Genomic DNA, 44,303 nt, shown 5'->3' with positions numbered 1-44,303 from the left:
GCTGGGACCCGGCAAGGGCTGGCCCGGCGGTCCGCTCCTGCATCACGAGACCCTGCGCCAGCTCGGCTGGGATTTCACCTCCCGGCTGCTGCTCGGTTCGGCCGTGGTGGGCGTTGTGCTGGCTCCCCTCAGTGGCCTCCTTTGCCTGCGGTGGCTGCAACGCCGGCAGCGGGCCTCCTGAGACAGGGGAACTCCCTCAGGATTCGGCCAGCCCCGGAAACACCATCAGGTCGATGTGGCCCCCGGCGGGCTGGCGCCATTCGCGGAATTCCGCCGCCAGGGCCTTGTGCTCGTGATCCAGCGATTGCGACTCCAGATCCAGCAGGCGCTGATGCACCAGATCGAGCGTGTTGTCGATGAGCTGGGCAGCCTGTTCGGAGGTCATGGCATCGCTGCGATGGAGAAAAGCCTGAGCTTCGACGTGTTGTAGAAGACGCCGCCCTGGTGGGCTGTAGCCACTGACACGGGCCGTCTCAACCGTCGGCGGACCCGCACCGACCTGAACGCGCTCGCCGAGGGCGGCGAAGAAGCGGCCATAGGCCCCGGGACAGCCGACCAGCAGCCGCAGGACGGGCGGACACGGGAAGCCCCTGTGTGATCACCGGCGGGCAATCGATAGCGTCACGATGAAACGACAATCAAGCTCAAAGCTGACCAAAATTTCCAATTCAGCATTCACTGTCAAGGCCTTTGGCTGCTACGTGCTGGCCCTTGGAATCACATTGATCGTCGTCCCGAACTTACTGCTGACGACGTTTTTGATGCCCGCGACCCATGAGGTGTGGATTCGTGTCGTCGGCATTCTTGTCCTTAACATTGGAGTTTATTATCTTTACGCTGCAAAATGCGAGTCGAGAGCCTTCTTTCAAGCCTCTGTTTACACCCGAGGTTTCGTCCTGGTTGGGTTTGTGGCGTTCAGCGCTCTTGGCCTCGCAAGCCCCATGTTGATTCCCTTTGGCGCCGTAGATCTTCTTGGTGGCATCTGGACCCAACTTGCGCTACGAGGTTAACGTCAAGACTGAGCAATCCCTTCCATCAGCCATGGTCACTATCACCGAGATCGCTCCAGACCTATTTCGCCTGTCCATTCATATGCCAGAGCTTGATAGGCCATTCAACCGCTTTCTGGTGCGCGATCAGCAACCATTGTATTTTCACGCAGGCCTGAAGGGGATGTTTCCCATCCTGCGGGAGGCTGTGGCGACGTTGATGGATCCAACTGAACTGCGACACGTCGCCTGGAGCCGAGCCAGGCTGCACATTTGTCGGGAGAGTCGTCAGCGTCGAAGACGACTCCATCAGGCCTGCAAGAGGAACGCAACCTGATCAAGTCCTGACGACAGGACAGTGCCGTTTTCGCTTTCTTGCCTCGCCCCACCTGCCCCATGGCTGGGATGCAGGCTTGATCTTTGAGGAAACTCAATAGAGATTATTCTGCTCCGATCTCTTTGATCATTTCGGAGATGCTGTTCCTATGACATCCGAGGATCTGATCGGGCCGGCGATGGCGGGAATGCACAAATACAGCAAGGTCCCTTAGCCTTCTATGTGTCATACACCCGCCAGACGGAATCCTTGCTGGCCACATTTGATGCGCTTGAGCCTGCAACATTGGCCGTCGTGCACGTCTCTTCCTACTCAAGCGAAAGCGGAGCCATGCTGAAAGACTTAGCTGGACCCATGCGGGATGTCTTTGCATGACACCTGAGGCGGTGGCGATCCGAGACGTCCTTCCGTACTGAGCCCTTGGCACACAAGCAGGTCGCCAGGACGTCAGGCTTGCCATGCCACTGGATGATCTGGTGAGTTTTGATGGTCGGCCGCCAACGGGATACGAGCCGACGGCAAAGTCCAACTCCAATGTTGCCCAAGAACGTTTGGTGAACCCTGGGAAGTCGCTGATCAGCACGCTTCCAAGTCATTCGGCCAGGGCTGAGAGCGTTCTTTCCGCTGGCTCCCTACCATTTCATCGAGAGAATGCCCGGGAGTAGCCACTGACGCTCAGATTCGCTGAGTCGCACCCCCTATCAGACACCTAACCGTTCAGCCTGCGCCTCGCCAGCGACCAGACGTCCAGATGCTTGTCAGAGAACCTGACGTTGCCAACCCGGCGCTCGGCATGATTGGCGTGAACAAGCCATGGCTCCCTCGTGCGGGCCTGCAGAAGCTTGCACAGGGGCGATGCCTACGGCCTGGCTGGTGTCCAATCACGCCTTACCGGCACAGCTCACGGCGCCCTGTCTGCTTGCAGCAGATCTGCTGTGATGGCTTCCATCCAAGGTTTTCTGCATAGGGTTGAAGGGAGTAGAAGACCTGAAGTGTGAAGGTGAAGGGATGAGAATCGCGCAGATTTCTACACTCCATGAGAGGGTTCCGCCTGTCGGATATGGAGGTACGGAAAGGGTTGTTCACTATCTCACCGAAGAATTGGTGCGACGCGGCCATGAGGTGGTCCTGTTTGCCAGCGGTGATTCCCTGACCAATGCCCAGCTCTGCCCATGCGTCCCACAAGCCCTGCGCCTGAGCGGTCAGGTGGCTGACGCCACGGTGCACAACGTGATCCAACTCGACCGTGTCATCGAACAGATTGACAACTTTGACATCCTTCACTTCCACAACGGTCACTTCCATTTTCCGTTGTCGCGCCTGCTGAGTGTGCCCCACTTGAGCACCTTGCACGGCCCACTTCACGCACCCGAGCAGAAGATGCTCTATGCCCACTTCCATCAGGTACCCCTGGTCTCGATCTCCGAAACCCAGCGCGAGCCGGTGCCCAGTGCCAACTGGCTGGGGAATGTTTACCACGGGCTGCCCAACGATCTCTATCGCTATCAGGCGACACCCAGGCCCTATCTGGCCTTCATTGGCCGCATCTCACCGGAAAAGCGCCTGGATCGCGCCATCGCGATCGCCACGGCCGTGGGCCTGCCGTTGAAGGTGGCCGCCAAGATCGATCCGGTGGATACTCCCTATTACCACGACCATATTGAGCCGCTGTTACGGGACAACCCACTGGTGGAGTTCATCGGTGAAGTGGATGACGCCGGCAAGCAGGATCTGCTGGGCCATGCGCTCGCCCTGCTGTTTCCGATCGACTGGCCCGAACCCTTCGGTCTGGTCATGATCGAGGCCAACGCCTGCGGCACACCGGTGATCGCCTGGCGCAACGGCTCGACCCCGGAAGTCATCCGCCACGGGGTCAATGGCTTCCTGGTGGCGTCGCTCGAGGAGGCCATCGCCGCGGTCGGCCAGCTCGAGCAGGTGGATCGCTCGCGGGTCCGCAGCCACTTCGAGGTGAGTTTCTCGGTCAGCCGCCAGGCCGAGGACTACGAACACCTTTACCGGCACCAGATCCAGGCCCATCGCTGCCAGAGCCGCGCTCACCGCAATCCGGTGCATGCCTGATCACCTGCATCCCTTCGTCCTCAAAAACGAAGAAACCTTCGCGATCCTGGATTCCCGAGGCGAGATCTGCCCGGACGTCCAGCACGATGTCGGCATCTTCCATCGCGGCACGCGCCACGTCAGCCGGCTGCAGCTGCTGCTGTGGGAGCGACCGCCCATGGTGCTGAGCGCCACCGAGCGTGGGGCGGTAGGCGTGCTCGTGAGCCATCTCAGCAACAACAATGACGGTGCCGGTGGCTCCGCAACGATGACGATCCACCTGGAGCGCACCACGGTCCTGACCGCCACCGCCTGCCTGCAGCAGTTCTGCTTCACCAGTTATGCGGACCAGTCGGTCCAGATGCCGCTCACCCTCCGCCTGGATGCGGACTTCCGCGACATCTTCGAGGTGAGGGGCTATGCCAGATCGGAGCGCGGCCGCACCGTCCGTCGCGGCGTGGGCGACACCCTGGAGCTGGTCTACAGGGGCCTGGATGGGGAGGATCGGGTGACGGTGCTGCGCCTGAGCGAACCGGTGCAGGACGTGGGAGAGGGGCACATCAGCCTGCAGATGAGCCTGGAGCCCAGGCAGACCCGGCGGCTCTTCCTGGTGCTGGATTTCCACCCCCTTTCCAGGCCGCTGGGCGCGGAGGATCACTTCAACGCCGCCATGGCCGCCACGATCCAGCGCTTCCGGGATGCTCGGCGCCACGCCGCTTCGGTGGTCAGCGACAACCCGGCCTTCAACAGCTGGCTGATGCGCTCCTTCTCTGACGTGCACCTGCTGGCCAGCCAAGTGGAGCATGGTCTCTACCCTTACGCTGGGGTGCCTTGGTTCAGCTGTCCCTTCGGCCGTGATGGCCTGATCACGGCGCGCCAGATGCTGATGGTGGAACCACGGCTGGCGCGGGGTGTGCTGGGTTACCTGGCCAACCGTCAAGCGGTTGGCCATGATCCCGCCCACGATGAGGAGCCGGGCAAGATCCTGCACGAATCACGGCTCGGAGAGATGGCGGCACTCGGGGAAGTGCCGTTCTCGAGGTACTACGGCGCCGTCGACTCCACGCCCCTGTTTCTGATGTTGGCAGGCGATTATCTCTGCCGCAGTGATGATCAGGACTTCATCGCCAGCCTGCTGCCTGAGCTTCTGGCGGCCATGGGTTGGATCCACAGAGCCGAAGCCAGCAGCTTCGATGGCTTCCTTCGCTACCTGCGGGAGGCGGAGAACGGCCTGCGCAACCAGGGCTGGAAGGATTCCGACGATTCCATCCACCACGCCGATGGCCGATTGGCCGAGGGCTCGATCGCCCTCTGCGAGGTGCAGGCCTACGCCTACGGTGCCCGCCGTTCGCTTGCCGGAATTCTGCGCCGTCTGGAGCGGGACGCTGAAGCGGAAATCCTGTTGGAGGAAGCCGCCGCCTTGCGCCAGCGTTTCCACCAGGCGTTCTGGACAGCCTCGATCGATTCCTATGCCCTGGCCCTTGATGGCGAAGGCCAGCCCTGCAAGGTGCGGACATCGAACGCCGGTCACTGCCTCCTGACCGGCATCGCCACCCCACAGGCGGCGGCGGCGGTGGCTCGACAGCTGCTGGCCCCCACCAGCTTCAACGGCTGGGGCGTTCGCACCCTGGATGAGCGGGAGAGCCGCTACAACCCGATGAGCTACCACAACGGCTCCGTCTGGCCCCATGACAACGCCCTGATCGGCATGGGGCTGGCCCGCTATGGCCATCGCTCTGAGGCCCTTCAGATCCTCACCGGCCTGTTCGAGACCGCCAGTGCGGTGCCGATGTTCCAGTTGCCGGAACTGTTCTGTGGCTTCCCGCGCCGGGAGGAGGAGGGCCCCACCTTCTACCCGGTGGCCTGCAGCCCCCAGGCCTGGGCCAGCGGCAGCGTGTTCGGCCTGCTGGAGGCGGTCACCGGCATGTCGATCGAGCGGGAGCACGGCAGCAGCCGGGTGGAGGTGCGCCTGCACAACCCCTGCCTGCCGCGGGGTCTCAACCTCCTGGACGTCAACGGGCTGAGGCTGGGGGACGAGGAGATCAGTCTTCAGTTCCACCGCAGCGATTATGACGTGGGTGTGATGGTTCGCAGTCGCACGCCAGGGGTGGACGTGCTGATCATGAAGTGAGTGCAGAGCAGGCTTGCGTTCCCTCTGCTCGCGGGAACTGTTAGACAGCATCAAGATCGCTGGGGGGGCCATGGGGAACGCCGAGATCAGCGAGATTCAGCGCATCTTCTCCACACGCCTCGAATCGCTTGGCTCGATTCTGGCCAAAGCCGAGGCGCATCTTCCAGACATCGACGCCTCGCTTCAGGCAAGACTGGCCCCTGACATGCTCCCGCTCGGCACCCAGATCGCCTTTGCCTGCAACCAACCCAGGGGATTTGCCCAATGGTGCGCCGGCCAAACCACCGACAACCTGGATCCAGCCGTTTCAACCATCAGCCTGGCTCGCCCCCACATCGCGTCCACCCAGGCTCTGCTGCAGACCATCGATGGCGACGATGCCAGGCTGGACGAGGTCAAACACACAACGCTTGGCCCTGGGCTTTACACCGAAACATCGGCACGGCTGTTCGTCAGCGACTTCTGGATCCCCAACTTCTACTTCCACATCACAACCACCTATTCCATTCTGCGGATGCTGGGAGTGCCTCTGGGGAAAGCGGACTTCATGGGCTTTCTGATACCCCATGTCAGGCAGCTGCCCTGAGCTTCGGTCCCTGCTCCGCACGCCGACCAACCGCCGACCACCCGCATCCTGGGTCACACGTCGCTTGATGGCTCAGCCGATGCCGGTGCGGCAGAGGTCGAGCACGTCGGCCATCGAGCGGATCTGGTCCATGGTGATGCGCAACTGGGCCGCACTGAGCAGCTCGACACGCAGATCGATGCGGGCCGGCTTGCCGGCACTGGTGCGCACCCGGGCATCGCTGACGTTGATGCGGTGGTCGGAGAGGCGCATCAGGATGTCCTTCAGCACACCCACCCGATCGAGCACCTCGATCCGCAGCCGCACCGGGTAGCGCCGCTGCTGCGCCTCCCCGAGCGGGTTCCAGCGCACCGGCAGCCGCCGCTCCACTGGCACCTGGGGCACGTTGGCGCAGTCCTGGCGGTGGATGGTGATGCCGTGGTTGCCCAGGGCCACGGTGCCCACGATCCCCTCGCCAGGCAGGGGGCTGCAGCAGCCGCCCAGCCGATACTCCAGTCCCTCCAACCCCAGGATCGGACTGTTCGAAGGGTGCCCATGGGGGGCGTGGCGTGGCTGGGCCGCCGCCACCCCGGCCGCCACCTCTTCATTCGTGGGCGCGGGAGTGGCGGCGGCGGTGCTCAGGCGCACCTCCTCCCGCAGGCGATTCAGTACCTGCTGCAAGGTGACCCCCCCGAAGCCCAGGGCGGCCAGCAGATCCTCGGTACCCACCAGGTTGCAACGCTTCGCCACCCGGGCGATCGCCTCCCCGTTCAGCAGGGCATCGAAGCCGTCGCGCCCCAGTTCCCGCTCGAGCATCTCGGTGCCCCGCTGGATGTTGTCATCGCGGTGGCTGCGCTTGTACCAACCCCGGATGCGGTTGCGGGCCGTGGGGGTGGCCACGAAATTGAGCCAGTCGAGGCTCGGGTGGGCGTTCTTCGCCGTGATCACCTGCACGAAGTCGCCGTTTTGCAATGGCGTGGCCAGGGGACAGAGGCGGTCGTTGATGCGCACGCCCTGGCAGTGGTTGCCCACCTCCGAGTGGATGCGGAAGGCGAAGTCGACGGCGGTGGAACCCTTGCGCAGCCCCACCACATCCCCCTTGGGGGTGAACACGAACACCTCCTCGTCGAAGAGGTCCTCCTTGATCGAGGCCAGAAAGTCGCTGCTGTCCTCGCCGCCGTCGTCCTTCTGCCAGTCGACCAGCTGCCGCAGCCAGTTGAAGCGCTCGGTGTCCCCCGCCGCCGGTGAGCCCCCCTCCTTGTACTTCCAGTGGGCGGCGATGCCGTACTCCGCCACCTGGTGCATGTCGGTGGTGCGGATCTGCACCTCGATCGGCCGGTGGCGACCGATCACGGCGGTGTGCAGCGACTGGTAGCCGTTGGGCTTGGGAAGGCCGATGTAGTCCTTGAAGCGGCCGGGGATCGGCCGGAAGATGTCGTGCACCACCGCCAGGGCCCGGTAGCAGCTCTCCACGCTCGGGCAGAGGATCCGCAGCGCCGCCACGTCGTAGATCTCGTGGAACGCCTTCTGCTGGCGCTGCATCTTGCTCCAGATGCCATAGAGGTGCTTGGGCCGGCCACTCACCTCGCAGGCCTGCAGGCCCGCCGCGGCCAGGCGATCGCGCAGCAGCTGCACCGTGGCGCCCAGGCGCTCCTCCCGTTCGCTGCGCTTGGTGGCGACCTGCTGCTGCACATCCCGATAGGACTCGGGCTCCAGCACCTTGAAGGCCAGATCCTCCAGTTCCCACTTGAAGCGGCCGATGCCCAGCCGGTTGGCCAGGGGGGCGTAGATGTCGCGGGTTTCCCGGGCAATGCGCTGCTGCTTCTCGGGCTTGAGGGCCCCGAGGGTGCGCATGTTGTGCAGGCGGTCGGCCAGCTTGACCAGCACCACCCGGATGTCGCTGGCCATGGCCAGGAACATGCGCCGCAGGTTCTCCGCCTGGGCTTCGGTGCGGTTGGTGAAATGGATGCCGCCCAGCTTCGTGACCCCCTCCACCAGGGCGCGCACCTCCTCGCCGAAACGGGCTTCAATCTCCTCAGGGGTGACCTGGGTGTCCTCCACCACGTCGTGGAGGAAGCCGGCGGCGATCACCGCCGCACTGGCGCCGATGTCGCGCAGCAGGCCGGCGACGGCGATCGGATGGACGATGTAAGGCTCGCCGCTGGCCCGGAACTGGCCGTCGTGGAGCTGGTAGGCGAAGTCGAAGGCCGTGGCCACCAGAGCCTCAGGATCGACGGTGCCTGACTCCACGCCTGGAGGCTGCAGCTGCTCAAGGCTCTGACGCAGCCAAGCCGGCAGCGGAACGCCGTAGCTGCGCTCAGGACTTGCTGGTGCCGCGGCCTCCAGCACCTCATGCCCATCAGAAGCTGGGACCGAGGCGTAAGCCACCGGAGGGGAACCTGGATCGGGCGCCACCCTCAGCATCACACCCTTCAGGGTCCCCCCATGGTATGGGGCAATCGTCACGAACCAGGGGATTTGCGCATTCGACCATCCAGAATGGGCTCCGCCGGCCCCATCCATGGCCCCCAGAGCCCCGTCCATCCCCCCGGCGCCGGTGCTGAGGATCGGCGCTCTGCAGGTGCGCTATCCCGGGAGCGAGCGGCCCACCCTCGATGGTCTCGACCTGACGCTGTCGGCTGGCGAGCGCCTGGCCCTGGTGGGCCCCTCGGGCTGCGGCAAGAGCACCGTGGCCCGCGCCGTGCTGCAGTTGCTGCCCCCAGGCAGCGTCTGCGAAGGGGAGTTGCTGCTGACCGGCCAGGACCCCCGCCAGCTCAGGCGCGCCGCCCTGCGCCGGCTGCGGGGCGAGGCGGTGGGGCTGGTGTTCCAGGACCCGATGACCCGGCTCAATCCTTTGCTCACCATCGGCGAGCACCTGCGTGACACCCTGGCCGCCCACCGTGGTGGGGGCCGCCAGCGGGCCCACGAGCTGCTGGCCCGGGTGGGCATCGACCCAGAGCGCTATGGGAGCTTTCCCCACGAATTCAGCGGTGGCATGCGTCAGCGCCTGGCCATCGCCCTGGCCCTGGCCCTGCAGCCGCCCCTGGTGATCGCCGATGAACCCACCACCAGCCTGGATGTGGCCGTGGCCGGGCAGGTGATGGCCCAGCTCAGCGATCTCTGCACCGAAACCGGCAGCGCCCTGCTGCTGATCAGCCACGACCTGGCCATGGCCGGCCGCTGGTGCGACCGCATCGCCGTGCTCGACCAGGGGCGTCTGGTGGAGGAGGCCCCCAGCCGCCAGCTGCTCACGGCACCAGCCTCCCCGCTGGCCCAACGGCTGGTGGGGGCTGCCCGGCTGCGGGAGGGTGGCCACAGCGAGGCCCCCGCCGCCACGCCGGTGCTGCTGGAGGTGGAGGAACTGCGCAGCTGGCATCCCCTGCCCTCCCTGCCCTGGCAACCGCGCTGGATCAAGGCGGTCGACGGGATCAGCCTGACGCTGCACGAGGGCGAGACCATCGGCCTGGTGGGGGCTTCGGGCTGCGGCAAGAGCAGTCTCTGCCGCGCCCTGATGGGGCTGGCGCCGGTGCGGGGCGGGGCGGTGCGGCTCCAGGGCGTCGACCTGCGCCAGCTGCGGGGCCGCTCCCTGCGGCGGGCCCGGCGACGTCTGCAGATGGTCTTCCAGGACCCCCTGGCCTGCCTCAATCCCCAGATGACGGTGGGGGAAGCGGTGGCCGATCCCCTGATGATCCATGGGCTGGCCAGCCGCCCGGAGGCCCGCCGTCGCGCCCGGGAGCAGCTGGCCCTGGTGGGGCTGGATCCACCCGAGTCCTTCGAAAACCGGCTGCCCCGCCAGCTCTCGGGCGGTCAGCAGCAGCGGGTGGCGATTGCCCGCGCCCTGATCCTCAAGCCCCAGGTGCTGCTCTGCGACGAGAGCGTCAGCATGCTGGACGCCGAGGTGCAGGCCGAGGTGCTGGCCCTGCTGCGGCAGCTGCAGAACCAGCTCGGCCTCGGCCTGCTGTTCATCACCCACGACCTCTCGGTGGCCGGCGGTTTCTGCCATCGGGTGCTCGTTCTCGACGGCGGCCGCGTCGTGGAAGAGGGCGCCGGTGCCGAGCTGCTGGCCCATCCCCAGGCGCCCATCACCCGCACCCTGGTGGAGGCCTGCCCCCGCCTGCCCGCCCTGCCCTGATTCCCCGCCTGCTGGGCCGCGCCCGCTGGCTCCCCGGGCGCTGTCGCGCTCAGAGGATCGCGCGCAGCAGGTCGGCAATCAGCAGGTTGTCGAGGGAGAGGAGGCCGCCACCGGAGGTGATCAGCACCAGGCACATCACCACATACATGGCCGCCTTCTCCCAGCTGGGCGGCTCACCAACACCCATCGGTCCGGCGTAGTCCCCCTCAGGGATCTGATAGGGATCCGGAGCGATGAACGGTGTCCCGGAGACCAGCTCCAGCACCATGGCGTAGGCCATCGACACCAGGATCGCGAGGGCCGCCAGGGGGGTGAGCAGCCCTGGGATCAGGGCGATGCCGGCGCCCCACATCGAGGCCGCCGACAGGAAACAGAGCCATTGCGGCGTCTTCATCGCCGTGGACCACGTCCTGAGGTTGCGCAGCTTCGGCCAGCCGTGGCGGATGAATGCCAGCCCCACGAACAGGCGCAGCACCAGCAGTCCGGCACCCGCCGCCGGGGAGGGGCCGGTGGGCACCAGCAACGTGACGATCTCGAGATCCATCAGTGAGCGAAGCAGTGGAACGGCTTGCCGGCTCAACGTAAGCAGGGTGAGCGGTCGGCGCCGCGGCAAGGCGAAACCGCGGCCTCTGGCCATCATTCAGAACAGGGGGTCCCTGCCATCCCCCCCCTGCCGATGCCATGACCTCAAGCACGGCGGCCCTGCCGACACCGGGAAGCAGTGCCCCCCTGGGCGCCTCGCTCAGCGAAGGCGGTGTCAACTTCAGCCTTTACGCCCGGCGGGCAACGGCGGTGGAGCTGTGCCTGTTCGAGCGCGTCGATGACGCCGTGCCGAGCCATCGCGTCGCCCTCGATCCCGCCCGGCATCGCACCGGTGGCTACTGGCATGGCCGAATTGAGGGGATCGGGCCCGGCCAGCTCTATGGCTGGAGGGTGGAGGGACCCTGGCAGCCACAGCTGGGATTGCGGTTCGATCCGGCCAACCTGCTGCTTGATCCCCATGGGCTGGCCCTGGCGATGCCGCCGGGCTATGGCCGCGCCCCTGGCCGCAGCAGTGCTGGCGACTGGGGCAGCGCCATGAAGAGCGTGGTGGCCGATCCGCTCGCCTACGACTGGCAGGGGGATCGGCCCCTGCACCGGCCCTCGCGCGAGACGGTGATCTACGAGCTGCACGTGCGCGGCTTCACCGCCCACCCCAGCGCCGGCCTGCCGCCGGAACAGGCCGGCACCTACCGGGGCCTGATCAGCAAGATCCCCTACCTCCAGGATCTGGGCATCACGGCGGTGGAGCTGCTGCCGGTCTTCGCCTTCGATCCCCTGGCGGCCCCCAGCGGCCACCGCAACTACTGGGGTTACCAGCCGATCTCCTTCTTCGCGCCCCACCCCGGCTACGCCTGCAGCAGCGATCCCCTGGCGGTGATCGATGAGTTCCGCGATCTGGTCAAGGCGCTGCACCGCGCCGGCATCGAGGTGATCCTGGATGTGGTGTTCAACCACACCGCCGAAGGAGACGCCGAGGGGCCGGCCTTCTGCTTCCGGGGACTGGCCGACGGCGATTACTACCTCCAGAACGGCGATGGCACCTACATCGATGTCACCGGCTGCGGCAACACCTTCAACACCAACCACCCGGTGGTGCGGCGCCTGATCCACCACAGCCTGCGCCACTGGGTGCAGCACCTGCATGTGGATGGCTTCCGTTTCGATCTGGCCTCGGTGCTGGACCGGGACCAGACCGGCCAACCCACTCCCCTGTCCCCGATCCTCTGGGACATCGACACCGATCCGGTGCTGGCGGGCACCAAGCTGATCGCCGAGGCCTGGGATGCCGCCGGGCTTTATCAGGTGGGCAGTTTCGTCGGCGACAACTGGCAGGAGTGGAACGGACGCTTCCGCGACGACGTGCGCCGCTTCATCAAGGGGGATGACGGCCTGGCGGCCAGCGTCGGCCAGCGGCTGATCGGCAGCCCCGACATCTACGGCCACAAGCAGCGTGAAGCCGAAGCCAGCGTCAACTTCATCACCTGCCACGACGGCTTCACCCTGGCCGACCTGGTCAGCTACAACAGCAAGCACAACGATGCCAACGGCGAAGACAACCGCGACGGCAGCGACGACAACGCCAGTTGGAACTGCGGTGTCGAGGGGCCCTCGCAGGAGCCCGATGTCGTGGCCCTGCGCTCACGGCAGAGCCGCAACCTGCTGACCCTGCTGCTGCTGGCCACCGGCACACCGATGCTGGCCATGGGGGACGAGATGGGCCGCAGCCAGCAGGGCAACAACAACGCCTACGCCCAGGACAACCCCATCAGCTGGCTTGACTGGTCGCTGTTGCAGCGCAACACCGACCTGCATCGCTTCGTGCGGGAGCTGGTGACGTATCGCCAGCGCCGTGATGTGGTGGTCAACGCCCGCAGCCTCAGCCTCGGCGAGCTGGTGCAACGCCATCAGGTGAGCTGGCATGGGGTCGAGCCGAACCAGCCCGACTGGAGCGACAGCTCCCATGCCTTCGGCGTGACGATCACCAGCATCGGCCAACGGTTCCGCTGGCACGCCATGGTCAACGCCTGGTGGGAACCACTGCACTTCCGCCTGCCCGCCGCCGAGGCCGGCCCGCACGCCTGGCATCGCTGGATCGACACCTTCCGGCCCAGCCCGGAGGACGTGGTGCCCTGGGACTGCGCGCCGGCCCTGGCGGGGGACACCTACACGCTGCAGCCCCGTTCGGTCGTGGTGCTGATCGTTGAGCTCAACCCTGCAGCAGCTGCAGCCGATGGCCATCCGGATCGGCCAGCTGCAGGGCCCGATCAGCTCCGATCACCTCAGCCTGCTGCCCCAGCGCAATGATCCCGCCGGAGACGAGGCGGCCGCCGAGGGCCTCGGCCCGAGCGGCGATCGCCTCCAGATCCGCCACCCGCAGGCGCAGCTGCCAGTGGGCCAGGTCCTGGGCACCGTGATCGGCCGGCATCGGCCGGCCGCCGGTGGGCTCGCGGTAGTCGAGGCACTCCACCCCGGCGCCGCTGGGGCAGCGATGGCCGGTGATGCGCACCCGGGTTCCCGTCAGACCATCAAGGCCATCCTGCTCAAGACCGCTGTTGACGCCGTCCCCTCCGGCGGTCAGGCCCAGGAGCTCGCGGTAGAAGCGGCCGCTGGCGGCGGTATCGGCGATGCCGATGGCGCTGTGGTCGAGGCCCAGCAGCGGCCCGGGCGCCTCAAGGTGCCAGCGAGCTTCCCCCTTGTCCGGCGGAAACTGCAGCAACTCCAGCGGATGGCCCTCCGGGTCGCGGAACTTGCAGGCCACGATGCCGGCGGCGGCCGTGTTCCAGTCCGGCAGCCGCTGGGGCGCCGTGGAGATCGGCGTGATCCGCCCGGCCGCAACGGCTGGCTGCAGCAGGGCCAGGGCCGCCGCCATATCGTTCACCACCAGGCAACCGTGCTGGAACCAGCGGTCGTTGCTGCGCGAATCGGCCGGGACCGGCCGGCCAGGGCGGGTGCCGCCGGGAAGCTCAAGCACCTCGGTGAGCTCCAGCACCTCCGCGCCGATCGCCAGCCGCAGCAGCTTGAGGCGGGCTCCGGGCAGTCCGACCAGGGTGGTGTAGGGGCCACCATCCACGATCCGGGCGTCGTTGCAGCGTTGGAAGCCCAGGGCTTCGACGAAGAACGCGGCGCTGGCTCCGGCATCGGCAGTGGTGAAGCCGACGCTCTCGATGTGGGGAAGCCTCATCACCGGCAGGTCACCAGAGGGATGGTGCCAGTCAAAGGGAGAGCGCCGGACATGGCGACGTCAGGCGATCAAATCAGGTGTTGGTCGCGGCGGGTTCTGCCAGACCAGGCTGAGCACGCCGCCGGTGCAGATCAGCACGGTACCGGCCACCACGCCGAGATTCGGGATCTGATCAAACCAGATCCAACCGATCAAGCCAGCGAAGATCACGGACGAATACTGAAAGGCTCCGATAGCGCTTGGATCGGCAAAACTGTAGGCGCGAATCAACAGCAACTGGAAGCTGAGCAAGCAGATGGCCGAGGCCAGTACCAACAGGAGTTGATCTGCCGTGATGCTCTGAAAACGCCCCACCATCATCAGACTGGATGTCAGGCTGCCGATCGCCAGAAAATAGGCAAGCTGGGTAAATGCAGACTCGCTCCTTCCCAGCGCTTTCACAGCCAGAAACTCAATGGCGCAGACGAATCCGGCCGCCAGGCCAAGCAGATCGCCGGGCTTGTTGAGGAGGCTTGCATTGGGCTGAACGACAATCACCATGCCGGCGAATCCCACCGCCAACGCCTTCCAGAGATTGAGAGGAATCCGTTGCTTGAGAACCAGCCAGGCCAGCAACGGTATGAACATTGGTGTCGTATTCAGCAGGACATTGGCATTGACCAGATTCACCAGCTTGGCAGCGGCCATGAAGAGCAGGAAGCCCCCCATGCCCATGCCGCCGCGGAGCAGATGCAGGGGCAACACAGCGGTGGGCAGATCGCGACCGCCGCGCAGGACCAGCACCGGAGTCAGCAGGAGCAGTGCCAGGACGAAGGTGAGCCAGGTGAACGTCAACGCATCCATCTCGGCACCCACCGCCCGCGCGAAGGCGCTCTGGAGTGTGTTGGCCAGGAACGCTGCCACCAGCAGGGCCGCTCCTTTCGCCACCGAAGCGGCGGCCTGCTCGTTCCCCCCCGGCTTTTGCAACAGACGGCCACCCATAGGGGCTGGATCCACAGTTGTCACCAACAGACTAGAGATGGTGACCAGAGTTGTGGAACCATGAACGGGTTCCGCAACAGAGCAGGAAACGCAACAGCGCCAGCCATGACGGCCGAGGATTGTTCAGCCATCGACGCCATGATCGGAGCCTGAAGATCATCAGCGTGAGGGCGAACGACACGGCCCAGGGCACAGCGTCCCGGTGCAGAATGATCAGTTTCTGACGACATCAACCCTGTTGGGCCCGTTCGGTCGTCGTCACTAGGATGAGGGTGTGAGTTTCTCACCCCATCCCTCTCCTGGCCCCACCCGATGAGCAGCTCCAACCCCCTGGCCGGCAAAGCCCTTTCCACCCTGCTGCAAGGCAAGGTCGCCATCGTCACCGGTGGTAACAGCGGCATCGGCAAATCCATCGTTGAATACCTGGCCGAACTCGGCGCCAAGGTGGTGATCGATTACCGCTCCCATCCCGAAGCCACCGAAGAGCTGGAGCGTGAAATCGGCGCCTATGGCGGCAGCAGCTTCGGGGTTCAGGCCGATGTCGGCAAGCTCGATGACCTACAGAGGCTGGTGGACGCCGCCGTGGCGAAATACGGTCGGCTCGATGTGATGATCAACAACGCCGGCATTGAAACCCGCACCTCGATCCTCACCACCACCCCGGACAACTTTGACAAGGTTCTGGATGTCAACCTGCGCGGCGTCTTCTTCGCCACCCAGTTCGCCGCCAAGCAGATGATCGCCCAGGGGGGAGGCGGCCGCATCATCAACATCTCCTCGGTGCACGAGGACTGGCCGATGCCCGACAACACCCCCTACTGCTGCGCCAAGGGCGGGGTGCGCATGCTCACCCGCACCGCGGCCCTCGAGCTGGCGCCCCATGGCATCACGATCGTCAACGTCGGCCCCGGCGCCGTGGCCACGCCGATCAACGATTCCACGATGAACAATCCCGAGCTGCTGGCCAAGCTCAACGCCGCCATCCCCATGGGCCGCATGGCGCAGCCGGAGGAGATCGCCAAGGTGGTGGGCTTCCTCGCCAGCGACGCCGCCAGCTACATCACCGCCACCACGATTTTCGCCGATGGGGGCCTGATGCACAGCAGCCCCGGCCTCTGAGCTGGGGCCTGGGGGCTTGCGGTGCAGAGGCTGGCTTTTCAGGCCGCCGCTGGCTGCTCCGCGGCTTCGGGAGCGGAGTCCTCCGCCCGTTCCGCCCGCTCCAGGCCCACCTCCACCCCCATGTGCTGGTCGGTCCGGCCGGTGATCAGCAGGCTGGACCGCCGCTGGGTGGCGATCACCCACAGCCACTTGGTCAGCAGGGTGAGGCGGTTCTCGTTGGCGGGCATGAACGCCAGGTGGGCCAGGCCCCAGAGCAGCCAGCCCAGCGGCCCGGTGAACTTCAACCCCCGCAGGTCGGCCACGGCGCAGAGGGGACCGATCACCGCCATGCTGCCGAAATCGAACCAGCGGAAGGGGGCCTGGCGCTGACCGCCCAGCTGGGCCAGCAGATCCAGGGCCACCCAGCCCCCCATCTGCACCGCCGGTCCAGCCATGCCCGGCAGGGGCTTGCCATCCACCGTATGGGAATAGGAGCAGAGATCGCCCACCACCCGGATCTCGGGATGGCCGGCAATCGAGAAATCGGGCGCGACCACCACCCGTCCGCCGCGATCGACCGCGCAACCGGTGCGGTCCGCCAGCAGTTTGCCGAGGTGGGAGGCGCGCACCCCGGCACTCCAGCAGATGGTGGCCCCCTCCAACACCCGCTCGCCGGGGGTTCCAGGCGCCGGCGCCTTGAAGGCCACCGTCAGACGGCCCGCCTCGATGCTCTGCACCCGGCCGCCCAGCACCAGCTCGACGCCGCGGGCTTGCAGGTAGTCGGCGGCCGCCTCCGACAACTCCGGATCCATGGCCCGCAGCAAGCGGTCGCCGGGATCCACGAGCCGTACGCGACAGAGTTCGGGATCCAGCTGGCGGAAGTCGCGTGCAGCCGCGTGGCGCATCAGCTCGTTGATCGATCCAGCCAGTTCGCAGCCGGAGGGGCCACCGCCGACCACCACCACCGACTGCAGAAAGCGACAGCGTTCCGGATCCGGGGTCTGCTCGGCCTCCTCCAGGGCCGCCAGCACCCGCCGGCGGATCTCATCGGCGTGCTCGAGGATCTTCATCGGCGGCGCCAGCTCACGCCATTCTTCGTGGCCGAAGTAGGTGCTCCCAGAGCCCGTAGCCAGGATCAGGCTGTCGTAGCGCAGGCGGCGGTCATTGAAGACCACCTCCCGGGCGGCGGCGTCAAGGTCGCTCACCTCGCCGAGCAACACCTGCACATTCGCCGCCTTGGCCAGCAGCAGGCGCAGGGGCGTGGCCACATCCCCCTCGGACACCAGGCCCGAGGCCACCTGATAGAGCAGGGGCTGAAAAAGATTGAAATTCCGTTTATCCACCAGGGTGACCCGCACCGGCTTGCCCGCCAGCCGATGGGCCGCTTTGAGGCCCGCGAAGCCTCCACCCAGGATCACGACATGGGGCCAGCCCTTCATCACGGCGTCGCTCGGCTCAAGCTCAAGGAAGAAGCGTTCCTTTGGCATCGATGCGCCGCTCTGGATATCTGAAAGGTAGGGGCAATCTCCCTGCCTGGGAGCGCTGTCCTGCCAGGATGCACAGTCCCTGACCCGCTGGCTGCCCGTGTCGCTCTCCGCCCTGCAAGCCTTCCTTAGCAGCGCCGCCGTCGATGGGCAGCTGCGCCAGAAACTCCAGGCCGCCGCTGGGGTCGATGACATCGTTGCTCTGGCCAGCCGCCACGGCCATGACTTCAGCAAGGCCACCCTGCTCAAGGCCCATGCCGCAGCCATCAGCAGCGCCCCGGACCACAAGCTGGAAGCGATCAACAGCTGGGGCGACGCCCTGATGCAGGCCTTCGGCGCCAGCGACAAGGATTGAAAATGGTTGCCCCGCCAGGTCGGGGTATCGCCACAATGCTGTAGCAAAAGATCACAGACCCAGGACAGCTGCCGGGCGCTGGCCATGGTGAAGAGGCCATCCGTGGCCGGTGCCCAATGCAGCAGCTGCTGCCAGCCCTCAATGATCACAACCTGCCCTGGATGGACACCCTCCATCCGATCGTGGTCCACTTCGTCATCGCCATGGCGGTGATCAGCGTGGTCTTCGATCTGATCGGCGTTGTGCTGCGCCGGCCGAATCTGTTTGAAGTCAGCTTCTGGAACCTGCTGTTCGCCACGGGGGCCATCTTCGTGGCGATCATTTTCGGCCAGGTGGAAGCGGGCCTGGCCGATCCCTACGGCGCCTCACGCTCGATCCTCAACCTGCACAGCACCCTGGGCTGGTCGTTGGCCGGCATCCTCTCGGTGCTCACGGGCTGGCGCTACGTGCTGCGCAACCGCGACCCCGAGACGCTGCCGCTGCCGTTCCTGGCCGCCGGGGGGGTGCTGGCCGCACTGGTGGTGGTGCAGGTCACCCTGGGCAACCAGTTGATCTGGGTGTATGGCCTGCACACGGTGCCGGTGGTGGCTGCCGGCCGGGCCGGACTGATCTGATGCCCGTCTCCGTGCTCCCGGCCGAGGCTCCGATCCAGCAGCTGGCCGACTGGCTGGGCCCCAACGACCTGCCCTACAGCCTGCCGATCCATCCGAATCTGGTCCATTTCACGATCGGCCTGTTCGTGATCGCGATCGCCTTCGACATCGTCGGCGCCCTCTATCCGATCGAAAAGCGGGTGTTCCGCTTCCTGGCCCTGCCGATCACCCGGGCCGGCTTCCACGACGTGGGCTGGTACAACCTGCTGGCCTGCGCCGTCGTCAGCTTCTTCACCGTGGCGGCCGGCTTCTTCGAGATGCTGCTGGCGGTGCCGCTGCCCGGCGTCACCAGCAGCATCGGCCTGCAGAGCATGGAAACCATGCTCTGGCATGGCGTCGGTGGGGTGGCGATCCTGGTGGCGATCATCGCCATGACCGTCTGGCGCGGCTACCAGCGCTTTCTCTGGCGTCGGGACATGGGCCGCCAGGTGCAGTGGCTCTACCTGCTGGTGGGGCTCGGTCTGTTCCTGGTGATCGGCCTGCACGGCACCCTTGGCGCCGAACTGGCGGGCGAATTCGGCGTCCACATCACCGCCGACCAACTCCTGGCCAGCGGAGCCAATCTCCGCACCGCCCTTCCTTAGGGCCCCTCCCCATGACCTCCTCCACCCCACGCCGCCCTGGCCCCATCGCCCTGGCGGCCCTGGCCATCTGGATCGGGCTGCTGGCCCTGATCAGTTATTGGATGGCCGGCGCGTCCTATCACTGGCTGCCTGTGCAGGCCTCCAATGCCGCCCCACTGGTGGATGGCCTGTTCAGCTTCGAAACCGGCATCGGCACCTTCGTATTTCTGGGGGTGATCTCGGTGATGGGCTGGGTGATGCTCGTGCACCGCGCCGAGAAGTACGACGAAAGCGATGCCGAACCGATCGAGGGCAACACCCGGCTGGAGGTGATCTGGACTGCCATCCCTTTCGTGCTGGTGATGGCCATCGCCTGGTATGCCATCCAGATCAACACGGAGCTGGGGGTACTGGGTCCGATGGAGCACATCCATCTGCGCGATACCAAGGAGCAGCAGGGGGGCTATCCCGGGGACCGGCTGCCCGCCGAGCAGGTCGAGGTGATTGCGCGGCAATGGTCGTGGGAATTTCGCTACACCGGCCAGAGCGTCTCGAGCACGGAACTGCACCTGGAGCTGAACCGGCAGATCACCTTCCGCCTGGTCTCCGAGGATGTGCTGCACGGCTTTTTCATCCCGGCCTTTCGGCTCAAGCAGGATGTGATTCCAGGCCGGGCGATCGATTTCAGCCTCACCCCGACCCGCGTCGGCCGCTATCGCCTGCGTGACTCCCAGTTCAGTGGCACCTGGTTCGCCGCCAACCAGGCCGATGTGGTGGTCGAAACCGCCGAGGACCATGCCGCCTGGCTGAAGCAGGCCGCCGCCGCCCCCCTTCAGAGCGGCCTCAGCGTGGCCTCCGACGAATACACCGAGCGCCAGACCAACCCTCGCGGCGGCTGGCCCACGGTGGTTCCGGCTCCCCCGCCCCAGGTGAACGTTCCCGGTTCCAGTTCCCTTCCCCACGACGCCTGAGGCCATGACCAGTACCGCCCTCTCCCCCGAACCCCCCGCCTCCTGGCGGCGCTACTTCGGCTTCAGCACCGATGCCAAGGTGATCGGCATCCAGTACATCGTGGTGGCCTTCTTCTTCTTCCTGGTGGGTGGCCTGCTGGCCATGATCATCCGAGGAGAGCTGATCACACCAGCTTCCGACCTGGTGGATCGCACGGTGTACAACGGCCTCTACACGATGCACGGAACGATCATGTTGTTCCTGTTCATCTTTCCGGTGCTCAATGGGCTCAACAACCTGCTGATTCCCACCATGATCGGCGCCCCCGACATGGCCTTTCCGCGGCTCAACACCGCCGCCTTCTGGCTGGTGCCGGTGTTCGGCATCCTGCTGATCGCCAGCTTCTTTGTGCCCAGCGGCCCGGCCACCTCAGGCTGGTGGTCCTATCCGCCGGTGAGCCTGCAGAACCCCCTCGGCCACCTGATCAACGGCGAGTTCCTCTGGGTGCTGGCGGTGGCCCTCTCCGGCGTTTCCTCGATCATGGGAGCGGTGAACTTCGTCACCACGATCCTGCGCATGCGGGCTCCGGGCATGGGCTTCTTCCGCATGCCTGTCTACTGCTGGACGGCGCTTGCCGCCCAGACCCTGCAGCTGATCGGCCTGCCCGCCCTCACCGGCGGCGCCGTGATGCTGTTGTTGGATCTCAGCGTCGGCACGTCGTTTTACAGGCCCGAAGGCGGCGGCGATCCGGTGCTCTATCAGCACTTCTTCTGGTTCTATTCCCACCCAGCGGTGTATGTGATCATCCTGCCGGTGTTCGGCATCTTCTCTGAGCTGTTCCCCGTTTATTCGCGCAAGCCCCTCTTTGGCTACGTCTATGTGTGCCTGGCCTCCTTCATCATCGTTGGCCTCGGCTTGATCGTCTGGGTACACCACATGTTCCCCAGTGGCGTCACCCAGTGGATGCGCAACCTGTTCATGGTCACCACGATGCTGATCGCCGTGCCCACCGGAGTGAAGGTGTTCGCCTGGCTGGGAACGATGTGGGGAGGCAAGATCCGGCTCACCACCCCGATGCTGTTCTGCATCGGCGGCCTGTTCAACTTCGTCTTCGCCGGCATCACCGGCATCATGCTGGCCACCGTACCGATTGACATTCACGTCAGCAACACCTACTTCGTGGTGGGCCACTTCCACTACGTGATCTATGGCGCAGCCGTCATGGGTATCTTCGCCGCCATCTACCACTGGTTCCCCAAGTTCACGGGCCGGATGCCCTACGACGGCCTTGGCAAGCTGCATTTTCTGCTCACCTTCATCGGCGCCAATCTCAGCTTCCTGCCCATGCATCCGATGGGCCTGATGGGCATGCCCCGGCGGGTCTCTTCCTATGACCCGGAGTTCGCCTTCTGGAACGTGCTGGCCAGCCTGGGTTCCTTCCTGCTGGGGGTATCGATCATCCCCTTCCTGCTCAACATGATCAGTTCCTGGGCCCGGGGTCCCAGGGCGCCGCACAACCCCTGGAATGCCATCGGCCTGGAGTGGCTGCTGCCTTCACCCCCGGCGGAGGACAACTTCGGCGAGCACGTTCCCACCGTGATCAGCCGCCCCTATGGCTATGGCACCGGTGAGCCATTGGTGGAGCACCAAGCCGACATTGATCGAGCGCTGACCCTTCAGGAGGCCAACCGATGACCAGCACCCCGGCCCCCCAGCCCGAACAGCCTGTGGCCCACGGCGAAGGCCAGCACGCCAATCACAACCTCACCGGCTTCATCATTTTTCTGTGCTCCGAGAGCGTCATCTTCCTGGCGTTCTTCAGTGGCTACGCCATCCTGCGTCTCTCCGCCCTCGACTGGCTGCCCGCCGGTGTGGACGGCCTCGAATGGCGCATGCCGCTGATCAACACGGTGGTGCTGGTGTCCAGCTCCCTGACGATGGTGGTGGCCGAGCATTTCAAGGGCAAGGGGAAGATCTGGCTGTTCCGTGGCTTCTGGCTGCTGACCATGGCCATGGGGGCCTATTTCCTCTATGGCCAGGCGGTGGAGTGGAGCGGCCTCACGTTCGGCTTCACCTCGGGCACCTTCGGTGGCACCTTCTTCCTGCTCACCGGCTTCCATGGCCTGCATGTGCTCACCGGCATCCTGCTGATGGGCCTGATGCTGGCCAAGTCCTTCCTCCCTGGCAACTACGCCGGTGGCGAAGAAGGTGTCATCGCCACGTCCCTGTTCTGGCACTTCGTGGATGTGATCTGGATCATCCTGTTCGTGCTGCTCTATGTCTGGAGAGCCTGAACCATGATCATTGACGACAACCATTACGACGTGATCCTGATCGGCAGCGGCGCCGGTGGCGGCACCCTGGCCGCCAGCCTCGCCGATGCAGGCCACACGGTGTTGTTGCTGGAGCGCGGTGGCGTCATGCCCCAGGCCGACCAGAACGTGGCTGAGGTGGGGTTATTCCGCAAGCAGCGGTATCACCCCGACGAGAAATGGTTCGGCACCGATGGGGATCCCTTCTCCCCCCAGATGGTTCATGCCATCGGCGGCAACACCAAGATCTGGGGTGGCGTGCTCGAACGCATGCGCGAGCAGGAATTCCTTGGCGTGCCGCTCCAGGAGGGACCCTCGCCGGACTGGGAACTGCGTTACGACGACCTGGCCCCCTGGTACGACCAGGCGGAATCGCTCTACCACGTGCATGGCGTGGCCGGTGCCGATCCCACCGCCCCGGCCCGCGACAGCGCCTATCCCGCTGCGCCACGGCCGGTGGAGCCGTTTCTGGTGGAGTTGCGTGCCGCCCTCGAACGCCAGGGCCTGCATCCCTACGACCTGCCGCTGAGCTGGTCCGATTCAGCGGTGGATCCCACCGGGGATGCCGAGCTGTTCGGTGTTGATCCGGTGCGCACCTGCGGCGGCGTCACGGTCAAGGAGCACGCCCGGGTGATGCAGCTGCACGTCAACCCGTCGGGCCAGGAGGTGCGCGGCGTCGAGGTGGAGATCGACCACCAGCGCTGGCTGTTCCGCGGCCACCAGGTGGTGCTGGCCGCCGGGGCCATCGGCACGCCGGAGATCCTGCTGCGTTCCGCCACCGACCACCACGCCCGCGGCCTGGCCAACGGCTCCGATCAGGTGGGCCGCAACCTGATGAAGCCCCAGCTCACCTCGATCCTGCAGCTGGCCGCCGCCCCCAATTCGGGTCGCTACGGCCGCGGCCATGGCATCACCGACTTCTACTGGGGCGACAAGAACGTCGACTTTCCGCTCGGCTCGATCCAGAGCGGTGGTGGGGTGCTCCAGGACGCCTTGTTCGCCGAATCGCCACCGGTGCTCTCCCTGGTGACCCGGCTGCTGCCGGATTTCGGTCTTGAGCAGCTCGCGGCCCGCTCCATCACCTGGTGGGCGATGAGTGCCGTGCGGCCCGATCCCCACAACCGGGTCGCCCTGCGGGGCAACCTTCTGCAGATCCATTACACCGCCAACAACCGGGAGGCCCACGATCGCCTCGTCTACCGCTGGATCGACTGCCTCAAGGCCGTGGAAGCCGACCCCCTCACCCTGGTCGCCAAGGCCGCCCCCACCCACCCCCGCGGCGAGGCGCCCCTGCCGGTGATCGGCGGCGCCTGCGGCACCTGCCGCATGGGCTCGGATCCGGCCACCTCGGTGGTGAACCTGCAGGGCCGCAGCCACGAGGTTCACAACCTCTGGATCGTCGATGCCAGCGTGCTGCCCTTCTGCCCGTCGGTGGGGGTGGGGCTCACGGTGATCGCCAACGCCCTGCGCATCGGCGCCGCCCTGAAGGCCTCCCTGTGACCACCAGCGTCCCCGGCCGCGCCGCGATCGACGCCATCACGCCGTCGGAAACCCGGCGCATGGCCGAGCGCGACCACGACATCGCCCCCTGGAGCCTGTGGGGCAGCTACCTGAGCGAGCGCCAGTGGGGCACGGTGCGCGAGGACTATTCCGCCGACGGGGACGCCTGGAGCTCCTTCCCCCACGACCATTCCCGCTCGCGGGTCTACCGCTGGGGCGAGGACGGCCTGCTGGGCCTCTGCGACGACCAGTGCCGCCTCTGCTTCTCGCTGGCCCTCTGGAACGGCGTGGACCCGATCCTCAAGGAACGGCCCTTCGGGCTCGGCAATCCCGAAGGCAACCACGGCGAAGACCTCAAGGACTACTTCTTCCATCTCGCCAACACCCCCACCCACAGCTTCATGCGGGGGCTGTACAAGTACCCGCAGCGGGCCTTCCCCTACGGAGATCTGCTGGCGGAGAACGGCCGGCGCGGGCGTGATCAGCCCGAGTACGAGTTGATTGATACGGGAATCTTCGACGAGAGCCGCTATTTCGATGTCGTCATCGAATACGCCAAGGCCGGACCGGAGGACCTGCTGATCCGCCTGCGGGCCATCAACCGCGGCCCCGAAGCGGCACCACTCACCCTGCTGCCCAGCCTGTGGCTGCGCAACACCTGGCGCTGGGGCTATCCCGATGAAGTCGAGCACCGGATCCGGCCGGTGGATGGCGCCGGCGATGGGGCCAGCGGCCCTGCGGTGGTCAGCGATGCCATCCCCCACCTGGGGGTGTATCAGCTCGACTGCGAGGAGCCCGGCCGCTGGATCTTCACCGACAACGAAACCAACAGCGAGCGGCTGTGGGGCCAGCCCAACCCCACAGCCTTCCAGAAGGACGGCTTCCATCGCCATGTGGTCGATGGTGAAATCGGCGCGGTGAATCCGGCCCTGCAGGGCAGCAAGGCGGGCCGTGTGCTGCAACGCACCCTGGGCGCCGGCGAGGAATGGGTGGTGGAGCTGCGGCTGCACCGCGTCGACGGCCCTTCTCCTACCCCTGCGCTGGGTCGGGATGCCGTCGCCGCACTCTTCGCCGAGCGCGAACGGGAGTGGCTGGAGTATTTCGAGCATCGCGTTCCCGGCCTGTCCGAAGACGACCGGCGCATCCATCTGGCCGGCACCGCCGGGCTGCTGTGGTGCAAGAAGTACTACGGCTGGAGCGTGATGCGCTGGCTCGAAGGTGACCCCACCGGCACGCCCCCACCGGCCCAGCGGCGTCACACCCAGAACGCCTACTGGGAACGGCTGCACGCCCACGACGTGATCTCGATGCCGGATTGCTGGGAGTACCCCTACTTCTGCCAGTGGGACCTGATGTTCCACGCCGTGGCCTTCGCCATCTTCGATCCGGCGACCGCCAAGGAGCAGTGCATGCTGCTGCGCAAGCCCCATTACACCGCCCCCAACGCCCAGACCCCCGCCTACGAATGGGCCCTGTCCGATCCCAATCCACCGATCGGCGCCTGGGCGGCGATGCGCATTTATCAGATCGATCGCAAGAATTCCGACGCCGCCGATCTGGCCTTCCTGCGGGCGGCCCTGCGCAAGCTGATCCTGGAATACGGCTGGTGGGCGAACCGCAACGACCGCTCCGGCGACAACGTGTTTGAGGGGGGCTTCCTGGGCCTCGACAACATCGCCGTGTTCGACCGGCGTTTCCCCCTGGCCGACGGCAGCATCATCGAGCAGTGCGACGGCACCGCCTGGATGGCCTCGCTCAGTCTCAACCTGCTGGACATCGCCGTGGAGCTGAGCCACGAAGAGCCGGAGTATGCCGACATCTGCGAGCGCTTCGTGGTGGATTTCGTGCAGCTGGCCATCGGCCTCAACAATCCGGCCGGCCGCAACTACCTCAACTGGGACGAGGAGGACGGCTTCTACTACGACGTGATCAAGCGGCCCGACGGCAGCGTCGACTATCTGCGCACCCGTTCGCTCTCGGGCCTGGTGCCGCTGTTGGCGGTGCAGAGCTTCGACATCGACACCGTGGCACGGCTTCCGATGCTCGATGTCACCCGCACCCTGGCCTGGTTCACCCACGAGCGCACCACGCCCTCCTGGATTGTGGAAAACCTGGGGATCTGGCACAACGACCGGGTGTTGTTCACCCTGGTGCCCAGGGAACGCCTGCAGCGCATCTGCGAGCGACTGTTTGACGAGGAGGAGTTTCTCTCCCCCTATGGCATCCGTTCCCTTTCCAAGGTGTATGAACAGCACCCCTACACCTACACCGAAGGCAGCGAAAGCCAGACCCTCGCCTACAGCCCGGCAGACAGTCCGGTGGCGATGTTCGGGGGCAACTCCAACTGGCGCGGGCCGGTGTGGATGCCGATGAACTTCCTGCTGATCGAGTCCCTGCAGAAGTTCGCCCACTTCTATGACGACAGTTTCAAGGTGGAGTTCCCCACCCGCTCCGGCCACTGGATCAGCCTCTGGGAGGCCTCACTGGAGCTGGAGAAACGGCTGGTGGATCTGTTCCGCCGCAACGGCGAAGGCCGCCGTCCCTTCAATGGCGGCGTGGAGATGTTCCAGAACGATCCCCACTGGCGCGATCTGATCCTGTTCAACGAATACTTCCACGGCGACAATGGCAGCGGCGTCGGTGCCTCCCACCAGACCGGCTGGAGCGCCATGGTCTGCAAGATGCTCAACCAGCTCAACCGCTACACCCCCCCGCCATGAGCTCCCTGTCCCCCAGCGCCACGATCGCCGGTCCGAGCGTTCACAACTCGCCCCTGCCGGAGGCGGCCCAGCTGCAGGTGAGCAACGGCGCCCACTTCGATGTGGTGATCATCGGCAGCGGCGCCGGTGGCGGCACCCTGGCCCGCCACCTGGCCCCCACGGGCCTGAAGGTGCTGGTGCTGGAGCGGGGCGACTGGCTGCCCCAGGAACCCCAGAACTGGGACGCCGAAGCGGTGTTCCAGCAGAACCGCTATGTGTCGAAGGATCCCTGGCTCGACAAGCACGGCAAGACCTTCCAGCCCGGCAGCCATTACTTCGTCGGGGGGGCCACCAAGATGTATGGCGCCGCCCATTTCCGCCTGCGCCAGCAGGATTTCGAGCAGCTCGCCCACTTCGATGGCACGTCGCCGGCCTGGCCCCTGCGCTACGCCGACTTCGAGCCCTGGTATCAGAAGGCCGAGGAGATGTACCACGTGCATGGGCAGCGCGGTGAGGATCCCACCGAGCCGCCCTGCAGCGGCCCCTACCCCCATCCCCCGGTGGCCCATGAGCCGCGGATGCAGAAGCTCGTCGACGACCTGCGCTCTGCCGGGCTCCACCCCTTCCATGCCCCCAGCGGCGTGCAGCTCGATGAGGCCAACATGGCCTTCAGCCGTTGCCGCAAGTGCAACTGCTGCGATGGTTTCCCCTGCCTGGTGCACGCCAAATCGGACGCGGAGGTGCTGGGCCTGCGGCCGGCCCTGGCGTTCTCCAACGTGTCACTGCTGACGCGGGCCCAGGTGAAACGGCTGGTCACCGATGAATCCGGCCGCGTCGTCAAAGCCGTGGAGCTCGAGCGGGACGGCGAGCCGCTCACGGTCAGCGGTGATGTGGTGGTGGTGAGCTGCGGCGCCGCCAACAGCGCCCGGCTGCTGCTGCTATCGGCCAACGACCGCCATCCCCGGGGCCTGGCCAACGGCTCCGACCAGGTGGGCCGCCATTACATGTTCCACAACAGCAAGGCGATGGTGGCCCTGGCCCATGAGCCGAACCTCACCGTGTTCCAGAAAACGGTATCGATCAACGACTGGTATCTCGGAGATGCCGACTTCGACTATCCGATGGGCAATATCCAGATGACGGGCAAAACCAACGGCACGATCATGAAGGGCTACGCGCCACTGGAAACCTTCATGATGCCCGGTTGGAGCATGGACAAGATCGCCGAACATGCGCTCGACTTCTGGATCTCCAGCGAGGACCTTCCCGATCCCAACAACCGGGTCACCGTGACCGGCTCCGGCCAGATCCAGCTCAGCTACACCCCCAACAATCTCACCGCCTCGGCGCGTCTGGTGAGCCGGCTGGAGGGGCTGCTGGATCGCCTCTACCTGCGCAAGCATCTGGTCGAGCGCCAGTTCTACATCGCCAACAGCATGGGCATCGCCGCCGTGGGGCACCAGGCCGGCACCTGCCGCTTTGGCAGCGATCCGGCCAGCTCGGTGCTCGACCTCAACTGCAAGACCCACGAACTCGACAACCTCTACGTCGTCGATACCAGCTTCATGCCCACCATCGGCGCCGTGAACCCCTCCCTCACCGCCATCGCCAATGCCCTGCGGGTGGGTACCCACCTGGTGGAGCGGCTGCGGGGCTGAGGATGGGGATGGAAACGTCCGAGCGGCGGGTGCTGATAGCCCTTGGCACCGCCTGGGCCCTGACGGCGGGTTGGTTCCTGTTCTGGCCAGTGCCCACCGAGGTGATCGGCCGGGGGGTGGTGATCGTGCCCGGCGGTGCCACGGTGATCGATGCCCGGGCTGAGGGCCAGATCCTCAGCCTGCCGGTGCGGGTGGGCCAGCCGGTGAGCCGGGGCCAGACACTGCTGCGCCTCTACCTGCCCACCTTGGAGCAGCAATTGCGCCGTCAGGAGAAGGATCTGGCGGAACTGATCCGCATCAACGCCGATCTCGACCGGCGCGACCAGGCGCGACTGGCCTCGGCCCGTCGGCTGCGGGACACCGCCCTGGCCCAGCTGCAGGGCAACCGCGAACGCCTCGACGCCCTGCGCCGCGTCTACGACCAGAAGGTGGCCGATTTCCGCCATCTGGCCCGCCGCGAAGTGGTGGCCCCCCTGGCCGGGGAGGTGGTGGCCAGCGAAGATCGGGCCATCCAGCTCGACAACAGCGTCGCCGAACTCGGCATCCGTGAACGGGAGGCCATCGACGCCTGGGAGACGGTGAAGCTGGGCATCGACACCGAAGCCCAGCGGCGGCGCTTTGGCATCAATGACGCCCGTCGTGCCGTGCGGGTCACCCAGGCACGCCTCAGCTTCGACGGCAGCCTCAGCGCCACCCGGGATGGGCGGCTGCTCGATCTGCAGGTGGTGCGCGGCCAGACAGTGAAACCGGGCCAACGTCTCGGCACCCTGGGGAGCCCTGATGGCGGCGGCCAGACCCTTCAGGCCGTGGCCTACTTCGCGCCGGCCGATGCGCGCCGCCTGCGCCCCGGCCTGGCCATGGAGGTGGTGCCGGACTGGAACGAGCGGGGCCGCTTCGGCGGCATCCGCGGCCGCGTCGTCAATGTCAACCTGCTGCCTGCCACCCGCGAAGACGTCAACACCACCATGGGCAACCCCCAGCTGGCGGAGGCCCTGGTGCGCCACGGGCCGGTGATGCGCACCGAGATCGCCCTGCAGCCCACGGGCAGCGCCCACAGCTTCGATGGCTTCCGCTGGACCCTCAGCCGTGGCAGCAGCGTCTTTCCGATCCGCGAGGGGCTGACCCTCAAGGCCCACAGCTACGTGGAGTGGCGCCCACCGGTCAGCTACCTGCTGCCGATGCTGCGCGACCTCACGGGCAGCTACCGCACCCTGCGCCAGCAGGAGCGCCAGGACCAGCCCCCACTCCAGCAGCGACAAGCCCTGCCATGACACGCGAACTGCCCTGGCTGGTGCTGCAGGCGGCCCTGCTGGTGGTGCTGCTGCACGCCAACGCCCCGGAGGTGTGGTTCTGGTTCGCGGCCCTGCTGGTGCTGCTGCTGTGGCGATCGTTCGCCTGGCGCCATCGCCGCTGGCAACGGCTCTGCGGCAGCGCTCAGGAGCCGCCCAGCACCAGCGGTAGCGCCACCGGCTGATCGGGACGGTCCGGCACCGGAAGCAGTTCACGCAGCAGCTGGGCGTAGCTGACGTTGGCCAGGGTGGTGGATTCGGCCACCCCCTCCATGGCGCCGGTGAGGGTGGCCACCGTGGTGGCCACATCGCTGTAGTCGGCCAGTCCCAGCTGGTAGCGGGCCCGCACATCCCGGAAGGCCTCACGGGAGGCGGTGTAGGAGGCGCGGGCCGCGACGATCTGACGCAGGGCGGCCCGGTGGTCGTAGAAGGCGGCCTCAAGGCGCTGGCGGATGGCGTTGCGCTCGCGGGCCAGGCTCTGGTCGGTGCGGGCGGCGGCGGTGCGGCTGGCGGCCACGGCGCCGGCGGTGACGCCGCCATCGAAGAAGCGCCAGTGCAGCTGCAGGCCCGCGGCCCAGTCGGAGCGCTGGTTGAGCAGCTGGGGAACCAGGGCCGAGCTGCAACATCCTTCCAAGCGGATCACCGGCTGCGTGCTCACCCCCTGGCCGTAGCCACCGGAGGCCACCAGCCGCAGGCTGGGCAGCAGCTCGGCGGCGCGGCGATCGGCCTGGCGCAGCAGGGCGTCGCGGGCGGCCTGCAGGGCCCTGAGCTGGGGGTTGTCGCGCCAGCCGCGCACGATCGTCTGCTCCAGATCCAGGGGCCAGGGCGGCTGCAACCGCACCGCATCGCTGGCCCTCAGGCTCACGTCGAACGGCACGTTGATCAGGTTGCTGAGCTGGCGCTGGCGGCTGAGCTGCAAGGCCTCGGCCTGCTCGAGCCGGTACAGGCTCTGCTGCAGGGCGGCCTCGGCGCGGAGCCGGTCCAGCCGCGGCACCAGACCCGCCTGCTGGAGCGCCGCCACCTGGTCGCGCACCACCGTGTCGCTGCCGGCGACGGCCCGGCGAATGCGCTGCAGCTGGTCGGCGAGCTGCAGCCCGTAGTAGGCGACGCTCACATCCAGCTGCAGCTGGCGCAAGCGATCGGCATAGCGCTGGCGGGAGGCCTTGAGGCCGTCGTCGGCCTCGGCGATGCTGGCGGCGCGGTAGGGGCTGATCAGCTCCCAGCCCAGTTGCATCCGGGCGGCGGCCGCACCGACGTTGGTCTGCACCACATTCCAGCCCTGGGGCCTGACCAGAAACGGGGAATCCGCCGGATAGAGGCCGGTGTTGGCGGCCCAGACCTGGCTGTAGGAGCGCTCCTGGCGAAAGCCACCGGCCAGGTTCAGGCCCAGCTCCGGCCACCAGCGCCCACGGGCCGAACCGGCCAGATCCTGCTGCTCGCGCACGCTGAGCACAGCGGCGGCCAGATCGGGATCGTTGCGCACGGCCACCGCCAGGGCCTCGGCCAGGCTGAGCCGCTGTCGCCGCTCGATCCGCACCGCCTCGGGCGAGCTCGGCAGCGCTGTGGCGGCCGGGGCCGGCAGGTCGGGCGCCTCTGCCGGGCCGGTGCTGTCTGCCTCAGCCGCCGCCGGCAGCAGGCTGCGGTCAAGCCGTTCGAGATCCTGCTGAAACCCCTGGAGACTGCGCAGCAGCGCCGAGGAGGGGGGCGGCAGCCGACGGGGCTGGAGGGCCGGAGCCGGGGACTGGGCCCTGGCCTGCCCCAGCGGCACCAACACGGCCAGCGCCAGGGCAGGGGCCAGCCAGGGGTGGGCGTGGCGCCGGATCATGGCTGCCGGGGGTCCCGGGCTGGCGCCCCATCCTTGGTGTGGGAGGCCTGCATCAGGTCGTGGAGGCCCAGGCTGGTGCGGGTCAGGCAGCCGATCGAGAAGCAGATGGCGGCACTGCCGAACAGGCCCAGCTGCGCTTCCCGGGTTTCGCCCTCAAGGCGTGTCATCGCCAGCAGCACCACCCCGGCGGCCAACCAGGGCAGGGTGACGACCATGCCGAGCTGGGAACGGTTCAACGCCATCAGCGCAGACCCAGCTCCTGGCGCAGCTGCAGCTCCAGCTGGCGCACGGCGTTGAAGCGCGCCATGGCCCAGGAGAGCTGGCAGACGCAGCCGATCGAGAAGCAGATCGCCGCGTTGCCGAACAGACCCCAGGCGTGGCTGTGCAGGTTGAAGTCCTCGGCCAGCAACAACCGCAGCGCCAGGATCACCAGCAGGCCGGCCACCACCCAGGGGCCGTACACCCAGCCGACGAAGAACTGATCAACAAACAACCGACGCGGCGGCGTGGCCATGGCCCCGGCTTCCTGGGGTCCAAGTCTGCCGCCCCGCCCGGAAGCGATCCAGGGCCGCCACAGCCGCCGGTCCAGCTGGCCCTCAGGGGGTGCGCCGCCTCAGGGCCAGCAGCAGCTTCTCAAACACCTCCGGCAGGGGGGCCTCGCACACCAGCCGCTCGCCGCTGATCGGGTGGTCGAGGGCCAGCCGCACCGCGTGCAGAGCCTGGCCGCCCAGGGCCACCGGCAGCTTGCGGCAGCGGCCGTAGGTGGCATCCCCCACGATCGGATGGCCCGTGTGGGCGCAGTGCACCCGGATCTGGTGGGTGCGGCCCGTGTCGAGCTTGAAGCCCAGCAGGGAGTAGTCGCCCAGGGGTTCGATCAGGCGCCAGTGGGTGCAGGCATGGCGGCCGGTGCTGTCCGAGACCACGGCGTACTTCTTGCGATCGACCGGATGGCGGCCGATGGCCGCCACAATCGTGCCGCGCTCCGCCGCGGGCTGGCCGTGGACCACCGCCAGGTACTCCCGTGAGGCGATGCGCTTCTGGATCTGCACCTGCAGTTTCACCAGCGCCTCCTGGCTTTTGGCGACCACGATGCAACCCGTGGTGTCCTTGTCGAGCCGGTGCACGATGCCGGGCCGCATCTCGCCGCCGATGCCGGGCAGGTCGGGGCAGTGGTGCAGCAGGCCGTTCACCAGGGTGCCGTCCTTGTTGCCGGGGGCCGGGTGAACCGTGAGGCCGGCGGGCTTGTTGATCACGATCAGATGGGCGTCCTCGAACAGCACGTCCAGCGCCATGGGCTGGGCCACCAGGTAGGGCAAGGGCTCCGGCGGCGGCATCCACAGCTCGACGGTGTCGTCGGTGCGCAGGGGCGTCTTGGCCCGGCCCGTGACGCCGTTCACCCGCACGTAGCCCGCCTCAATGAACTTCTGGATGCGGGCCCGGCTCTGCTCGGGACGCTGGGACACCAGCCAGCGGTCGAGCCGCATCGGCAGCGGCTTCGGGTAGTGGAGCGTCAGCAGCTCCCCTTCACCTTCGCCGAAGCAGGCCATCAGCTGGGGGGCAACTCCACCGGAGGCAACGCCAGAGGAGGCAACTCCAGGGAGATCGGCCCCAGCAGCGAGCGGCGGAAATCATCCAGCAGGCGCTGGGCCATGCGGGCCGTGTCGCCGCTGGTGTGGCGGGCCGCACTCGCTGTCAGCCAGGCGGCGGGGTCCGAAACCCCGGGGGGGATCGCCACCCCGTAGCGCTGCGCCAGCAGCCCAGGGGCCACCCCGGCGGCTGCCACCAACTCCAGCTGGGGCAGTAGCCGCAGAAAGGCCAGGGCCACGGCCTCGCCGTCGTAGGAGGCCTGGCCGATGTCGTCACAGAGGGCCAAGCGCAACCCGGCCAGCTGGTCATCGAGGCGGGGGGGCAGCACGCCGGGAGCGTCGAGCAGATCCAGGTCCTGGCCCAGCCGCACCCAGCGCAGGCTGCGCGTGACACCGGCCCGGCGGGCGCTCTCCACCACCTTCTTGCGCACCAGCCGGTTGATCAGGGCCGACTTCCCCACGTTGGGGAAGCCGAGCATCAGGGCCCGCACCGGCCTGGGGCGCATGCCGCGGCCGGCCCGGCGGGCATTGAGCTGCTCCCCGGCGCGAATCGCCGCCTGTTGCAACTGTTTGACGCCGGTGCCCACCTTGGCGTCACACCACCACGGCACCTCCCCCCGCTGGCGAAACCAGCCGTCCCAGGCCAGGCGGGCCGCAGGGCTGACCATGTCGCGGCGGTTGATCACCAGCAGGTGGTGCTTGCCCCGGATCCAGCGCTGCAGTCGGGGATGCCCCGTGGCCAGAGGGATGCGGGCATCGCGCACCTCGATCACCAGATCCACCTTCTCCAGGTTGGCGCTGAGGGCCTTCTCCGCTTTGGCGATGTGGCCGGGATACCACTGAATGGGTGGGGCAGCCGTGCTCAGGCGGACCGTGTCGCCGACGTCCGGCATCAGGGCACCACCAGCACCGGACAGGGCGCCAGCTGCAGCACCCGGGCAGCGGTGCTCTGGTGGTCCCCCTCCAGGGTGATGCCGCGGGTGCCCATGACGATCACGTCGGCATTGATCTCATCGGCCACGTCGCCGATCACGAAGGCCGGCTTTCCCTCCCGCTCCAGCACCTCGCAGGCCACACCGGCCTGGGTGAAGCTGGCCCGGGCCTGCTCCAGGAGCCGAGCGACGTCGGCCGGATCATGCATCACACCTTCTTCAGCCTCCACAACCGACAGCAGCACGATGCGGCTGTCGTGGCGCTGGGCGAGCTGGAGGGCGACGGCCGCCGTTTCCATCGTCTGGCGGCTTTGGTCGATGGGGAACAGGACAGTGTCGAACATGGCATTAAGCCCAGCCCCCTTGTCCTAGCGCCGACCGTTGCAGACGCCAGGGACGGGAGGTGGGAAGAACCGAATCGCGCCGCTGGCGGGTCGGGAGGGGCCGGAGGCTAATCTCCCCCCGCCTTTCCTTACATGTAACCGTGGCGAAGCGATCCCTCTCCAGCCTCAGCGCCGATGATCTCCGCGGCAAGCGCGTGCTGGTCAGGGTCGACTTCAACGTGCCCCTCGACGACGCCGGTGCCATCACAGACGACACCCGCATCCGGGCCGCCCTGCCCACCGTGCGCCACCTGATCGACCAGGGCGCCAAGGTCCTGCTGGCGGCCCACTTCGGCCGGCCCAAGGGTCAGGTGAATGACGCCATGCGCCTCACCCCTGTGGCAGCCCGCCTCAGCGAGCTGCTGGGCAAACCCGTGGTCAAAACCGACAGCTGCATCGGCCCTGATGCCGAAGCCAAGGTGGCCGCCATGGCCGATGGCGATGTGGTGCTGCTCGAGAACGTGCGCTTCTTTGCCGAGGAGGAGAAGAACGACGCCGGCTTCGCCGAAAAGCTGGCCGCCTTGGCCGATGTTTACGTGAACGATGCCTTCGGCGCCGCCCACCGGGCCCACGCTTCCACCGAGGGCGTCACCAACTACCTGAGCCCCAGCGTGGCTGGCTTCCTGATGGAGAAGGAGCTGCAGTACCTGCAGGGGGCGATCGACGAACCCAAGCGTCCCCTGGCCGCGATCGTGGGCGGATCCAAGGTGAGCAGCAAGATCGGTGTGCTCGAGTCGTTGATCGACAAGTGCGACAAGGTGCTGATCGGCGGCGGCATGATCTTCACCTTCTACAAGGCCCGTGGCCTGTCGGTGGGCAAGAGCCTGGTGGAGGAGGACAAGCTGGAACTGGCCAAGGAGCTCGAAGCCAAGGCGGCCGCCAAGGGCGTCCAGCTGCTGCTGCCCACCGATGTGGTGCTGGCCGACAACTTCTCCCCTGACGCCAACAGCCAGACCACGGCGATCGATGCGATTCCCGATGGCTGGATGGGCCTCGACATCGGCCCCGATTCAGTGAAGTCCTTCCAGGACGCGCTGGCGGACTGCAAGACCGTGATCTGGAACGGCCCCATGGGCGTGTTCGAGTTCGACGCCTTCGCCGCGGGAACCAATGCGATCGCCCACACCCTGGCCGAGCTCAGCGCCAAGGGCTGCTGCACGATCATCGGCGGCGGAGACTCCGTGGCGGCGGTGGAGAAGGTGGGCGTGGCCGAGAAGATGAGCCACATCTCCACCGGCGGCGGCGCCAGCCTGGAGCTCCTTGAGGGCAAGGTGCTGCCAGGCGTAGCCGCCCTCGACGAGGCCTGAGGCCCGGCTTCAGATCGTCCCGGGGGTGCCGGGCCGGCCCTCACCCCATTTCCCTTTGCGCTCGCCTTTGCCCCACTGGGGCATGGCGATGCCATTGCGCTCGAACAGGGCCTTCATGGACGCCCGATGCTGCTCCCGCTGGCGCTGGCTGGCTTCGCGTTGCTGCTTCATGCAGGCACGCAGGGCTTCGCTGCTGCCGGCGGCGGACAGGCAGCGCTCGCCGCTCTGCAGGATGGCGATACGGGCCTGGTGATCACTGATCGCCAGCCGCTTCTGCTCGGGAAAGATCTTCTGCATCTGGGCCGGCGTGGGCCGTCCGGCTTCGGAGGGGCCGCTCTGGGCCAAGGCGACACCGGTGGAGCCGAGGACCGCCGCCAGAACGGCGATCCTCAGGGGCTGAAGCAGGTTGGAGGGCATGGGAGGGACTGGATGGATCGATTCCATCGTGACCGGCAGGTGTGACGGCAATCGGACTGGCTGAACGCCATCTATGACCGGATGCGACTACCGCGCCCAGGACAACCGGGGCAGCCCCCTCAGTCTCCCGGCAGGGGCCAGGCCCTCAGGACCACACCGAAGCGCCCCAGCAGCGGCTCGGCGGTGGCTGGGGCCTCCAGCCGGCGCAGGTCACCGCCGTGGTCACGAGCCACCTTGGCGGCGATGGCCAGGCCCAGGCCGCAGTGCCCCTCGCCGCCGCGGGCCTGGTCGAGCCGCTGGAAGGGCGTCATGGCCTTCTGCCACTGCTGTGGGTCGATGCCTTCACCACAGTCCCAGACCTGGATCTCAAAGCCACTTTCCACGGGGCCGGCGTCGCTGTGGGGGCGCACCACCCCATCCCCCGGGCCCAGGGGCCGCAGCACCACCCGCAGGGGCGGCCGCCCGTAGGTGAGGGCGTTGTCGAGCAGGTTGCCCACCGCCCGCGCCAGCGCGATCGGCCGCACCCGCCGCACCAGCGGCTCCAGATCCAGTTCCAGGGGCACCTCCCCCACCGCCGCCGCCGCCTCCGCCACCAGGGCATCGAGCGGCACGAGCACCGGACTCTCCCCGCTTTCGGCCCCCGCGAAGATCATGAACTGGCGGGTGATCCGCTCAATCGATCGGATGTCGGCCTGGGCCCGCTCCAGCTCCTGTGGGGCCATGGGGCCTTCGGCGGCGAGGGCCAGGCGCAAGCGCAGCCGGGTGAGGGGACTGCGCAGGTCATGGGCGATGCCGGCCAGCATCGTGGTGCGCTCCCGGCCAGAGTCCTCCAGCCGCACGAGCATGGCGTTGAAGCGGGCCATCAGCTGGCGCACCGCCGGGGCGCCCTGGTCCGGCAGGGCGGCGGGCAGGGCTTCGAGGCCCACGTCGGCCAGGGCCTCCTGCAGGCGGGTCAGGGGCCGCTGGATCTCCAGCGTCAGGAAGAGCAGCAGGGCCCCCAGCCCCCCCAGGCCGACGGACAGGGACAGCAGCAACGGATCGGGCGGCCAACCGCGCGGTGAGGGCAGGGGGACGAACAGCCACACCGGCTCGAGGGGGGAAGCCATTTCCACCCACACCCCCCGCCGCGGCAAGGAGGCCGGCCGCACCGCCGGACAACGGCCCAGACGGCGGCACAGTTCCGCCTGCAGCCGCTGGGTCTGCCAGCGCAGCAGCCGGTCCCTTCGGGCCAACTCAAACGCAGCCGGCTCCGGCAGGCGGCTTATCACCAGTGGCAGGCCACTGATCTGCCCGAGCACCTCCGGGCTGAAGCGCTCCAGGGCCACTTCCCCCAGCACCAGGTTCGAGGCCACCTCCGAGCCCGTCTGGATCAGCAGTTGCTGGGCCAGGCGCCGACCGACGAGCAGGTGCAGCAGCAGCAAGCTGAGGGCAGCCGCACCGGTGCCAGCCAGCAGGTACGCCAACGTGCGTCCCAGGGACGGCCGCCAGAAGGGTTCAGGACTGGCGGGGCTTGCCATCGGGGACGAACACGTAGCCATAGCCCCAGACCGTCTGCACGTAGCGGGGCCGGGCCGGTTCCGGTTCAATCAGCCGCCGCAGCCGGGAGACCTGCACATCCATGCTGCGGCTGTCGGTGTCGCTGCCCGGGCCCCGGGCCAGTTCGATCAGCCGCTCCCGTGACAGGGGCCGGTGGGGGTGCTGGACGAAGGCTGCCAACAGGGCGAACTCGCCGCCGGTGATCGTCAGCGCCTCCCCAAGGCGCTCCAGGGTGCGCGCCGCCAGATCCACCTCCAGCTCGCCAAAACCGATCCGGGCACCGTCCGGCTGGGGCAATCCGCCTGGGAGGGTGCCGCGGCGGCGCAGCACCGCTTCGATCCGGGCGGTCAGCTCCCGCGGCAGGAAGGGCTTGGCCAGGTAGTCGTCGGCCCCCTGCTCCAGGCCGATGATCCGGTCCACCGCATCGGCCCGGGCCGTGAGCATCAGCACCGGCAGGTCATCCTCCCCGTCCCGCAAGCGCCGCAGCAGGGTGAGGCCGTCGTCGCCAGGCAGCATCAGGTCGAGCACCAGCAGATCGGGACGCTGGCCCTCCAACCGGGCCATCAGCTGGGCACCATCCCCCATGCAGCGGACCTCGTAGCCCTGGTCCCCCAGGTAGGTGGACAGGAGATGGCGCAGATCCGGATCGTCATCCACCACCCAGATCCGATGCGGTCGGCCCATGGTTCAGGGCTCGAGTGATTGGCGATCGGCGACGACGCGCACCCGCTTGGTGGCGCTGACGATGCCGTCGGGATGCACCAACAGCACCGCCCAGGTCTGGGAACCGGGGGAGAGGGGCGCCCGCACGATTTTGAACAGTCCGCCACCGCCGAGGGCACCGAGTTCCATGCTCGGGCTGGCCATCGTGGCCTGCTGCTGGGGTGTGATGGCCGCGATGCCCCCAGCGGAGAGGGCACCATCGAGCGGATCGTCGAAGATCACATCGACGTCGTAGCGCTGGCCGGTCAGCACCGCATCAGGGATCAGCAGGCTCACCGGCAGGGGCTTGTCGCCGCTGCGCAGCAGCGACCGCTCCCGCAGCACCGTCTGGCCGTTGATGCGGGTGCCGTCGCTCTGCAGGGCCAGCTGCTGCTCCGCCTCCAACCGGTAGGTGGTGCCGCCCTGGCGCCGGGTGCCGTCCACCCGGAGGGTCACCGTGGGCTGGCCGTTGCGCAGTTGGGCGCCGCTGCGCAGCTGCCAGCGGGCATCGGGAAACTGCTGCCGCAGAAGGCGGCGACGGCTCTCCAGCAGGGCGGGATCCAACCCAGGGCCCGCCTGCAGCAGACCGGCCAGGGCCGTGTCGGAGCTGCTGTTCAGGGCGCTCTCGAGGGCCTGCAGCTGGGCGGGCGAGGGGGGAGCGGCCAGGGCGGGGGTCACGGCAGCGCCGGCCAGCACCAGGGTCGCCAGGAGGGTGCCGAGCTGCCGCGGCGACCGAACTGGGGTCAGGGGGGCGTGCAGCGGGCGGGTCGGGGCCATGGAGAGGGAGGGAACCGGGGCGGCGGTGAGCGGACCGGAATCGGCTTTTAAGTTAGGCGCGCTCGTCCCACCCGCCCATGCCGACCCTGCTGATCGCCGCCAGCGGTACGGGTGGCCACCTGTTCCCCGCCCTGGCGGTGGCCGAAGCCCTGCCTGACGACTGGCAGGTGCACTGGGTGGGGGTGCCGAACCGGCTGGAGACTGAACTCGTCCCCAGTCGTTACCCTCTGCACATGGTGCGGGCCGGCGGACTGCAGGGCCGGGGGCTGCGGAAGCTCTGGAACCTGTTGCAGCTGCTGCTGGCCGTGATGCCGATGCGGCGCCTGATCCGGCGGGAGGGGGTGAGCGTGGTGTTCAGCAGCGGGGGGTACATCGCCGCCCCGGCGATCCTGGCCGCCCGCTGGTGCGGGGTGCCGGTGGTGCTGCATGAGAGCAACGCCATCCCAGGCCGGGTGACCCGGCTGCTGGGCCCCCTGTGCACGCGGGTGGCGGTGGGGCTTCCCCAGGCGGCTGAGCGGCTGCCCCGCTGCCGTCCCCTGGTCTGCGGCACCCCGGTGCGGCGCGACTTCCTCACCCCCACCCCCCTGCCGGAGTGGGTGCCGAGGGGCGACGGCCCCCTGCTGCTGGTGATGGGGGGCAGCCAGGGGGCCCTGCGCCTCAACCGCATGGTGCGGCCCCTGCTGCCGCCGTTGGCAGCCAGTGGCTGCCGCATCGTGCACCTCACCGGCAGCCAGGATCCGGAGGCGGGGCAGTTGCGCCTCGACGCGGTGGTGGAGCGGGCCTTCAGCGACGAACTTCCGGGGCTGCTGCAGCACTGCGATCTGGCCGTCAGCCGGGCCGGCGCCGGCAGCCTCAGCGAACTGGCCGTCTGCGGCACCCCGGCGATCCTTGTGCCCTTCCCCCAAGCCGCCGACCGGCATCAGGACGCCAATGCCGCCGCCGCCGCCAGCCTGGGCGCCGCGGTGATCGTCTGGCAGCACGAGCCCGGGGAGCCGGCCCTGGAGCGGGCCGTGTGGCGGCTGCTGGGGCCCCGTCTGCGGGGCGCCGCCGCCGGCGCCGATCCCCTGGAGCCGATGCGGCATGGCATGGAGGCCCTGGCGGTGCGGGACGCCGACCGGCGGCTGGTGCAGGTGCTGGAGCAGGTGCTGGAGCAGGTCAGGGGGCGCGGTTGAGGCGCTGCAGGGCCCCAAGGAGGCGGCAGTTGCCTGCCCTGCTCTGCAGCGCGATCCGCAGCCAGCTCTCCCCCAAACCCTCGAAGGAGCGGCAGTCGCGCACCAGGATCCGGTGCTGACGTTCCAGCGCCAGCCGCAGTGGCTGGAGCGAACCGGCCGCTGGTGTGCTTCGCACCAGCAGGTAATTGGCGGCCGAGGGCAGGGGCTCCAGTCCGGGCTCCCGGGCCAGATGGGCTGCCAGCCAGGCGCCCTCCCCGGCCACCCAGCCCTGCACCCGCTGCTGCCAGCGCCGCAGGCCAGCCTGGTCGGCCATCAGGCCCTGGCCCACCGCCGCCGCCAGGCCGTTGACGGGCCAGGGGTCGCGCCAGGCGGCCCAGCGGGCCAGCCGCTCGGCACCGCCCAGGGCGTAGCCGAGACGCAGACCGGCAATCGCGAAGAGCTTGGTGAGGCTGCGGATCACCACCAGGTTGGGGTGGGCGGGCAGCAACGGCACCAGCGACTGGTCCTCGCCGGCCGGCACCAGCGGCAGGAACGCCTCATCCACGATCACCAGGGCAAACCGCTCCAGCAGGGGCTGCAGCGAGGCCCGGCTCCAGAGTTGGCCGGTGGGATTGTGGGGATTGGTGAGCCACAGCACGGCCGGGCGGTCTGTCGCGGCGGCCGTAGCGATGGCGGCCTCTTCCAGGGGCCAGACGCTGGGCCCGGGCCCCCGCCAGTCCAGTGGCAGCGGCAGGCTCCGCCAGTCGCCGCCCCAGCAGTCCAGGGCCCGGCGGTAGTCGGCGAAGCCGGGTGCCGGCAGCAGACTCAGACCACAGGCGGCGGCGTCCCGCCCAGCCCAGGTGAACAGTTCGGCAGCCCCGTTGCCGGGCAGAACCATGGCCGGATCCAGCCCGTGCCAGGCGGCGATCGCCCCGCACAGGGCCCCGTAGTCCCGGTCGGGATAGTCCCGCAGATCGGTGTCCAGCGCCCGGCGCAGCAGGCGATTCAGCCGCGGCGGCGGGCCGAAGGGCACCAGGGAGGCGCTGACATCCAGCACTTGGTCCGGACGGCAGCCAAGGCGTCGGGCAGCCGCCTGGAGGTTGCCGCCATGGAGTTCCGGCGGTTCGGGAAGCTCCGTCACCGGGTGGTGAGCTGGCACCGGCTCCAGGGAACATTCAGGCGTTTGTAACACGGAAGGGTGGCGGGACTGCTGCAATGGGGGAACCACCGGTGACCGCACCCACCCCGTGCCCCCTTCCCCCCTCCAGCCGGTGATCAGCGCGATCGGTGCGGTGTTGCTGGGCAAGGAGCATCAGGTGCGCCTGGCCCTGGCCTGCCTGCTGGCCCGCGGTCACCTGCTGATCGAAGACCTGCCTGGCATGGGCAAAACCACCCTTGCGGAGGCCCTGGCCCGCAGTTTCGGGCTCGGGTTCAAGCGGGTGAGCTTCACCAGCGATCTGCTGCCCGCCGATCTGACCGGCCTGAACGTGTTCGACCCCGGCGCCGCCAGCTTCCATTTCCAGCCCGGTCCCCTGTTCAGCCAGGTGCTCCTCGCCGACGAGATCAACCGGGCCAGCCCCCGCACCCAGAGCGCCCTGCTGGAGGCGATGGCCGCCGGCAGGGTGAGCGTCGACGGCACCAGCCATCCCCTTCCCCAACCCTTTCTGGTGATCGCCACCCAGAACGGCCTCGACCAGGGGGGAACGTCGGCCCTGCCGGAATCCCAGCTGGACCGGTTCCTGATGCGCCTCAGCCTGGGCTACCCGCCCCGCCAGGCGGAGCGGGCCCTGCTGCAGGGCGAGGGCCTGCGGCCCGACGACCTCAGCCGCACCTTCGGCCCGGAGGATCTGCTGGAGCTGCAGGCCCGTTGCGACCGGCAGCACTGCAGTGCCGCCCTGCTCGACTACGTCCTCGACCTGCTGGAGCGCAGCCGACGTCAGCCGGGCCAGGGCCATCCCCTCTCCCCCCGGGCCGGGCTGGCCCTGGTGGCCGCCGCCCGTGCCTGGTCGCTCCTGCAAGGTCGCGACCATGTCATTCCTGACGACGTCCAGGCGGTGCTGGGCGCCGTCTGCGAGCACCGCATGGACGGCGGCCAGCGGGGGGAGCGCGATGGGGAGCTGAGCCAGCGACTCCAGGCGGGTATCGATGGACTTCGGTAGGCCCCAGCAGGGTGATCGGGTGCGCCTGCGGATGCGCAACCTCTACATCCTGCCGACGCGCTTCGGCTGGCTCTGGCTGGCGGGCACCGTGCTGATGCAGGTGATCGGCGTCCAGATGCAGAGCAACGGAACGCTGCTGCTGAGCTTCCTGATGCTCAGCCTGTTCCTGCTCACCCTGCATCTCACCCACTTCAACCTGCAGGGTGTGGAGCTGGGCTGCGGTGCACCGGCACCTGGCTTCGCCGGGGATCCCGTCGCCTACCCGATCCAGATGCACTGCCCCGGTCGCAGCGAAGGGGTGCGGCTGCGGCTGGGGGGGGAGGCCGCGGGCCCGCCGCTGTCGCTACCGGCAGGGGAGCACGAGTTCGGAGTGGCCTGGAGGCCACCCGGACGGGGCTGGCACAAACCCGGCCTGCTGCGGGTACAGACCACGGCACCCCTGGGGCTGTTCTGCTGCTGGTCCCGCTGGTACCCAGGCGCCGCCCAGCTGATTTATCCGGCCCGACGGGCCGGACCGGTGCGGCTGCTGGCAGGCGCCAACCCACCGCTGGCGGGTGAGCCAGCCGTCGCCAGCCCCCAGGAGGGCAGCGAGGACTGGCGTGACCTGGCCCCCCATCGCCCCCAGGACAGTCCGAGCCGGCTGGCCTGGAAGCTGCTGGCCCAGGGGCGGGGAGAGTACGCCAAGCGGTTCCTCGACCAACCCGAAACGGCACCCCTGCTGGCCCCGGAACCTGGCCTGCCCTTGGAGGTGGCCCTTGAACACCTCAGTGAGCGCATCTGGAGCTACCACGGCCATGGCCTCAGCTACGGCCTGGTGCTGCCGAGCCACAGCGTCGAGGCCGGACGGGGTGTGGTGCACCGCGACCAGTGCCTGGCGGCCCTGGCCTGTTGCCGATGAGCCGCGCGGCTGCCCCCCTGCAATGGCTGACCATGGGCCTGCTGGCCGTTGGGTTGCTGGGGCTGTCGCCGACCCTGTCCCTGAGTCTGCTGGCCTTCGGCCTGGCGGTGCTGACGGCCCTCAAGCTGCGCGAAGCCCGCAGCCTCGAGGAACGGCGGGTGGTGGCCCTGTTGCAGCTGGTCGGGGCCGGCCTGCTGGCGGCCCTGCGACCCGAACTGGGCCCGAGCCTGCTGCAGGGCCTGGCCATCCTGATGGCCCTGGCCGGCTTGCTGGCCCTGGAACTTGGGGCAGGGCCCGACTGGAAAGCCCTGCTGCGCCGCAGCCTGCAGGTGCTGGTGGCGGCCCTACCGATCGCCCTGGTGCTGTTCCTGCTGCTGCCCCGGCTGATGCCCTTCAGCAACTTCGGCGCGGGCCAGGGCATGGGGGCGATGACCGGCCTCAGCGACAGCATGGAGCCAGGCTCCATCGCCAGGCTTGCTGTCAGCCGGGAGGCTGCGGCCCGGGTCGCCTTCCCCCTCGGCGGCGCCCCACCTGCCCTGGAGCAGCGCTACTGGCGGGTGCTGGTGCACGAGCGCTTCGATGGCCGCCGCTGGCGCAGCGCCGCCCCGCGACTCCCCAGGCCTCCGGCGGGCCAGCCCACTCCGCCGCCACCGCCGCCCGCCACCCCCGGCGAAGGGATCCAGCTCTGGCTGATCGAACCCAGCGGCCTGTCGGCGGTCCCCTGGAGCGGGGCCGGCCGGCCCCTCTCCGCCGACCTGACCCTGCAGCGCAGCGGCGAACTCCAGAACCGGGCGCCGGGTAGCCAACGGCGCGTCTATGCCCTGACCCAGGCGGCGGATCAAGGCGACTGGCGCACCGAACCGCCCAGGCCCATCGATCTGGTCCTGCCCCGGGGCGAGAACCCGAGGCTGGAGGCCCTGGCCACCACCTGGGGGCGCCTGGGCAGCAACCGGGAGCGGCTCGATGCCGCCGGCAGCTGGTTTCGCGGCCAGCCCTTCCGCTACACGCTCGAGCCCGGGGCCCTTCCCCGCCAGGCCCCCCTCGACCATTTCCTCTTCGAAACCCGGCTCGGCTTCTGCGGCCACTACGCCAGCGCCTTCACCACCCTGATGCGGGCGGCAGGGGTGCCGGCGCGGGTGGTGAGCGGCTAT

At 67.9% G+C, this 44,303-nt stretch carries 39 protein-coding genes and 1 pseudogene (1 of these 40 only partly in view); 23 read left to right on the top strand and 17 right to left on the bottom strand.

Annotation, left to right across the window (positions count from 1 at the left end):
• Positions 1-181: pseudogene (locus KQ305_RS14050) on the top strand (DUF2062 domain-containing protein); the annotation flags it as partial.
• Between the two features lie 15 nt (positions 182-196).
• On the opposite strand, the gene KQ305_RS14045 reads toward KQ305_RS14050, so the two are convergent.
• Complete coding sequence (locus tag KQ305_RS14045; RefSeq protein ID WP_216902222.1) at positions 197-385, bottom strand: hypothetical protein; 189 nt, start codon at positions 383-385, stop codon at positions 197-199.
• A 1,949-nt stretch (positions 386-2,334) separates the two neighbouring features.
• On the opposite strand from KQ305_RS14045, the gene KQ305_RS14040 reads away from it, so the two are divergent.
• From KQ305_RS14040 to KQ305_RS14030, 3 genes are all read left to right on the top strand, one after another.
• Positions 2,335-3,405 (top strand): glycosyltransferase family 4 protein, encoded by a 1,071-nt coding sequence (locus KQ305_RS14040; protein ID WP_259726016.1) that lies wholly within the window; start codon positions 2,335-2,337, stop codon positions 3,403-3,405.
• Positions 3,398-5,515: a glycogen debranching N-terminal domain-containing protein gene (locus tag KQ305_RS14035; RefSeq protein ID WP_259726015.1), complete on the top strand. Its 2,118-nt coding sequence runs from the start codon at positions 3,398-3,400 to the stop codon at positions 5,513-5,515. The genes KQ305_RS14040 and KQ305_RS14035 overlap by 8 nt, the downstream gene beginning before the upstream one ends.
• Before the next feature lie 70 nt (positions 5,516-5,585).
• A complete protein-coding gene (locus KQ305_RS14030; protein ID WP_259726014.1) occupies positions 5,586-6,101 on the top strand; it encodes a DUF1993 domain-containing protein in 516 nt (171 codons plus the stop codon).
• Positions 6,102-6,173: 72 nt separating this feature from the next.
• Here the strand turns inward: KQ305_RS14030 and KQ305_RS14025 are convergent, their stop codons facing one another.
• Complete coding sequence (locus KQ305_RS14025) at positions 6,174-8,504, bottom strand: bifunctional (p)ppGpp synthetase/guanosine-3',5'-bis(diphosphate) 3'-pyrophosphohydrolase (protein WP_259726025.1); 2,331 nt, start codon at positions 8,502-8,504, stop codon at positions 6,174-6,176.
• Positions 8,505-8,601: 97 nt separating this feature from the next.
• Here KQ305_RS14025 and KQ305_RS14020 point away from each other — a divergent pair, with 97 nt between their 5' ends.
• The gene (locus KQ305_RS14020; RefSeq protein ID WP_259726013.1) at positions 8,602-10,212 is read left to right on the top strand and encodes an ABC transporter ATP-binding protein; all 1,611 of its coding nucleotides are present in this window, start codon (positions 8,602-8,604) and stop codon (positions 10,210-10,212) included.
• A gap of 49 nt (positions 10,213-10,261) precedes the next feature.
• Here KQ305_RS14020 and KQ305_RS14015 read toward each other — a convergent pair whose 3' ends face one another.
• Positions 10,262-10,756, bottom strand: coding sequence for a DoxX family protein (locus KQ305_RS14015; RefSeq protein ID WP_259726012.1), 495 nt, complete (start codon positions 10,754-10,756; stop codon positions 10,262-10,264).
• A gap of 137 nt (positions 10,757-10,893) precedes the next feature.
• Here KQ305_RS14015 and glgX point away from each other — a divergent pair, with 137 nt between their 5' ends.
• Positions 10,894-13,059 carry a glycogen debranching protein GlgX gene (glgX, locus tag KQ305_RS14010; RefSeq protein ID WP_259726011.1) on the top strand — a complete coding sequence of 722 codons (2,166 nt, stop codon included), beginning with the start codon at positions 10,894-10,896 and terminating at the stop codon, positions 13,057-13,059.
• Here glgX and KQ305_RS14005 read toward each other — a convergent pair.
• A complete protein-coding gene (locus KQ305_RS14005) occupies positions 12,962-13,936 on the bottom strand; it encodes a VOC family protein (RefSeq protein ID WP_259726010.1) in 975 nt (324 codons plus the stop codon). The two genes, glgX and KQ305_RS14005, sit on opposite strands and share 98 nt — an antisense overlap.
• Positions 13,937-13,996: 60 nt before the next feature.
• Positions 13,997-14,917: a DMT family transporter gene (locus KQ305_RS14000; protein ID WP_259726009.1), complete on the bottom strand. Its 921-nt coding sequence runs from the start codon at positions 14,915-14,917 to the stop codon at positions 13,997-13,999.
• 312 nt (positions 14,918-15,229) lie between these two features.
• On the opposite strand from KQ305_RS14000, the gene KQ305_RS13995 reads away from it, so the two are divergent.
• Complete coding sequence (locus KQ305_RS13995; protein ID WP_259726008.1) at positions 15,230-16,036, top strand: SDR family NAD(P)-dependent oxidoreductase; 807 nt, start codon at positions 15,230-15,232, stop codon at positions 16,034-16,036.
• 38 nt (positions 16,037-16,074) lie between these two features.
• Here the strand turns inward: KQ305_RS13995 and KQ305_RS13990 are convergent, their stop codons facing one another.
• Complete coding sequence (locus KQ305_RS13990; protein WP_259726007.1) at positions 16,075-17,502, bottom strand: NAD(P)/FAD-dependent oxidoreductase; 1,428 nt, start codon at positions 17,500-17,502, stop codon at positions 16,075-16,077.
• A 97-nt stretch (positions 17,503-17,599) separates the two neighbouring features.
• Here KQ305_RS13990 and KQ305_RS13985 point away from each other — a divergent pair, with 97 nt between their 5' ends.
• The 11 genes from KQ305_RS13985 to KQ305_RS13935 all read left to right on the top strand — a co-directional run bounded on the left by KQ305_RS13985 (position 17,600) and on the right by KQ305_RS13935 (position 29,664).
• Positions 17,600-17,854, top strand: a complete 255-nt coding sequence (locus KQ305_RS13985) for a Nif11-like leader peptide family natural product precursor (protein ID WP_259726006.1) — start codon at positions 17,600-17,602, stop codon at positions 17,852-17,854.
• A 116-nt stretch (positions 17,855-17,970) separates the two neighbouring features.
• On the top strand, positions 17,971-18,468 hold the full coding sequence (locus KQ305_RS13980) for a DUF2231 domain-containing protein (protein WP_254944904.1): 498 nt from the start codon (positions 17,971-17,973) through the stop codon (positions 18,466-18,468).
• A complete protein-coding gene (locus KQ305_RS13975; RefSeq protein ID WP_259726004.1) occupies positions 18,468-19,091 on the top strand; it encodes a DUF2231 domain-containing protein in 624 nt (207 codons plus the stop codon). The genes KQ305_RS13980 and KQ305_RS13975 overlap by 1 nt, the downstream gene beginning before the upstream one ends.
• 11 nt (positions 19,092-19,102) lie before the next feature.
• Positions 19,103-20,041, top strand: coding sequence for a cytochrome c oxidase subunit II (locus tag KQ305_RS13970; protein ID WP_259726003.1), 939 nt, complete (start codon positions 19,103-19,105; stop codon positions 20,039-20,041).
• 4 nt (positions 20,042-20,045) lie between these two features.
• Positions 20,046-21,716, top strand: coding sequence for a cbb3-type cytochrome c oxidase subunit I (locus tag KQ305_RS13965; protein WP_259726002.1), 1,671 nt, complete (start codon positions 20,046-20,048; stop codon positions 21,714-21,716).
• Positions 21,713-22,315: a heme-copper oxidase subunit III gene (locus KQ305_RS13960; protein WP_259726001.1), complete on the top strand. Its 603-nt coding sequence runs from the start codon at positions 21,713-21,715 to the stop codon at positions 22,313-22,315. Before KQ305_RS13965 ends, KQ305_RS13960 begins: the two co-directional genes overlap by 4 nt.
• 3 nt (positions 22,316-22,318) lie before the next feature.
• Positions 22,319-23,833, top strand: a complete 1,515-nt coding sequence (locus KQ305_RS13955) for a GMC oxidoreductase (RefSeq protein ID WP_259726000.1) — start codon at positions 22,319-22,321, stop codon at positions 23,831-23,833.
• A gap of 59 nt (positions 23,834-23,892) precedes the next feature.
• On the top strand, positions 23,893-26,553 hold the full coding sequence (locus tag KQ305_RS13950) for an MGH1-like glycoside hydrolase domain-containing protein (protein WP_259726024.1): 2,661 nt from the start codon (positions 23,893-23,895) through the stop codon (positions 26,551-26,553).
• Positions 26,550-28,190 (top strand): GMC family oxidoreductase, encoded by a 1,641-nt coding sequence (locus KQ305_RS13945; protein WP_259725999.1) that lies wholly within the window; start codon positions 26,550-26,552, stop codon positions 28,188-28,190. The genes KQ305_RS13950 and KQ305_RS13945 overlap by 4 nt, the downstream gene beginning before the upstream one ends.
• An 8-nt stretch (positions 28,191-28,198) precedes the next feature.
• Positions 28,199-29,461, top strand: a complete 1,263-nt coding sequence (locus KQ305_RS13940) for an NHLP bacteriocin system secretion protein (RefSeq protein WP_259725998.1) — start codon at positions 28,199-28,201, stop codon at positions 29,459-29,461.
• Complete coding sequence (locus KQ305_RS13935; RefSeq protein ID WP_259725997.1) at positions 29,458-29,664, top strand: hypothetical protein; 207 nt, start codon at positions 29,458-29,460, stop codon at positions 29,662-29,664. Before KQ305_RS13940 ends, KQ305_RS13935 begins: the two co-directional genes overlap by 4 nt.
• Here KQ305_RS13935 and KQ305_RS13930 read toward each other — a convergent pair.
• The 6 genes from KQ305_RS13930 to KQ305_RS13905 form a co-directional block, all read right to left on the bottom strand.
• Positions 29,625-31,304: a TolC family protein gene (locus KQ305_RS13930; RefSeq protein ID WP_259725996.1), complete on the bottom strand. Its 1,680-nt coding sequence runs from the start codon at positions 31,302-31,304 to the stop codon at positions 29,625-29,627. The genes KQ305_RS13935 and KQ305_RS13930 overlap by 40 nt on opposite strands.
• On the bottom strand, positions 31,301-31,540 hold the full coding sequence (locus tag KQ305_RS13925; protein ID WP_259725995.1) for a hypothetical protein: 240 nt from the start codon (positions 31,538-31,540) through the stop codon (positions 31,301-31,303). The genes KQ305_RS13930 and KQ305_RS13925 overlap by 4 nt, the downstream gene beginning before the upstream one ends.
• A 5-nt stretch (positions 31,541-31,545) precedes the next feature.
• Positions 31,546-31,818 (bottom strand): hypothetical protein, encoded by a 273-nt coding sequence (locus KQ305_RS13920; RefSeq protein WP_259725994.1) that lies wholly within the window; start codon positions 31,816-31,818, stop codon positions 31,546-31,548.
• Positions 31,819-31,900: 82 nt separating this feature from the next.
• Entirely contained in the window at positions 31,901-32,851 is a 951-nt protein-coding gene (locus KQ305_RS13915; protein ID WP_259725993.1) for an RluA family pseudouridine synthase, read from the bottom strand.
• Positions 32,851-33,783, bottom strand: a complete 933-nt coding sequence (ylqF, locus tag KQ305_RS13910) for a ribosome biogenesis GTPase YlqF (protein ID WP_259725992.1) — start codon at positions 33,781-33,783, stop codon at positions 32,851-32,853. The genes KQ305_RS13915 and ylqF overlap by 1 nt, the downstream gene beginning before the upstream one ends.
• The gene (locus tag KQ305_RS13905) at positions 33,783-34,166 is read right to left on the bottom strand and encodes a universal stress protein (protein WP_259725991.1); all 384 of its coding nucleotides are present in this window, start codon (positions 34,164-34,166) and stop codon (positions 33,783-33,785) included. Before KQ305_RS13905 ends, ylqF begins: the two co-directional genes overlap by 1 nt.
• A 140-nt stretch (positions 34,167-34,306) precedes the next feature.
• Between KQ305_RS13905 and KQ305_RS13900 the strand changes: the two genes are divergently transcribed.
• Entirely contained in the window at positions 34,307-35,512 is a 1,206-nt protein-coding gene (locus tag KQ305_RS13900) for a phosphoglycerate kinase (protein ID WP_259725990.1), read from the top strand.
• 9 nt (positions 35,513-35,521) lie between these two features.
• On the opposite strand, the gene KQ305_RS13895 is transcribed toward KQ305_RS13900, so the two are convergent.
• The 4 genes from KQ305_RS13895 to KQ305_RS13880 all read right to left on the bottom strand — a co-directional run bounded on the left by KQ305_RS13895 (position 35,522) and on the right by KQ305_RS13880 (position 38,944).
• Positions 35,522-35,929 carry a hypothetical protein gene (locus KQ305_RS13895; RefSeq protein WP_259725989.1) on the bottom strand — a complete coding sequence of 136 codons (408 nt, stop codon included), beginning with the start codon at positions 35,927-35,929 and terminating at the stop codon, positions 35,522-35,524.
• A 119-nt stretch (positions 35,930-36,048) separates the two neighbouring features.
• Positions 36,049-37,446 carry a HAMP domain-containing sensor histidine kinase gene (locus KQ305_RS13890; RefSeq protein ID WP_259725988.1) on the bottom strand — a complete coding sequence of 466 codons (1,398 nt, stop codon included), beginning with the start codon at positions 37,444-37,446 and terminating at the stop codon, positions 36,049-36,051.
• Positions 37,424-38,149: a response regulator gene (locus tag KQ305_RS13885; RefSeq protein WP_259725987.1), complete on the bottom strand. Its 726-nt coding sequence runs from the start codon at positions 38,147-38,149 to the stop codon at positions 37,424-37,426. Before KQ305_RS13885 ends, KQ305_RS13890 begins: the two co-directional genes overlap by 23 nt.
• Before the next feature lie 3 nt (positions 38,150-38,152).
• Positions 38,153-38,944: a hypothetical protein gene (locus KQ305_RS13880; RefSeq protein WP_259725986.1), complete on the bottom strand. Its 792-nt coding sequence runs from the start codon at positions 38,942-38,944 to the stop codon at positions 38,153-38,155.
• Between the two features lie 77 nt (positions 38,945-39,021).
• Between KQ305_RS13880 and KQ305_RS13875 the strand changes: the two genes are divergently transcribed.
• Entirely contained in the window at positions 39,022-40,116 is a 1,095-nt protein-coding gene (locus KQ305_RS13875; protein ID WP_259725985.1) for a glycosyltransferase, read from the top strand.
• On the opposite strand, the gene KQ305_RS13870 is transcribed toward KQ305_RS13875, so the two are convergent.
• On the bottom strand, positions 40,100-41,236 hold the full coding sequence (locus tag KQ305_RS13870; protein WP_259725984.1) for a threonine-phosphate decarboxylase: 1,137 nt from the start codon (positions 41,234-41,236) through the stop codon (positions 40,100-40,102). The genes KQ305_RS13875 and KQ305_RS13870 overlap by 17 nt on opposite strands.
• Positions 41,237-41,342: 106 nt before the next feature.
• On the opposite strand from KQ305_RS13870, the gene KQ305_RS13865 reads away from it, so the two are divergent.
• The 3 genes in view from KQ305_RS13865 to KQ305_RS13855 are tightly spaced (each overlapping or abutting the next) and all read left to right on the top strand, a layout consistent with a single transcriptional unit that may run on beyond the window.
• Positions 41,343-42,254, top strand: coding sequence for a MoxR family ATPase (locus tag KQ305_RS13865; RefSeq protein ID WP_259725983.1), 912 nt, complete (start codon positions 41,343-41,345; stop codon positions 42,252-42,254).
• On the top strand, positions 42,241-43,152 hold the full coding sequence (locus KQ305_RS13860) for a hypothetical protein (protein WP_259725982.1): 912 nt from the start codon (positions 42,241-42,243) through the stop codon (positions 43,150-43,152). The genes KQ305_RS13865 and KQ305_RS13860 overlap by 14 nt, the downstream gene beginning before the upstream one ends.
• On the top strand, positions 43,149-44,303 hold the 5' portion of the coding sequence (locus tag KQ305_RS13855; RefSeq protein WP_259725981.1) for a DUF3488 and transglutaminase-like domain-containing protein. Its footprint extends 690 nt past the window's final position; only the first 1,155 of its 1,845 coding nucleotides appear in the window; the start codon lies at positions 43,149-43,151; its stop codon lies off the right edge, out of view. Before KQ305_RS13860 ends, KQ305_RS13855 begins: the two co-directional genes overlap by 4 nt.

This window comes from Synechococcus sp. CS-1332, assembly GCF_025127995.1.
Lineage (GTDB): Bacteria > Cyanobacteriota > Cyanobacteriia > PCC-6307 > Cyanobiaceae > Cyanobium.
Note: the sequence above shows the minus strand (reverse complement) of the source record. Positions and strands in the feature narration are given on the sequence as shown.

Bases quoted from the DNA above. Each gene is read 5' to 3' on its own strand.
- KQ305_RS13905 (WP_259725991.1), bottom strand. From the start codon at position 34,166: ATGTTCGACACTGTCCTGTTCCCCATCGACCAAAGCCGCCAGACGATG.
- KQ305_RS13935 (WP_259725997.1), top strand. From the start codon at position 29,458: ATGACACGCGAACTGCCCTGGCTGGTGCTGCAGGCGGCCCTGCTGGTG.
- KQ305_RS14025 (WP_259726025.1), bottom strand. From the start codon at position 8,504: ATGCTGAGGGTGGCGCCCGATCCAGGTTCCCCTCCGGTGGCTTACGCC.
- KQ305_RS13955 (WP_259726000.1), top strand. From the start codon at position 22,319: ATGATCATTGACGACAACCATTACGACGTGATCCTGATCGGCAGCGGC.
- KQ305_RS13950 (WP_259726024.1), top strand. From the start codon at position 23,893: ATGGCCGAGCGCGACCACGACATCGCCCCCTGGAGCCTGTGGGGCAGC.
- KQ305_RS14030 (WP_259726014.1), top strand. From the start codon at position 5,586: ATGGGGAACGCCGAGATCAGCGAGATTCAGCGCATCTTCTCCACACGC.
- KQ305_RS13980 (WP_254944904.1), top strand. From the start codon at position 17,971: ATGCAGCAGCTGCTGCCAGCCCTCAATGATCACAACCTGCCCTGGATG.
- KQ305_RS13875 (WP_259725985.1), top strand. From the start codon at position 39,022: ATGCCGACCCTGCTGATCGCCGCCAGCGGTACGGGTGGCCACCTGTTC.
- KQ305_RS14005 (WP_259726010.1), bottom strand. From the start codon at position 13,936: ATGAGGCTTCCCCACATCGAGAGCGTCGGCTTCACCACTGCCGATGCC.
- KQ305_RS13860 (WP_259725982.1), top strand. From the start codon at position 42,241: ATGGACTTCGGTAGGCCCCAGCAGGGTGATCGGGTGCGCCTGCGGATG.
- KQ305_RS14015 (WP_259726012.1), bottom strand. From the start codon at position 10,756: ATGGATCTCGAGATCGTCACGTTGCTGGTGCCCACCGGCCCCTCCCCG.
- ylqF (WP_259725992.1), bottom strand. From the start codon at position 33,783: ATGCCGGACGTCGGCGACACGGTCCGCCTGAGCACGGCTGCCCCACCC.
- KQ305_RS13915 (WP_259725993.1), bottom strand. From the start codon at position 32,851: ATGGCCTGCTTCGGCGAAGGTGAAGGGGAGCTGCTGACGCTCCACTAC.
- KQ305_RS13885 (WP_259725987.1), bottom strand. From the start codon at position 38,149: ATGGGCCGACCGCATCGGATCTGGGTGGTGGATGACGATCCGGATCTG.
- KQ305_RS13920 (WP_259725994.1), bottom strand. From the start codon at position 31,818: ATGGCCACGCCGCCGCGTCGGTTGTTTGTTGATCAGTTCTTCGTCGGC.
- KQ305_RS13995 (WP_259726008.1), top strand. From the start codon at position 15,230: ATGAGCAGCTCCAACCCCCTGGCCGGCAAAGCCCTTTCCACCCTGCTG.
- KQ305_RS14040 (WP_259726016.1), top strand. From the start codon at position 2,335: ATGAGAATCGCGCAGATTTCTACACTCCATGAGAGGGTTCCGCCTGTC.
- KQ305_RS14000 (WP_259726009.1), bottom strand. From the start codon at position 14,917: ATGGGTGGCCGTCTGTTGCAAAAGCCGGGGGGGAACGAGCAGGCCGCC.
- KQ305_RS14035 (WP_259726015.1), top strand. From the start codon at position 3,398: ATGCCTGATCACCTGCATCCCTTCGTCCTCAAAAACGAAGAAACCTTC.
- KQ305_RS14045 (WP_216902222.1), bottom strand. From the start codon at position 385: ATGACCTCCGAACAGGCTGCCCAGCTCATCGACAACACGCTCGATCTG.
- KQ305_RS13975 (WP_259726004.1), top strand. From the start codon at position 18,468: ATGCCCGTCTCCGTGCTCCCGGCCGAGGCTCCGATCCAGCAGCTGGCC.
- KQ305_RS13895 (WP_259725989.1), bottom strand. From the start codon at position 35,929: ATGCCCTCCAACCTGCTTCAGCCCCTGAGGATCGCCGTTCTGGCGGCG.
- KQ305_RS13945 (WP_259725999.1), top strand. From the start codon at position 26,550: ATGAGCTCCCTGTCCCCCAGCGCCACGATCGCCGGTCCGAGCGTTCAC.
- KQ305_RS13890 (WP_259725988.1), bottom strand. From the start codon at position 37,446: ATGGCAAGCCCCGCCAGTCCTGAACCCTTCTGGCGGCCGTCCCTGGGA.
- KQ305_RS13970 (WP_259726003.1), top strand. From the start codon at position 19,103: ATGACCTCCTCCACCCCACGCCGCCCTGGCCCCATCGCCCTGGCGGCC.
- glgX (WP_259726011.1), top strand. From the start codon at position 10,894: ATGACCTCAAGCACGGCGGCCCTGCCGACACCGGGAAGCAGTGCCCCC.
- KQ305_RS13930 (WP_259725996.1), bottom strand. From the start codon at position 31,304: ATGATCCGGCGCCACGCCCACCCCTGGCTGGCCCCTGCCCTGGCGCTG.
- KQ305_RS13880 (WP_259725986.1), bottom strand. From the start codon at position 38,944: ATGGCCCCGACCCGCCCGCTGCACGCCCCCCTGACCCCAGTTCGGTCG.
- KQ305_RS13960 (WP_259726001.1), top strand. From the start codon at position 21,713: ATGACCAGCACCCCGGCCCCCCAGCCCGAACAGCCTGTGGCCCACGGC.
- KQ305_RS13990 (WP_259726007.1), bottom strand. From the start codon at position 17,502: ATGCCAAAGGAACGCTTCTTCCTTGAGCTTGAGCCGAGCGACGCCGTG.
- KQ305_RS14020 (WP_259726013.1), top strand. From the start codon at position 8,602: ATGGCCCCCAGAGCCCCGTCCATCCCCCCGGCGCCGGTGCTGAGGATC.
- KQ305_RS13940 (WP_259725998.1), top strand. From the start codon at position 28,199: ATGGAAACGTCCGAGCGGCGGGTGCTGATAGCCCTTGGCACCGCCTGG.
- KQ305_RS13965 (WP_259726002.1), top strand. From the start codon at position 20,046: ATGACCAGTACCGCCCTCTCCCCCGAACCCCCCGCCTCCTGGCGGCGC.